The sequence below is a fragment of the Paenibacillus sp. OAS669 genome (assembly GCF_014873645.1).
In the GTDB taxonomy this organism is placed as follows: Bacteria; Bacillota; Bacilli; order Paenibacillales; family NBRC-103111; genus Paenibacillus_S; species Paenibacillus_S vulneris.
Window position 1 is genome coordinate 1 of record NZ_JADBDR010000010.1, and the last position, 57671, is coordinate 57671.

At 50.6% G+C, this 57671-nt stretch carries 50 protein-coding genes and 2 other annotated features (1 of these 52 running past the window's edge); of the genes, 41 read left to right on the plus strand and 9 right to left on the minus strand.

The window, feature by feature from the left end; all coding sequences use genetic code 11:
• The first annotated feature begins 200 nt into the window (after positions 1-200).
• From GGC63_RS21130 to GGC63_RS21150, 5 genes are all read left to right on the plus strand, one after another.
• Positions 201-539, plus strand: a complete 339-nt coding sequence (locus GGC63_RS21130) for a DUF2512 family protein (protein WP_179135940.1) — start codon at positions 201-203, stop codon at positions 537-539.
• A 304-nt stretch (positions 540-843) separates the two neighbouring features.
• Positions 844-1572: an EAL domain-containing protein gene (locus GGC63_RS21135; protein WP_225948403.1), complete on the plus strand. Its 729-nt coding sequence runs from the start codon at positions 844-846 to the stop codon at positions 1570-1572.
• Between the two features lie 18 nt (positions 1573-1590).
• On the plus strand, positions 1591-1944 hold the full coding sequence (locus tag GGC63_RS21140; protein ID WP_192704007.1) for a hypothetical protein: 354 nt from the start codon (positions 1591-1593) through the stop codon (positions 1942-1944).
• A 14-nt stretch (positions 1945-1958) separates the two neighbouring features.
• Positions 1959-2732, plus strand: coding sequence for a GGDEF domain-containing protein (locus tag GGC63_RS21145; RefSeq protein ID WP_192704008.1), 774 nt, complete (start codon positions 1959-1961; stop codon positions 2730-2732).
• Positions 2733-2923: 191 nt separating this feature from the next.
• On the plus strand, positions 2924-4435 hold the full coding sequence (locus tag GGC63_RS21150) for a sulfatase (RefSeq protein ID WP_192704009.1): 1512 nt from the start codon (positions 2924-2926) through the stop codon (positions 4433-4435).
• On the opposite strand, the gene GGC63_RS21155 is transcribed toward GGC63_RS21150, so the two are convergent.
• Positions 4432-5295: an AraC family transcriptional regulator gene (locus GGC63_RS21155; protein WP_192704010.1), complete on the minus strand. Its 864-nt coding sequence runs from the start codon at positions 5293-5295 to the stop codon at positions 4432-4434. The genes GGC63_RS21150 and GGC63_RS21155 overlap by 4 nt on opposite strands.
• Before the next feature lie 200 nt (positions 5296-5495).
• On the opposite strand from GGC63_RS21155, the gene GGC63_RS21160 reads away from it, so the two are divergent.
• The 9 genes from GGC63_RS21160 to GGC63_RS21200 all read left to right on the plus strand — a co-directional run bounded on the left by GGC63_RS21160 (position 5496) and on the right by GGC63_RS21200 (position 18018).
• Entirely contained in the window at positions 5496-6671 is a 1176-nt protein-coding gene (locus GGC63_RS21160; protein WP_192704011.1) for an ROK family transcriptional regulator, read from the plus strand.
• 341 nt (positions 6672-7012) lie between these two features.
• The gene (locus tag GGC63_RS21165; RefSeq protein WP_225948387.1) at positions 7013-8146 is read left to right on the plus strand and encodes an extracellular solute-binding protein; all 1134 of its coding nucleotides are present in this window, start codon (positions 7013-7015) and stop codon (positions 8144-8146) included.
• Between the two features lie 159 nt (positions 8147-8305).
• The gene (locus GGC63_RS21170) at positions 8306-9388 is read left to right on the plus strand and encodes an ABC transporter ATP-binding protein (RefSeq protein ID WP_192704012.1); all 1083 of its coding nucleotides are present in this window, start codon (positions 8306-8308) and stop codon (positions 9386-9388) included.
• Positions 9389-9403: 15 nt separating this feature from the next.
• Positions 9404-11143 (plus strand): ABC transporter permease, encoded by a 1740-nt coding sequence (locus tag GGC63_RS21175; protein WP_225948388.1) that lies wholly within the window; start codon positions 9404-9406, stop codon positions 11141-11143.
• Positions 11144-11331: 188 nt separating this feature from the next.
• Entirely contained in the window at positions 11332-13881 is a 2550-nt protein-coding gene (locus GGC63_RS21180; protein ID WP_192704013.1) for an NEW3 domain-containing protein, read from the plus strand.
• Between the two features lie 85 nt (positions 13882-13966).
• Positions 13967-14746 (plus strand): creatininase family protein, encoded by a 780-nt coding sequence (locus tag GGC63_RS21185; RefSeq protein ID WP_192704014.1) that lies wholly within the window; start codon positions 13967-13969, stop codon positions 14744-14746.
• On the plus strand, positions 14733-16241 hold the full coding sequence (gene argH, locus GGC63_RS21190; RefSeq protein ID WP_192704015.1) for an argininosuccinate lyase: 1509 nt from the start codon (positions 14733-14735) through the stop codon (positions 16239-16241). Before GGC63_RS21185 ends, argH begins: the two co-directional genes overlap by 14 nt.
• The gene (locus GGC63_RS21195; RefSeq protein WP_192704016.1) at positions 16241-17239 is read left to right on the plus strand and encodes an N-acetylglucosamine kinase; all 999 of its coding nucleotides are present in this window, start codon (positions 16241-16243) and stop codon (positions 17237-17239) included. Before argH ends, GGC63_RS21195 begins: the two co-directional genes overlap by 1 nt.
• A 29-nt stretch (positions 17240-17268) precedes the next feature.
• Entirely contained in the window at positions 17269-18018 is a 750-nt protein-coding gene (locus GGC63_RS21200; protein WP_192704017.1) for a PIG-L deacetylase family protein, read from the plus strand.
• Between the two features lie 79 nt (positions 18019-18097).
• Here GGC63_RS21200 and GGC63_RS21205 read toward each other — a convergent pair whose 3' ends face one another.
• Both GGC63_RS21205 and GGC63_RS21210 read right to left on the minus strand, forming a co-directional pair.
• Complete coding sequence (locus GGC63_RS21205; RefSeq protein ID WP_192704018.1) at positions 18098-21118, minus strand: fibronectin type III domain-containing protein; 3021 nt, start codon at positions 21116-21118, stop codon at positions 18098-18100.
• Positions 21119-21420: 302 nt separating this feature from the next.
• Positions 21421-21876, minus strand: a complete 456-nt coding sequence (locus GGC63_RS21210) for a double zinc ribbon domain-containing protein (RefSeq protein WP_192704019.1) — start codon at positions 21874-21876, stop codon at positions 21421-21423.
• A 170-nt stretch (positions 21877-22046) separates the two neighbouring features.
• Here GGC63_RS21210 and GGC63_RS21215 point away from each other — a divergent pair, with 170 nt between their 5' ends.
• From GGC63_RS21215 to GGC63_RS21230, 4 genes are all read left to right on the plus strand, one after another.
• Positions 22047-22460 carry a BlaI/MecI/CopY family transcriptional regulator gene (locus tag GGC63_RS21215; RefSeq protein ID WP_079909762.1) on the plus strand — a complete coding sequence of 138 codons (414 nt, stop codon included), beginning with the start codon at positions 22047-22049 and terminating at the stop codon, positions 22458-22460.
• Between the two features lie 36 nt (positions 22461-22496).
• Positions 22497-23333: a M56 family metallopeptidase gene (locus tag GGC63_RS21220; protein WP_225948389.1), complete on the plus strand. Its 837-nt coding sequence runs from the start codon at positions 22497-22499 to the stop codon at positions 23331-23333.
• Between the two features lie 219 nt (positions 23334-23552).
• Positions 23553-24263: a DsbA family protein gene (locus GGC63_RS21225; protein ID WP_225948390.1), complete on the plus strand. Its 711-nt coding sequence runs from the start codon at positions 23553-23555 to the stop codon at positions 24261-24263.
• 8 nt (positions 24264-24271) lie between these two features.
• Positions 24272-24709: a disulfide oxidoreductase gene (locus tag GGC63_RS21230; RefSeq protein WP_079909764.1), complete on the plus strand. Its 438-nt coding sequence runs from the start codon at positions 24272-24274 to the stop codon at positions 24707-24709.
• A 178-nt stretch (positions 24710-24887) separates the two neighbouring features.
• Here the strand turns inward: GGC63_RS21230 and GGC63_RS21235 are convergent.
• Positions 24888-26242, minus strand: a protein-coding gene (locus GGC63_RS21235) for an IS1182 family transposase (RefSeq protein ID WP_192704021.1) whose coding sequence is annotated in 2 segments (ribosomal slippage) — positions 24888-25675 and positions 25675-26242 — 1356 coding nt in all. Because the reading frame shifts where the segments join, the coding sequence is not laid out codon by codon here.
• A 426-nt stretch (positions 26243-26668) separates the two neighbouring features.
• Between GGC63_RS21235 and GGC63_RS21240 the strand changes: the two genes are divergently transcribed.
• The 11 genes from GGC63_RS21240 (at position 26669) to GGC63_RS21290 (ending at position 38457) form a co-directional block, all read left to right on the plus strand.
• Complete coding sequence (locus GGC63_RS21240) at positions 26669-27304, plus strand: matrixin family metalloprotease (RefSeq protein WP_179135943.1); 636 nt, start codon at positions 26669-26671, stop codon at positions 27302-27304.
• A gap of 16 nt (positions 27305-27320) precedes the next feature.
• Positions 27321-27965: a hypothetical protein gene (locus tag GGC63_RS21245; protein WP_079909766.1), complete on the plus strand. Its 645-nt coding sequence runs from the start codon at positions 27321-27323 to the stop codon at positions 27963-27965.
• A 221-nt stretch (positions 27966-28186) separates the two neighbouring features.
• Positions 28187-30436 (plus strand): heavy metal translocating P-type ATPase, encoded by a 2250-nt coding sequence (locus GGC63_RS21250; protein ID WP_225948391.1) that lies wholly within the window; start codon positions 28187-28189, stop codon positions 30434-30436.
• A 317-nt stretch (positions 30437-30753) separates the two neighbouring features.
• Positions 30754-33132: a response regulator gene (locus GGC63_RS21255; protein ID WP_192704022.1), complete on the plus strand. Its 2379-nt coding sequence runs from the start codon at positions 30754-30756 to the stop codon at positions 33130-33132.
• An 18-nt stretch (positions 33133-33150) separates the two neighbouring features.
• A complete protein-coding gene (locus tag GGC63_RS21260) occupies positions 33151-33516 on the plus strand; it encodes a response regulator (protein WP_079910149.1) in 366 nt (121 codons plus the stop codon).
• A gap of 17 nt (positions 33517-33533) precedes the next feature.
• The gene (locus GGC63_RS21265) at positions 33534-34565 is read left to right on the plus strand and encodes an HD domain-containing phosphohydrolase (protein WP_192704023.1); all 1032 of its coding nucleotides are present in this window, start codon (positions 33534-33536) and stop codon (positions 34563-34565) included.
• A 206-nt stretch (positions 34566-34771) separates the two neighbouring features.
• Positions 34772-34975 (plus strand): hypothetical protein, encoded by a 204-nt coding sequence (locus GGC63_RS21270; RefSeq protein WP_192704024.1) that lies wholly within the window; start codon positions 34772-34774, stop codon positions 34973-34975.
• 128 nt (positions 34976-35103) lie between these two features.
• A complete protein-coding gene (locus GGC63_RS21275; protein ID WP_192704025.1) occupies positions 35104-35565 on the plus strand; it encodes a hypothetical protein in 462 nt (153 codons plus the stop codon).
• Between the two features lie 217 nt (positions 35566-35782).
• Entirely contained in the window at positions 35783-36490 is a 708-nt protein-coding gene (locus GGC63_RS21280) for a metal ABC transporter ATP-binding protein (protein ID WP_192704026.1), read from the plus strand.
• Complete coding sequence (locus GGC63_RS21285; protein WP_192704027.1) at positions 36436-37326, plus strand: metal ABC transporter permease; 891 nt, start codon at positions 36436-36438, stop codon at positions 37324-37326. The genes GGC63_RS21280 and GGC63_RS21285 overlap by 55 nt, the downstream gene beginning before the upstream one ends.
• A 93-nt stretch (positions 37327-37419) precedes the next feature.
• Entirely contained in the window at positions 37420-38457 is a 1038-nt protein-coding gene (locus tag GGC63_RS21290; RefSeq protein ID WP_225948392.1) for a metal ABC transporter substrate-binding protein, read from the plus strand.
• A gap of 104 nt (positions 38458-38561) precedes the next feature.
• Here GGC63_RS21290 and serS read toward each other — a convergent pair whose 3' ends face one another.
• A complete protein-coding gene (gene serS / locus GGC63_RS21295; protein WP_192704029.1) occupies positions 38562-39872 on the minus strand; it encodes a serine--tRNA ligase in 1311 nt (436 codons plus the stop codon).
• A 452-nt stretch (positions 39873-40324) separates the two neighbouring features.
• On the opposite strand from serS, the gene GGC63_RS21300 reads away from it, so the two are divergent.
• From GGC63_RS21300 to murC, 3 genes are all read left to right on the plus strand, one after another.
• Positions 40325-42631 (plus strand): glycosyl hydrolase family 95 catalytic domain-containing protein, encoded by a 2307-nt coding sequence (locus tag GGC63_RS21300; RefSeq protein WP_192704030.1) that lies wholly within the window; start codon positions 40325-40327, stop codon positions 42629-42631.
• A gap of 510 nt (positions 42632-43141) precedes the next feature.
• Positions 43142-44485, plus strand: a complete 1344-nt coding sequence (locus tag GGC63_RS21305) for an ArsB/NhaD family transporter (protein WP_192704031.1) — start codon at positions 43142-43144, stop codon at positions 44483-44485.
• A gap of 222 nt (positions 44486-44707) precedes the next feature.
• Positions 44708-46003 (plus strand): UDP-N-acetylmuramate--L-alanine ligase, encoded by a 1296-nt coding sequence (murC, locus tag GGC63_RS21310; RefSeq protein ID WP_192704032.1) that lies wholly within the window; start codon positions 44708-44710, stop codon positions 46001-46003.
• Between the two features lie 98 nt (positions 46004-46101).
• Here murC and GGC63_RS21315 read toward each other — a convergent pair whose 3' ends face one another.
• Positions 46102-47043, minus strand: coding sequence for an aldo/keto reductase family protein (locus tag GGC63_RS21315; protein WP_079909779.1), 942 nt, complete (start codon positions 47041-47043; stop codon positions 46102-46104).
• A gap of 302 nt (positions 47044-47345) precedes the next feature.
• Between GGC63_RS21315 and GGC63_RS21320 the strand changes: the two genes are divergently transcribed.
• Entirely contained in the window at positions 47346-47540 is a 195-nt protein-coding gene (locus GGC63_RS21320; RefSeq protein WP_079909780.1) for a CDGSH iron-sulfur domain-containing protein, read from the plus strand.
• Between the two features lie 180 nt (positions 47541-47720).
• Here the strand turns inward: GGC63_RS21320 and GGC63_RS21325 are convergent, their stop codons facing one another.
• A complete protein-coding gene (locus GGC63_RS21325; RefSeq protein ID WP_192704033.1) occupies positions 47721-48662 on the minus strand; it encodes a DNA-3-methyladenine glycosylase family protein in 942 nt (313 codons plus the stop codon).
• Between the two features lie 235 nt (positions 48663-48897).
• Between GGC63_RS21325 and GGC63_RS21330 the strand changes: the two genes are divergently transcribed.
• Together GGC63_RS21330 and GGC63_RS21335 are read left to right on the plus strand one after the other, a co-directional pair.
• Positions 48898-49476, plus strand: coding sequence for a bifunctional transcriptional activator/DNA repair enzyme AdaA (locus GGC63_RS21330; RefSeq protein ID WP_318781101.1), 579 nt, complete (start codon positions 48898-48900; stop codon positions 49474-49476).
• A gap of 68 nt (positions 49477-49544) precedes the next feature.
• Positions 49545-49764, plus strand: a binding site (T-box leader).
• Between the two features lie 61 nt (positions 49765-49825).
• Positions 49826-51685: an arginine--tRNA ligase gene (locus GGC63_RS21335; RefSeq protein WP_192704035.1), complete on the plus strand. Its 1860-nt coding sequence runs from the start codon at positions 49826-49828 to the stop codon at positions 51683-51685.
• Between the two features lie 121 nt (positions 51686-51806).
• Here the strand turns inward: GGC63_RS21335 and GGC63_RS21340 are convergent, their stop codons facing one another.
• The gene (locus GGC63_RS21340; RefSeq protein ID WP_179135946.1) at positions 51807-51980 is read right to left on the minus strand and encodes a hypothetical protein; all 174 of its coding nucleotides are present in this window, start codon (positions 51978-51980) and stop codon (positions 51807-51809) included.
• Between the two features lie 81 nt (positions 51981-52061).
• Complete coding sequence (locus tag GGC63_RS21345; RefSeq protein ID WP_192704036.1) at positions 52062-52835, minus strand: MBL fold metallo-hydrolase; 774 nt, start codon at positions 52833-52835, stop codon at positions 52062-52064.
• A 232-nt stretch (positions 52836-53067) separates the two neighbouring features.
• Positions 53068-53309 (plus strand) — a binding site (T-box leader).
• Positions 53310-53364: 55 nt separating this feature from the next.
• Here GGC63_RS21345 and GGC63_RS21350 point away from each other — a divergent pair.
• The 6 genes from GGC63_RS21350 to GGC63_RS21375 all read left to right on the plus strand — a co-directional run.
• Positions 53365-54261, plus strand: coding sequence for a glutamate--tRNA ligase family protein (locus tag GGC63_RS21350; protein WP_192704037.1), 897 nt, complete (start codon positions 53365-53367; stop codon positions 54259-54261).
• Positions 54254-54787, plus strand: coding sequence for a hypothetical protein (locus tag GGC63_RS21355; RefSeq protein WP_192704038.1), 534 nt, complete (start codon positions 54254-54256; stop codon positions 54785-54787). Before GGC63_RS21350 ends, GGC63_RS21355 begins: the two co-directional genes overlap by 8 nt.
• A 72-nt stretch (positions 54788-54859) precedes the next feature.
• Positions 54860-55363, plus strand: coding sequence for a CYTH domain-containing protein (locus GGC63_RS21360; protein ID WP_192704039.1), 504 nt, complete (start codon positions 54860-54862; stop codon positions 55361-55363).
• 89 nt (positions 55364-55452) lie between these two features.
• On the plus strand, positions 55453-55689 hold the full coding sequence (locus GGC63_RS21365) for a cold-inducible protein YdjO-related protein (protein WP_192704040.1): 237 nt from the start codon (positions 55453-55455) through the stop codon (positions 55687-55689).
• Positions 55690-55902: 213 nt separating this feature from the next.
• Positions 55903-56859, plus strand: a complete 957-nt coding sequence (locus GGC63_RS21370; RefSeq protein ID WP_079909790.1) for a carbohydrate ABC transporter permease — start codon at positions 55903-55905, stop codon at positions 56857-56859.
• A protein-coding gene (locus tag GGC63_RS21375) for a carbohydrate ABC transporter permease (protein ID WP_192704041.1) crosses the window boundary here: on the plus strand, positions 56859-57671 show its 5' portion. Its footprint extends 33 nt past the window's final position; 813 of the gene's 846 nt are visible here — the first part of the coding sequence; the start codon lies at positions 56859-56861; the stop codon falls past the right edge of the window. The genes GGC63_RS21370 and GGC63_RS21375 overlap by 1 nt, the downstream gene beginning before the upstream one ends.

Below are 57671 nucleotides of genomic sequence, written 5' to 3' on the forward strand. Positions count from 1 at the left end.
ACATGAATGACGAACATCGGAAAGCCGTATGAGGGAAAACCTCACGTACGGTTTGATGAGGAGGGGCAGAAATTTATCTGCCCTTTACTCTAGAACGGATCGTCCTAAATAAATTTTGTTGGTACAAGCTAGGGAATCAGGAATGAAATGAAGGAAAGGAGAGATACTAAAAAACAAAAATGAAGGGAGATAGGTCATCCATGAAGTTTATTATAAAGCTGATTCTTAACGGGATCATCGTGGTACCGGCATTGCTATGGTTTTCCAGGGCAACCTTGATGCAGGCGCTAATGACGGCTGTCATTCTCTGCATCCTGGCTTATGTCATCGGCGATCAATGGATACTAAGAGCTAGTAATAACACCGTTGCGACCATATCGGACGCCATCTTGTCCATAGCCATTTTGTGGATAGCGGATGTTATGATGAAATGGAATTTAAGCTGGGTTAATATCATTGCCATCAGCCTAGTTTTGGGAGTGGTTGAGGCGCTTTTGCATCGCTTTGTGATGAAACCGGATCAAAGAGCCGCCGCTTAGAGCGGATGCTTCGATCGCCTATCTTAACAATGAGCCGTCTTTCCTATTAAGGATAGAGGGCTTTTTTCGTTATTAATATTTTTGGCAAAATGAATCAATAGGTAATAGGTACTAGAAATGCAAGAAGAAAATTTTGTCTTTTTTAGGGCGAAAAAACCTAACATTTGTAAAATTATTGTCGATTTATGTACACAATAGCTAGATTTGATCGGAAAATTCATTTAGAATTGAGACATATGTTTGTAAAATTATACAATTTTGCAGTTCAATGAAGCAGCTTAATAGGAAGAAAGGAATATTGACAATGCAAGACTTAAAATCCGCCTACTCGTTTTCGCATGTATATCAGCCTATTGTCTATATGACCAATAGAGAGGTACTGGGATTCGAAGCGCTAATTCGCAGCAACAAAGGTAATCCCGAGCAGCTATTTGAGAAAGCGCGTCAAGACGATAAGCTATTCGAGCTGGATACGCAATCGGTATTGGGTGCGGTAGAGCAGTGCAACCAAATGATGTCCAACACCAAGAAGAGCCAGCTTTTCGTTAATATATATCCGTCCACTCTGCTGCATCAGGATTTTACCTCCTTCCTCGATGCGCTTATTCAACTGCGTACGAACCATACACTGGATATCGTTTTTGAAATTAACGAAGCGATAGAAGAGTTTGATACATGGAAGGAGCTGCTTGATCAAAATATTTTGAGGCTCCTTCAAAAAAAGGCGATACTCATTGCTTTCGACGATGTCGGGGAAGGGGCTATCTCTTTAAAGCAATTGGTGGATTTTGAGCCGGACTATATCAAGCTATCCAAATATTTTACTAACGGATTAGAGCATTCGAGAGGCAAACAGAAAGTCATCAAAATGCTGGCTGATTTTTGCGGCGAAACGTCCAAATTGATTGTCGAAGGCATTGAGAATGAGCGGCAATTTGAAATCCTTGAACAGCTTGGAGTAGTTTACGGCCAAGGGTATCTGTTCGCCAAGCCGCAGCCTTTGGATCATCTGATGTTCGCCAAATCCATTTAATGAAAAAGGGAGTTTACCATGAGCAATAAATTGAATTACTCTCGCAGAGCAAGCTTATCCATGAAATTAACCGAATTTGAAGTGCCTCCCATGCAGGATTTATTAATTATAGGCAGAGGAGCTCCCATAGGACCCGAGGCGGTACGAAGAATGGCGGAAGCCTTGTCGCCGGAGCAATTCTCCATACTCAAAGTCGATCACCCCAAGGTGGAAGCGGTTTTATTGAGAAAGTCGCTGATGGAGATGCTGGACAAGCAGCAGCTGCTGGAGATTATCCTCGGCGAAGCCGATCGGTTAATCAATGAATCCATGGTATTGAAGGCGGAGTTGAACATTACCATATCTATACAACGGGAGGTTGAGCTTCAGTGAAGGTGGGGCAGATCATGTCAGAAAAGGTATGCTGTATCTCTTCCGGCAAAAGTGTCAGATACGCTGCAAACCTGATGAATGAGCAAAAGATAGGCTCGCTGGTCGTTGTCGATGAAGAGGAAGTGGTAGGCATTATCACCTCTCGCGATATACGTACGGCGCATCCGAATCGGCTTGTCGCCGATGCCATGACCTATAATCCGCTGGTCATTTCCGAGACAGCCTTTATCGGCAATGCCTTGTATGCGATGGAGCAGCATCATGTGGAGCGGCTGATTGTGAAGGACGGCAACGAGATGAAGGGGATCATTACCCGGGAGAGACTGCGCAGCACCATCGGAAGCTACATCGATCAATCAACGCATTTGTACCGTTCCAAGTACATCGAATATATCTACGATTATTTGACAAATGAAGAGACGCCCTTTCACCTGCTGTTTATCGATCTGAACGATTTCGGCAGCGTGAATAAAAAATTCGGGCATGCCGTAGGCGACGATCTGTTGATCCAGTTTTCTGTTCTGATGAAGGAAGCGGCGCACGAGCAGGATTATGTCTGCCGTTACGGCGGAGATGAGTTCGTTATTATTACAACAAGGGAGTATCCGGAGGTTCAGGAGCTTGTGGACCGTCTGTCCGAGCCTATGCTCGTTGATTCTCTGGATTCATTCAGCATTTCGGCGTCGATCGGAGTTCTGAACGGGTATGATGATAACGGGAAGGCGCTGTCCTACCGGGAATGTCTTAGCAGGGCAAGCTTACAATCAACGGAGAAAAAGCAAAAATGACCATGACCTATAATCAAACAGCATCGGAGACTCGCTAATCTCATCGTTATGAGGGATACGGCGGGTCTCTTTGGTCTGCTTGGACAAGTATCCAGACAAAATGACAACAGCAACTTCCGACGAAATGCCATTTTCGGGCACTCCATGGGAAAGGTATGATGGGTGAAAAACAAGCGGAGGAGAAAGCAAGGATGAAAAAGCCGAACATTTTGCTCATTACCAGCGACCAGCAGCATTGGAATACGATTGGTGCGCACAATCCGGAAATCCAGACCCCGAATCTGGATCGTCTTGCATCGGAGGGGACTCTGTTCACTAGAGCTTATTGCCCTAATCCTACATGTACGCCTACCCGTTCCTCGATCCTGACCGGCATGTATCCGAGTCAGCATGGAGCATGGACATTAGGAACCAAGCTGATGGAGGACCGGCATACCGTTGGAGAAGATTTCCTGGCCCATGGATACCGGACGGCGCTGATCGGAAAAGCGCATTTCCAGCCGCTTAAGGAGACGGAGCAGTACCGTTCATTGGAATCGTACCCTATCTTGCAGGATCTGGACTACTGGAGGGAGTATAAGGGTCCCTTTTATGGATTCGATCATGTTGAGCTTGCCCGCAATCATACGAATGAAGCGCACGTAGGCCAGCATTACGCCTTGTGGATGGAGGAACAGGGCTGCACGGAATGGCGCGATTATTTCCTGGCCCCAACCGGCCGTATGGATCCATCGATTACGCATACATGGCCGATTCCCGAGCAATACCATTATGATAAGTGGATAGCCGACAGAACGAACGCCCTGCTGGAGCAGTATAAGGAGAAGGAGGAGAGCTTCTTCCTGTGGGCAAGCTTCTTCGATCCGCACCCGGATTATTTGGTTCCCGAGCCGTGGGACAAGATGTATGATCCTGACCGTTTGACGCTGCCGCAGGTCACTCCCGGGGAGCATGACAACAATCCCCCGCATTTCAAGCTGACGCAGGATAGCGACCCGGATTTCTCTGCCTGGCAGGAATCGGAATTCACGATCCATGGCTATCACTCGCATCAGCGGTTCGATGAGCAGGAGCAGCGCCGGAATATGGCGACGTATTACGGGATGATCTCGTTAATGGACAAGTATATCGGGCGTATTCTGGATAAGCTGGACGAGCTCGGCCTTGCAGATGATACGATCGTCGTTTTCACGACGGACCATGGGCATATGTTCGGACATCACGGCATGCATTTCAAGGGCGGCTTTCATTACGAGGATCTGATCAAGCTGCCGTTCATCGTTCGCTATCCCGGCAAGGTCCCGGCAGGCTGCACATCGCAGGCTATGCAGTCGCTGATCGATCTGGCGCCGACCTTCCTTACGCTTTGCGGCATTCCGGTGCCTCGCGCGATGACGGGGGTCGATCAAAGCTCCGTCTGGCTCGGCAAGCAGTCGGCCGTGCGTGATCACGTGCTGTGTGAGTTTCATCATGAGCCGACTACGATTCATCAAAAAACGCTGGTGACGGAGCGTTACAAAATCACAATCTATTATAACCAGACCTACGGCGAGTTGTTTGATTTGGAAAATGACCCCGGGGAGCTGCACAATCGCTGGGATGATCCTCATTTTGCAGCGCTCAAGAGTGAGCTGCTGCTCCGGTATGCCTGGGCTGAGCTTAGCAAGGAATCGCTTCCTATGCCCCGCATTGCCAATGCTTAAACCGGAGGCGGAGGCGTTTCCCGCGGGCTATTCCTGTAGGAGCTCGGGGAGACTCCGTAATAGTTCTTGAAGGCTCGCGTAAAGGAATACAGGTCCGGGTAGCCTAAAGTAAACGCAATTTCCGTGACCACTAAGGACGTGCAGCGCAGCAGCTGAGAGGCCTTGTCCATTCGCAGCTTCTGCAAATACTGCATGGGAGCAGCTCCGGTTTTTCGATGGAATTGGGTGGAAAAGTAGGTCCGGTTGACGCCTGCGAAGCGTGCAAGCTCTTCGATCTTCAACGGCTCGGTATAATGAAGCTGCAAATACTCGATGCTCTTGTCGAGCCAATCGGGATCCGTCTCGATTGCCGGCGTGGTCTGAAGCTGCGTGAGCCTGTCGAAGAGCCTGTACAGCTCGCTAAGCTCTGCAAGCTCCTTGGAGGGGGATTGCGCCTGCAGGCCGATGATTCGATGCAGAATGCTTTTGACCCTGGCATCGACAGCTTTTTTCAAATATGGCGAGGCTTTGGTAAGGCCGATCCGCTGCACTGCTTCGGGCACCTGTTCGCCATCTAGAGCGAGCCACACCATTCGCAGCGGCTTTGTAAGCGCTCGTCTGCTGTACAGGTAAGGCGTATAGGGAAACAGACAGAAGAGGTCGCCCTTGTTCAGCTCAGCCTGCTTGCCTGCGTATTCCAGAGTAAGCTCACCCTCCAGAATGAAATGCAGACTATGGCATTCGATAATTTTGGGTCCTATACGATAGGTGGGCTTGGCTTCGTTGCGTCCCGCCCGGACGATTCGCATCCCGCCTTTTTGCAGCAGGGGAGAGGGAAGCTTCAGCCAGAGATCGGCGAATTCATTAGCGTATTCCTGCATCGTTGAGCCCCCGTTCTCGGTCTTTGGAATAAGCATACTACCAGACAAAATGACAATCAATCTTTATCTTAACGTCCGACTTTGCTCGGGCGTTTTTTTTCGTGTAAGGCCGGTCATACGGGTCCGCAGGAGCGCATAGATTAGGATCAAAGTCAGCCTTTGTTAATTATTTTAACTAATGAAGGGGGTGAACCTAACCATTGTTCGGTCGGGGACAGACGGGGAATACCAAGCTGGTCAAACAGCTCAATCGGGAAGGCATCCTTCATCAGCTAAAAGAAAAAGCGCCGTTATCGAGAGCGGATTTGGCCAAATTGACGGAATTGAGCCGGCCGTGCGTTTCTGCTTTAGTGGATGAGATGATTCGCGAAGGACTGATTCATGAGGTTGGGGTCGGGCAGTCCAGCGGAGGGCGTAAGCCGATTTTGCTGGAATTTAACTCCCAAGCCTTCGGCGTGGTGGGAGCTGTGTTCGAAGGCAGTACCATTCAGCTGGCGATAGCGGATTTAAAGGGCGAAGTGCAATACCATTACAAAACGAGGTTTCTCCAGCCGCTGGACGGGGAAATAGCGATTCAAGGCGTAGAACGGGGGCTTGCGGTGCTGCTGGAGCAGAGCGGCTTTGATAAAAGCAGGCTGCTCGGAATCGGCTTAGGCTTGCCGGGTATTACCCAGCGAAGAGACGGAACGGTCAGCTATGCGCCCAGCACCGGATGGATGGGTCTTCCGGTTCAGAAGGAAATCGAGGCGCGGCTCGGTCTTCCGGTCTTTATCGATAATGACGTGAATCTGATGACCTTGGGGGAGTTTTATAAGGGAGCGGGTGTAGGCAGCCCCAACCTGGTGTTTATGTACGTGGGCACGGGAATCGGCGCAGGCATTATGATCGACGGGCAAAGCTATCGCGGCGCCATGGAGGCAAGCGGTGAAATCGGCTATATGATGATCGGGCCTATCGGCAAGCGTGGACGCGGAGAGTTCGGGGTCTTCGAGAACAACTATTCAGAGCCCGCCATTCGGAGAAAGGCCCGTTCCATTCTTCCGGAAGCGGACGATCGTTCCAGGAGCGTCATGAGGCAGCTCATCGAGGAGGCCCGTCAAGGAAATACTGCGGCCGGAGAGCTTCTTGACGACGTTTACCGGCATTGGGCTTACGGAATTGCTAATATTGCGAGCGTAATGGATCCGCAGCTCCTTATATTGAGTGGGGAGATGGTCCATATCGGGGAAGACGGGGTCCAGGCGATGCTGCAGCAGCTTTCGGAGTGGGTGCCCTTTGTCCCTCGAATCAAGATGGCGTCGCTTGGCGATCAGGCGGGAATTATCGGAGCCGTTCATTGCGCTTTGGAAGCCTTTTCATCGCGGCTGAAGCAATAAGGCCAGCGGGAAAAGCATTCTTTATTACTATGAATGTGCGTCAGGTTGTTGAGAAACCTTGTTTTGCAAGAGCTATCTAAAGGGAGATGGGGTATGCCTCGGAGGAGTTTACGTCCTCCTTTGAAACCCGTGAAAATTCCGCTAACTATAATCAAAATCATGGGTTTCAATAGAGGCTGGAGGGGCGTACCCCATCGGAGTATATTTGCAATAGCTCTAGCATTATATAGGTTTCTCAACAGACTTTGTTTACGATGCAAGTTTTTCCTTCAGAAAAACTCTAAGAGAATGCTTACGAAGCAAGTTTTTCCTTCAGAAAAACTCTAAGGAGGAGTTATCGCATGAAACAATGGTTGGGAAAAAGGGGCTCATGGTTAACCAGTCTGGCTCTCAGCATCGTCATGCTGGGAACGACAGCTTGCAGCGGCGGGGCAGCGCCGACGGCCACACAGAAGCCAACGGCGGAAGCGCCGAAGACTTCGGAGGCCCCGAAGCCAAGTGCAACACCTAAGCCGCCCGAGAAGCAAAAGCTCGTCATTTATACTGCCAGAGATAAAAATGTCGTCGACGAAATTATCCCTAAATTCAAGGAGAAAAATCCGAATATCGATGTGGAAGTTCTTACCATGGGGGCCCAGCAAATATTGGAGCGGGCCCGTGCGGAAAAAGCGAATGCCCAGGCTGACTTTTGGTGGGGCGGCACGCAATCCGCATTGATGACCGCAGCGAATGAAGGCTTGCTGGAAAGCTTCAAGCCGAGCTTTGCGGATAAGGTGCCGGCGCTTTACAAGGACGCCCAGGATCGCTGGTATGGGGAAATGCTGCTTCCGGAGGTGATCATGTACAACTCCAAGGCGTTGAAAAAAGAAGATGCGCCTAAGGATTGGGACGATCTGCTCGATGCCAAATACAAAGGAAAGATCATCATCCGCGGCGTACTGGCCTCCGGAACGATGAGAACGATCTATTCAGCCATGATCTACCGGCAGGATGCCGCCGATCCGAAGAAGGGCTACGACTGGCTGAAAAAGCTCGACGCCAATACGAAGGAGTATGCTCAAGATCCTACGAACCTGTATCTGAAGCTGGCGCGTGAAGAAGGCACCTTGTCGCTATGGAATTTGCAGGACATTATGATTCAAAAGGAGCTTCAAAAGCAGCCCTTCGATTTCATCTATCCGGCGAGCGGAGCCCCGATCCTAGTCGATGGCGTCGGCATCGTCAAAGGCGCCAAAAATATGGACGCCGCCAAGAAGTTCTACGAATTCCTTTTTGACTCCAAGCTGCGCGTAGAGCTGGCTGAGAAGCTGTTCCAAATTCCGACTCGTACAGATATCAGCAAAGATACCCTTCCTGCCTGGCTGAAAGGGGTAGAGCTGAAGCCGTTGAATCTGGATTGGGCGGTTATGGCGAATAAGGAGATGGATTGGATGCAGTATTGGGATGAGAATATCAAGGGCAAAGGGGCCAAATAAGCACATACGTTGGTGAGTAATTCGAAGCAAAGAGAGGATCTCGCTTGCTGGCGGGGGGAGTCAGGCTCACACGCCCCGCCGCAGGCGGATCGCAATAACGTTTATGCTTCAGGCACGCATTACGGCTCCGCCTGATCCATAAGGGAGGGGAACCCCGCTTTGATAGATGTCACACTGGATCATGTCAGCAAGCAATTCGGCCATGTCACAGGCGCTCAGGATATCCACGTTCAGATTCAACCGGGGGAATTTTTCACATTCCTTGGTCCGAGCGGATGCGGCAAGACGACGACGCTCCGAATGATAGCCGGTTTTTATTATCCGAGCTCAGGCCGTATCCTTTTTGGCCAGCAAAATGTAACGAATCTTCCGCCGAACAAACGAAATACCGGGATGGTATTTCAAAATTATGCTTTGTTTCCGCATATGACGGTATTCGAAAATATCGCATTCGGACTTCAGGTCCGCAAGGTGCCGAAGGCTGAATTGGTGCAGCGTGTGGAACGGGCGCAGCAGATGGTGCATTTGGAGGGCTACGGGCGGCGTCGCATAGACCAGCTGTCGGGCGGTCAGCAGCAGCGTGTTGCATTGGCCAGGGCACTGGTGATCGAGCCGCAGATCCTGCTGCTGGATGAACCGTTATCCAATCTGGACGCGAAGCTTCGGGAGGAGACACGCCTGGAAATTAAACGGCTCCAGCTGGAGCTCGGGATCACGACCATCTACGTGACTCACGATCAGGCGGAGGCCATGGCGATGTCGGATCGGATTATGGTGATGCAGGGCGGTGTTGTCCAGCAGATCGGCAGTCCGGAGGAAATATATAACCGGCCCGTGAACCGGTTTGTCGCTTCCTTCATTGGCGAATCGAATCTATGGGAAGGGACGGTGGAACGAATAGAAGGCGGGGAGGCCTTCGTGCGGTTCGGGCCGGACCTGGTGCTGAGCGGCTTCGTGCGCAACGCTTCGCCAGCCTGCAAGCTGGCTATCGGGTCCACGGTTACCGTGTCGATACGTCCTGAATCGGTAACGGAGGCGCAGCTGTCGGAGTCTAATGAAGCCAATGTGGTTCGGGGGACTGTTACCATCTCTGAATTCACCGGGGTCAGCGTCAACTATTTAACGCAAGTGGGGAATGCCTCCCTCAAAGCGATGTTTGTCAATACGGGGCATCGGGTTCGTCAACGTGGAGAAGAGATAGCCCTTCACATCCCGCCATCCGGCATCTATTTCTTAGGTTAGTTAGGGGGACGATAGATGAACAAAGACAGAACCTTCGAACCGCCGTCCGTCCCGAACATGCGGCCGTGGACCGCCATAACGTCCTCACGCTACTTCGTATATGTGCTTGTAGCCCCATTATTTCTCATTTTGCTCGCATATGTCGTTTATCCGTTGTTCCAGACCTTCATCCAAAGCATTGAAGTCAAGGACCAGTTATCGTTGAAAAACTACACTAAATTTTTCAGCCTGGAGCATACCTCCAATCTGGAGGCTCTCTGGACCAGCATTTACATCTCGGTGTTAAGTGTGATTACTTGTGCGATCGTGGGAGTGGCCATGGCTTTCCTGCTGGAGCGCTATGAGTTTCCGGGGCGGAAAATACTTACCGTACTGGCGATGGTTCCTATGGCGCTGCCTCCTTTGGTCGGTGTGCTGTCCTTTACCTTTTTGTACGGGGAGAGCGGCATTATTCCCAGATCGTTGAAGCTGCTGCTTCAAATGGATCACGTGCCCTTTTCATTAAAAGGCGTCTGGGGAGTGTTGATGGTCCATACCTTTACGATGTATACCTACTTCTACATGACCGCATCGGCGGCGATCAAAGGGCTGGACCCGTCTCTGGAGGAAGCGGCCTCGAGCCTTGGGGCGGGGCGGCTGTACGTGTGGCGGCGCGTCATCCTTCCGATGCTGACTCCGGCTATGGTCGCTTCATCGCTGCTTGTCTTTATGATCTCGATGGCTTCCTATACGGCGCCGCTTATCTTCGGCATAGAGCGGACGATGACCATGCAGATTTATTTATCCCGAACGAACGGGAATCTGGATATGGCTGCCGCTCAGTCGACGATTTTAACGATCGTGTCCATCCTGTTCCTTATGATCATGCGCTGGTACCAAAATTTGCGTAATTACCAAAACATGAGCAAAGGTGTCAGTGTGCATCGGACGGAGGTAAAGAGCGCCGCAGGCAAATATGCCGCCATGGTTCTTTCGTTTATGGGCGTCGTGATTTTGCTGCTGCCGATTCTGGTTCTGGTGCTGATCTCCTTCTCCAAAGACGCCACCTGGACGACGCAAATATTACCGCCCGAATATACGGTGAATCATTATGTCAAGCTGTTTACGGACAGCAAAACATGGCGGCCCATCGGCAACAGCTTCAAGATGAGCTTCATCGCCACCATAGGCAATGTCATCTTCGGGGTGGCGGCGGCATACGCCATGGTTCGTATGAAATTCCGGGGCAAGACGCTGCTCGACGTGCTTATTATGCTGCCTTGGGCATTGCCCGGCACGGTCGTAGGGGTGAACCTGATCGCCGCCTTCAGCGAGCCCACCGTGTTCAGCTTCAACCAGGTGCTTATTGGCAGCTTCTGGATTCTCCCCTTGGCTTATTTTGTCCGGCATTTGCCTTTGGTGTTCCGCTCGACCTCGGCAACTTTAATGCAGATGGACGGCTCGGTGGAGGAGGCGGCACGCAACCTCGGTGCTTCCTGGTGGTACAGCTTCCGCCGTGTCGTGTTTCCGATGGCTCTGAGCGGAGTACTGGTGGGGACGCTGCTTGCTTTTGTCCAGGGGATAGGGGAATTCGTGTCCTCCATTCTGCTCTTTACGACCAGAACGGCTCCGATTTCGGTCGAAATCTTCCAGAGGATGTATTCGTTCGAATTCGGTACCGCCTGCGCGTACGGGGTCCTGCAAATTTTATTGATTGTGATCGTGCTGTTCATCTCAAGAAAAATCTCGGGCGACACGACAACGACCGCCGTATAGTCGCTTGACGGCCCAACGCATGTTCCAAGGTATGCCGCCTGCCTTCAGCAAAAGATCACGGATGCGCTTTACTTCTAAAGAGCTAGCTATGTTTGGTCATTTCGTGGGGAAATCCCACGTGACATATACAGCGGGAACCTGGCCATTTCCTGTGGTAAGAACAGTTAAAGACAAAAGGAGGAGTTAGCTTGAAACGTGGGAAGTCAACATCGAAATGGTTGGCGACGATAACGAGCGTTGCCGTAGCGGGGGGACTGCTGTTTCCGGCAGCCGCACAGCCGGCTCACGCGGATCGTGGTGTAGTGGATCTATGGAAATCGATCAAGCCGTTAACGACCATCGCAAGCGCTATGAACACGGGGGCGCATCCTGATGACGAGCACAGTGCAACACTGGCTTACTTATCCCTCGGTCAGGGAGTGAATACGTTCAGCATTATCGCCAACCGTGGCGAAGGCGGACAGAATGAGATAGGCAGCGAGCTCGGTAACGCCTTGGGCATTATACGGACCCGTGAGCTGCAGGAGGCGTCCAAGGTAACGAATATCACCCTCAGCATGCTGAGCGAGGACATCAACGATCCGATCTTTGATTTCGGATTCTCGAAGAGTCCGGACGAGACCCTGCAAAAGTGGGGAGAGTCGGTCGCATATGAACGGCTGATCCGCAAAATTCGCGAGGACCGTCCGGATGTCGTCTATCCCTCCTTCCTGAACGAGGATTCCACCCATGGGCATCATAGAGCGATCAACGTCATTACGGTCAAGGCATTCAAGGATGCGGCGGATCCTGCTGTATTCCCCGAGCATTTGCAGAAGGGGCTTCAGCCTTGGCAGGTGAAGAAGCTTTATGTGCCCGGCACGGCAAAGGATTATAACGTGGTGGTCCCTGTAGGCGATTATAACGAAATATACGGCGCCTCTTATTTGCAGCTGGGAGAAGAGTCCCGGTTTATGCACAAGAGCCAGGGAATGGGACGCATTTATGATGAGGGGCCGATCAGTCCCGATCTGTTCGGCAATTATTACAAGCTTCAATCGTCTACGGTGAAGACGAAGGATAAGGAATCCGGATTTTTCGACGGAATCGCTTATACGTTCGAGGATCTGGCCAAGGAAGTGGATGCCAAAGGAAAAGATCAAAAAATCGTCAAGGATCTGCGCGCGCTGCAAAAAGATTCGGAGCAGGTCATTGCCGCCTATCCGAAATTTGCGGCTGTCACCAAAGAAGTGCATGCGATGAAAGCGGATCTGCAGACCGCCATTGCCGATGTGAACGCTTCTGAGCTCGATAAAGCGACGAAGACGGATTTGATGTACCGCCTGAAGGTGAAGGACGAACAGCTGAATAAAGCCAGTATGGAAGCGGCCTCTGTAGTCGCCAAGGTGAAGCCGGCAGCCAGCGAGCTCGTGGCAGGGCAAACGACCAAAGTAACCGTAACGGCCTTTAACGGCGGCAATGTCGAGCTGAAGAACATCAAACTCGGTCTCCGTGTGCCGGAAGGCTGGACCGCTAAGGCGGCAGGTGCGGCGAGCTTCGACCGGCTCGGCAATAACCAGACCGTATCCGCCACGTACGATGTAACCGTTCCAGCCAATGCGCCCAATTTCAAGCCGTATGCTCCATCGGTGCTGAACGCCGATGTAGAATACCAGGCTTATGATACGGTGACGAAGCTGAAGGTGGCTCCACAAAGCACAGTTGCCGTTCTGCCGCCGTATTCCATGTCGCTGAGCCCAAGCGCAACGGTGCTGAATACGCTGAAAACGGAGGAAGCGATTCCTGTTAAAGTGACGGTTCGTAATTACACTCCAGGGGCATCGAAAGCATCGATTTCGTTAAAAGTGCCTGAGGGCTGGACAGTCGAGCCTGCGGCAGAAGAGTTGAGCTTTGCCGCCAAAGGAGAGACGAAATCCGTAGCCTTCTCGGTGAAAGGATCGTCCACGGTTGAACCGGGCAGCTATACCGTATCGGCGGTTGCCCAGAACGGAAGCGTAGTGAGCACAGAGGGCGCCCAGGTAATTGAATACCCGCATATCGGCAAAACGTACATGGTCCAGCCTGCAGAGCTCAAAATTGAAGCGTTTGACCTCGCCGTGCCGGAAAACCTGAAGGTTGGTTACGTATCCAGCGGTTTTGATAATATTGATCAGTACTTAAGCCAGCTTGGCGTTCATGTAGAAAAGCTGGAGGCCAAAGACATTCAATCCGGGGATTTGTCGAAATATGACACGATTGTGCTTGGCATTCGCGCCTATGCCTTCCGTCCCGAGCTGATCCCGAGCAACCAACGGCTGCTCAGCTATGTGCAGAACGGAGGCAACCTGGTCGTCCAATACCATAAACCGGAGGATAAATGGACGCCGGATCTTGCGCCGTACCCTATCAAGATAGGCTCGCCGTTAATTCAATGGCGGGTAACCGACGAGAGCTCCAAGGTGACGATGCTGGCGCCGGATCATCCGATGTTTACCTATCCGAATCAAATTACCGATGCGGACTGGGATCATTGGGTGCAGGACCGTTCAGCGTATAATCCGTCCGAATGGGGCAAAGAGTACACCGAGCTGATATCCAACGGGGATCCCGGCGAGAAGGAATTTACAGGTACCTTCCTGACAGCGCCTTATGGCAAAGGAATTTATACGTACAGCTCCATCGTATGGTACCGTGAAATTCCAAGCCTGGTGCCAGGTTCTATCCGGATGTTCGTCAATATGATAAGCCAAAAGCAATAAAGGGTTATGCAGCCGGAGGACGCTTGAGCTTATTCAGCGTTCTCCGGAAGCTTCATTATCTTCGATATGGGAGTTGAAGGCCGCTATGCAAGCTATCCATGTTCATGGACGGGACATCGACCGCGTTAAGGAAAGGGTGCGATTCGCTGTGCTCCCTCTGGGATCGGTAGAATATCATGGTCCTCATGCTCCGCTCGGTACGGATATCGTGCTGGCCAACGGCTTTGCCGAACGGATTGACCCTGCGCTTGAGCCTCTGCTCTATCCTGTCGTTCCTTATACGGCCTGTCCCGGCAAAACCAGTGAATATCCTGCAACGATAACGATTCGGCCTTCCGTATTCATAGACTATGTCATGGATATCGTCGATGGGATTTGCAGGCTGGGCATCCGCAATATTGTGCTGCTGAATGCTCATGACGCCAATATGGGGCCATCTCGTACGGTTGCGGAGGCCATGACCGGCAAATACAGGGACGCCCGGTTTCTTCTTATCAATTGGTGGCAGATGGTAACGCAAGAGAGCGCCGAGCAGCAAGGCATATTTCAAGGAACGCCGGGACGAGGTCACGGGGGCCCCTATGAAATGTCCGCCGTCAAAGCGTTTCAACCGGATTTGGTTCATGTGCAGGAGGAGGATATGTCATTAAAGGCGCCGAAGCCTTTATCATCTCTGCCTTACGTGCTGGTAGAGGGTACCCCCGAGGGATGGGACGGCTACACGGGAGATATTCGGCAAATTTCGTTGGAAGCGGGCCAATGGATTGTAGAGGAAGCGGCAAGTAACATGAATGAGCTGATTCAAAACTGGCTGGGTGCCACAAAAGGGAGAAGAGGAGAGGGTGAGCGGCATGAGGACACGTGAGGAATGGTTTCATGAGGAAGGAGCCTCGTTTCCCGGCAGGACCTATGCGGAGGTTGTTCTGGAGCCGGCCTTCAATGAGGCGAAGAAGCAGCTGCTCGATCCGATGATGGCCATCAACAAGGCGCATCTCATTATGCTGAAGGAGAGGCAGCTTCTCACGGAGGAGCAAGCCAAAAGGATTGCAAGAGCCATCCATGACTTGGACCTGGAGGCGTTAAGAAGCTCCATCTACACGGGGCGCTTCGAGGATTTGTTTTTTCAAGTGGAGCACCAGCTTCTTGAGCATGCAGGCGACATTGCGGGCAATCTTCATTTGGCAAGAAGCCGCAACGATATGGGCATCGCCATGTACCGCATGGTGCTAAGAGAGAAGCTGACCGGTACGCTAGGCTCTGCCCTTCGCTTGATGGAGCAGCTGCTTGCCTTTGCAGAGGAGCATAAGGACACGGTCATGATCGGCTATACGCATACGCAGCAGGCTCAACCAACTACAATGGCCCATTACATCATGGCTGTCGTGGATTCGTTGACACGGGATATCCGCAGGCTGACGTCCGCCTATGCCAATTGTAACCGCAGCAGCATGGGGGCGGCGGCCTTAACGACTTCAGGCTTTGCGATCAGCCGGGAGAGGATGAGGGAGCTGCTTGGCTTCGACGAGCTGATCGACAATTCCTATGATGCGATAGGCGGGGCGGATTATTTGGGGGAAGCGGCAGCTGCAGTTCAGCTGGCGGCGATTGATTTGGGACGAGTCGTTCAAGATCTGCTGCTATGGTGCACTCAAGAGTTCGCCGTTTTGAAGGTCGGGGCTCCATATGTCCAGATCAGTTCGATCATGCCTCAGAAGAGAAATCCGGTATCACTCGAGCATATGCGGGCTCTGCTGTCCAGCTGCGCAGGGAATGCGGCGTCCGTGCTGACCATGATCCATAATACGCCGTTCGGGGATATCGTCGATACGGAGGATGATATGCAGCCTTACATGTGGAAAAGCCTCGAGGTTCTCGACAACGTGTACCGGCTGCTGGCCGCTGTCATCGGAACGATGGATGTCAATAAGGAAGTGCTGCGGAAGCGGACGGAAGGAAGCTTCGCCACAGTGACCGAGCTGGCCGATACGCTCGTAAGAACGGACGGCTTGACTTTCCGTACAGCGCATCACATCGTAAGCGGGGTCGTTCATAAAGCGTTGGCCGCTGACCTGGCCGCTAACGAAATTACGCTGGCTATGGTCAACGAAGTGGCTCTCGGGATCATAGGACGAGAGGTTTCGCTGGATGAGCCGATGCTGCGTCAAGCCCTGGATCCCGTTCATTTTGTGACCATCCGCGATTTGCCGGGGGGACCGAATCCGTCCGAAATCCAACGGATGATCGGGCTTCGCAGGCAGCAGCATGCCGCTCTGAGCCAGCGGGTCCAAGCGTATGAAAGCACGCACCGGCGAGCTTATCAATATTTGGATGAAACGACGCGCAGCTGGAGCGTGACCTGATGGCTCGCCTGCATATTCCATTGCTGGCGGTCGACGGTGGCGGAACCAAATGTCTGGCGATCCTGATGGACTCTAAGGGGAGGTTGCTTGGGCAGGGCCGGGCGGGCTCCTGCAATTATCAAGGGGTGGGAAGAGAGGCGGCCGTTAGAGAACTAAGGGAAGGAGTTCAAGCGGCGATCTCCGATTGGGCGCAGCAATGCGGCATCCAAGATCAGCCTCTTGAGCTGGATATCGAATACGCTGTTATGGGCATTGCGGGATTGGACACGGCATATGATAGAAGCATCATCCAGGAGCTGGTACAGCTTGCTCTTCAGCCCCTGCCAGTTCAGATCCGGCAGCTGGTTATCGAAAATGACGGCTTTGCCGCGTTAACGGGCGCGACCGGGGGGCAGCCGGGTATTCTCGCTATTGCCGGAACGGGGTCGATAATCTTTGGGATAAATGAGGATGGAACGACGGCCAGGGCCGGCGGTTGGGGACATCGGGTCGGGGATGAGGGCAGCGGATATTGGATAGGTAAGCAGGCCATTATAGCTGCTTTAAGAGCTTACGACGGGAGGGGGGAGGTTACGGAATTAGGCCGGCTGATCGTGGCCTACCTAGGCTTGGGCGATGAGGAAGAGCTCTTCAACTGGACGTATGGACCGGATTATGCGGTCGAGAGGGTGGGGGAGCTATCCCGGCTGGTCAGCCAGGCCGCGTCCTCGGGAGATCAAACGGCCAAGCATATTCTGACGAGGGCTGCAGATGAGCTGTTCCGTGGCATCCGGGCCGTTGTAGAACGGCTCACGATGCAGCACAAGCCGTTCCGGCTTATTTTGCAGGGAGGCGTCTTGCAAAATGACAGCCTTGTACGTCAATTGCTGATTCACAAATGCGAACAGTGGGCTCCTTACGCCCGGTCGGACCAAGCACAGGGAGAACCGATTCACGGGGTTACGACAATGGGCTTATCCTTGTTGCGTTCGACAGCTCGTAAGGAGGCGAAGGATTAATGTCAATATGATGCGGGAGATGAAGCGCGATGTTGAAACGATGGTTATTCGTCTTTGCCCATCCTGACGACGAATCATTTGCAGCCGGAGGAACCATTGCCAAGGCTCGCCATTTCGGCTATGAGGTATCATTGATATGTGCCACCTCGGGCTGCAAGGGGAAATCCGGCGCTTTTCAGTTCAGCTGCCGGGAAGAGCTAGCCAAGCATCGGGAAGAGGAGCTGAAGAAGGCATGCTCCCTTCTTGGCGTCAATCAGCTTATTCTTTATCGTCATAAAGACGGCTTCTTGATGGAATTGGATACCGGTCTGCTGGCGAATCAAATCTGCGATACCTTATTGGAGCTAAAACCGCAGGTCGTCATTACATTTCCACCGGACGGCGTTACGGGACACCCCGATCATATTGCCATATCTAGAGCGACGGAGAAAGCCGTTATGCTGGCGGAGGCTCATTATCCGCCGGATGCCTCTCCGCAGTTATATTATAATTCGATTCCTCATTACTACGATTATTGCAAGGACTCCGGCCCTAAGGACCGGTGCTGCATTACGAGTAAGGTGGATATAAGTCCTTACCGGACTATCAAGGGACAGGCGCTGCAGGCCTATCAAAGCCAGATATATTCCGTGAATCGGGCTTACCCTGGCGTTATGCAGGGAGACTACAGCGTCATAGGCAACTTCGAATATTACACATTGGCGCGGGCCAATGGTCAGACTATAGAGCCGTCAACGGCAAAGGATTTGGAGCATATTCCGACGCTGGAATTCGGGTAGGCAGCGTGAAGTGATGTATGCTCCCAGGAAGAAAACAGGGAAGCAACTCCCAGTCCATGGAGATGCTTCCCTGTTTGATTTACTTTCCTTTCAGCTTTACTTCTATCGCAGCAGGTGTAGATTCCTCGTAAAACCGATTGACGGCGGTGACGCTGAAACGATGTTTTTTGCCGTTAGGCAGGCCCGTGACTTTATAGGAGGTGCCCTGGATCGGCTGCTTGGTCAGCTTCTTGCCGTCCTGATATACGTGATAGCCCAGAATATCTGGTTGAGGATTGGCCGTCCAATGCAGGATGGCTTCACGATGTCCCTTCTCGGCTTCCAAGCCGGCAGGCGGGACCGGAAGCGGGTGGCGGTTAATCGTCAGAGTATAAGCCCCGGTCGTATGGCCATCCGCTGCGGTGACACGGATGGTGAACACATTCGCCCCCTCGGTCAGGCTGACGGAACCGGTCTGATACACAGCTCCCGTGACGGAATAAGTAACATCCGTCACGGTACCGTTACGCTGAACGGAAATCCCGCTGAGCCTGGATTTGCCGCTGATGAGTGAGGTCTGCAGACGAACCGCGCCGACGGAGTGAGCGACCTCCAACGTATAACTCAGCTTCTGCGAATCGAAATCCGCGATCGGTTCATTATCCACAGACAAGCTGCCTAATAAGGCGACGTTTTCAGGGACGACCTTGATGACGAAGGAAGCTGTTTTCCCGTTATAGACGGCGCTAATGACCGCTTCTCCTGAACGCACCGCGAGGAGGTTGCCGGAAGCGTCGACCGTCACCACGGAGGGATCGCTGCTGGCAAGCGAGGATTTCGAGGTGACGTCGAATGTGCCCTTCTCTCCCAGATAATGCTGTACCTTCAAAGAGCCGGCTTGCTGCTCAATCAAAGGAATGGCAGGCCCCTCAATGGCAATCCGGTCGTATTGCTCCCATGCCTTCAAATCGACGATCTGTATCCGGTCCAGCGGATAATTGATCTCCGGCCGGTAGATGTTGGCTCCGGATTCGTAAACAATGTACAGCTTGTTGTCATGAACGAAATTGCCTTCTGCAGAAGGCGGCATATCCAGGGAATCCTCCATATTCAATCCATCCAAGAACCATACGGGTACCGTTGTGTTTTCGATGTTCACCGTCGTGTGAGGAGGTTCGTTGATGGAAGCCTTGTACTTGAGAATATTGCTCTTCGGGTTTCCGTTAGTCTGACTGAGCATCACTTGATCGTCAGTGACGGTTACTCCCTGAATCCGATCCGTGACGGAATAAATATAGTTCGGAATGACCAAGCCGTCGCTTGTCAGCTTGCTGTCGGCAGGGAGCAGATCCGTTGCCTCATCGAGCTTGTAGCCTACCACCCAAGCGTTGTATACCTTGTTGTCACGCGCCGTCATTTTCTGAATCGGCGTTGTCAAATAGTTCGGGGAGCTGTAGTAATCGCCTACCCACAAGATTCCGTTCGAGTAGGATGCGAAGGAGGCTCTCGTATTCGTCTTGAAGCTGTCGATGAAGGACAGGTTCGCATTGTCCGGACAATCGATCACATCCTGCAAGGATAAGCGGAGCATCTCTTTGCCGTAGGCGATCCATACATTTTGATTACTGACGGCAACGCCGCCGGCATGTCCGGAGAAGGGCTGGCCGTTTTTGTACAGGTGAATCGTTTTGACGAGCGATCCGGTCTTGAGATCGACCAGCGTCAGGGTGCTGGCTCTTCGGTCATCGCGGTAGCTGGAGAGGATGGCCCAGTTCTTTTCCGGTATATAATGCATGCCTTGAGGAACAAGGCCCTGCAGCAATCCCGGAACAATTGGTCCCGGCTCACTGACGTCAAGGAACCGCTGATAAGCCGACGTATCCCCGACAATCGGCGCTCCGGTCTCCTCCTGCGTCAAAGGCTGATGCGGGAGCGTCACGGAGACCGGCTGGGACTTGTCCGATTCATTAGCAGAGGAATCTACGGCCGATACCTGGAGCTTGTATTCGAATCCGCCTGACAGTGAACCCAGATCGGCCGAATAGGTCGTAGAGGAAACCGTAGTCACGTATGCGCCGTTTTTATACACCTTGTACGAGGCGACATCGGGCTCGGTATTCGGAGACCAGCTGAGCTGCACCGAGGTTATGCCGTTAATGGCGGCTGCCGTACCGGTCGGAGCGGCCGGAGGAATGGAATCGATGATTTCCGGCCTTGGCGTGCTTTTGACCGCTTCTGAAAGAATCGACATCTGCGTGTCGGTTACGGCAACGACGGAAAACCGGTTTTCCGTAAAATTGGTCAGCCCGGTCACCGTATAGGAGGCGTCCTGAACAACGGTATCTTCAAGCACGCCGTTCACAGCCACTTGATAGCCAATGACATTCGGATCCTCGCTGGCCGTCCAGTAGAGCTGCACCGAACGGTCGCCGGGAATGGCGAACAGTCCCTTCGGCGGAACTGGAGCCGACGTATCCGGTGCTTGCCCGGCGACGATACGTCCCGGAGTCGGCGTCTGCTGGTTGGCTGTTTTGCGCATGACGATGGTGCCATCCGTCGGGTAGCTGTAAATGACGCTTTTGTTAAGGACCACGTCATCGTTGGCCCCGGTGCCGTCGCTGTAGGATACGCTGCTCAGCTTAAAGCCCTCTTTATCGGCCAAAATAAGGGTACGGGAGCCGCTGTTGGACAGCCCTTGTCCGGATATCGGATAAAACTGGTCCGGCCGGATGCTCGATCCGTAATTGGCATTGAAGGCTTCGACGCTTCCGGACAGCCCGGGCGATTGAACCCACAGTACCATCGCATCATGAGGCTGAATGGTCATCTCTTTATCCAAATTCCATATGGAAGTGGTATTATATATAATTTTGTAGCCCTGAAGAGGAATAGGTGCGCTGCTGTTATTGTACAGCTCAATATACTCATAGCCGTCAACGGAGGTGCCTGAGGAGTTGGTTGCGTTGGTCGTATCCTGCACCAGCTCCGTAATGGTTAACGGAGGGATGAAGAGCTTGTCCGCCGCCGCAGCCGAAGAAGGGACGACTAGTGCTCCAAGCGGAGCCGCAAGGATCGATAGCGCCAATGCGATGCTGCTCAACTTTCGTGTTTGTGCATTCATTAGAACTCTCCTTAGAATGGAATATGATTCCTATTTCATCTTGCGCAGCACAAAAAAGACGATGTCACCCCCCATACAATTTATCTCCTTCTTGTCGAAAGAAGGGAAAAGTTGCAGGATCAGGGTTTTCTCATCGTCTCCACCCGTATTCCTATTTGTTCGTGTTTCGTCCACAGTATAGCATAAGCGCATAGCGCAAGTACATATACCATAGGGTATATTGCATGCGTCTTAACAATAGATTTAGAAAGGCATGGTCACCGTAAAGAATTATCAAGACGCTAGTTAAAATAAGGAGCTTCCTAAAACAGGATGTTCCACAGGATGGCCCCTAACACCAGCATCACCAAGCCGAAAATAACAAGTCCCTTCCCTACCCTGCTTTTTTCCGGATCATCATGCAATGCATAGAAGCCGCCTACTATGAGACCGACAATCGGAATGAAGAAAGTGGCAATGAACAATAAAATGATGGCCGCGCTATGATCCGAAGCAGGTGCGGAATAGCTGCGGTTAGAATAACGGCTGTCGGTTGGATTGGAAATCGCCACTTGCCCGCAATATTTGCATTGCAGCGCTCCCGGGTCCAGTCTCTCTTTGCAGCCGGAACAAATCTTTGCTTTTGGAGGCGCAGCCTGTTTCTCATTCATGGGAGTGCCGAAAACCTTGGCGTTATGAAGAGGATGACTGCAGCCGGAGCATACGGAAGCGTTCTCCGGATTTTCTTCCTTACAATTCTCACAGACCTTGTATGCCATAAATACACATCCGCTCCGTCCCTGAAAGTTATGTTATATTTTACCACAAATATCTAATTCGAGCAGAGGCATCTGCATAGTTATGAAAGCAGTGACACGGCCTCCTGAGCCGGGCTCTGCTTGACATTTAAAAACGTTGTCACTACAATTTGTAGTGAGAGGTGTGGCAATTGAAAATTCATCATTTTAAGACGAATGAAAGCGGGTTAAACCGTTTCTTCGGAACCCTCGAAGCGAAGATTATGGAAATTTTGTGGGAGGGGCCGGAGAAAGCCATCAAGGAAGTGCAGCAAAGGCTGGAGCAGGAGAAGGCAGTGAACTTCAATACCGTGATGACAGTGATGAACCGTCTGGTGGAGAAGGGGATATTGCAGAAGCGGATGGAGGGCCGTTCGTTCTTGTACCGTCCGGTTTTGACCAAGGAGCAGTTCATCGATACGCAGTCCAAGGAGCTTACTCATGAGCTTATCGAGGAATTCGGGCCGCTCGTCGTCAATCACATGCTGGATGCATTGGACGAAGCCGATCCGGTGTTGATGGAGAAGTTGGAACAAAAAATAAAGCAGCTGAAAAAGGAAACGTAATCCATGCGGGACAATCGGTGGGAGAATCGATCCAGGTTGATTTTTATATCAGGGATGCTGGTAGCGGGCGTGGTTCTTGTCCAGATGGGCATGTACATCATGCATACGCTGGCCGGCTGGGAAATCAGATATAACGTTCTACAGCTATGCCATACGATGATGAAATCTTTAGGCATTCAATGGGTGGGCTATATTCTGAATGCGATCGTTGTATATACGTTTGCGATGTCCATCTGGTTGGCAGCCAAGCAGCTGCATTTGTCCAGAATGTTCAACAAGAGGTTACTCATTCGCCGTCATGAGCTGCTTACAGGAGAAATCAGCCGGAGATACCGCCGGACGGGCTCGGGAGAGCAGCTTATTATCGTCATCGAGCATGCGGCTCCATTAGCATTTGCCGTAGGCTTCTTCAAGCCGAAAATTGTCTTATCAACCGGACTGATGGATTTGCTGGAAGCCGAGGAGCTGGAAGCCGTTGTCCATCATGAGATGTTTCACCGCAAACACGGGGACCCGTTGAAAACCTTCCTGATGTCGCTCGTTGCCTCCGTCATGTGGTATATTCCGATCCTCAAATCGTTTCATCACAATTACAAGATCGTGAGGGAGGTACTGGCGGACAACTATGCGATTGAGCAAACCGGCAGCTCTGTCCATCTGGGCAGTGCTCTGCTGAAGCTGCTCAAAGGAAAGGCGCCGGCCCCGATGCCGGTCTCGCATGTTTCGTTCAGCGATACGTCGATTAATTTGCGGATTCGGCAGCTGTTGGAGCCGCAAACGGATGTGCCTTTGAATTGGCCGTTTACCCCCGCAATGATTTCCCTGCAGGTGCTTTTTGCTCTATGCTCGATGTTTGTCCTGGTCATGCATTAAATGGCGTTACCTCTACCGTCCTGCACTACCGGGTATACAGCTTTGAGAGCGCCTATCGGTGCAGGAACAGCTTGTCCTTTTATTCAAGGGGATTTGGGGCTGGCGTACGGCGTTTTCCCGAATTTCACACTACGGCTTGTAGTATTTGTGATTATGCAGCAAATGGAAACCTTTAGGCTGTGAGCAGCCTATGACTACGGAAGGAAAGAAGAGATCTCATTGAAGCAAACTACGAAGAAATCCGTTTATAAAGAGCAGCGTAAGCAGGAGAAAATCCAAGAGAAAAAACGGATGCGCATGATCATGTGGATCACGGCGATTTGTGTCATTGCTGTTATAGCCATTATTATTGTTGCTCTGCCCAAGCCGGCTCCGGTACAAATGCCTTATGAGACGATGCCGACGCTCGGCAATCCTGATGCGCCTGTCAAAATCGTCGAGCTGGGGGATTATAAGTGCCCGTCCTGCCAAGTGTTTAGCCAGAAGGTGGAGCCTCTGCTCAAAAAAGATTTTATCGATACGGGGATTGCATCGCTTCATTTTATGAACTATACGATCATCAGCCCGGAAGCCGATTCCATGACGTCGGCCATGGCCGGGCAGGCGATTTTCCATCAGAATAATGACGCCTATTGGAAGTATTACGACGCGATCTATAAGAATCAGGGCGATGAGAAAAAAATCTGGGCGACGACAGATTTCATAACGAATCTGGCCCGCCAGGAAAAGCTTCCGATCGACTATGATAAGCTTAAGCAGGATATCGAGAACAAGACGTACAAGAAGGAAGTCGACGCGCATAACGCCTTTGCCCGCAGCAATCAAGTGTACAGCACGCCGACGTTATTCATCAACGGCAAGAAGTTCGAGGACCCGTTTGACTATAATAAACTGAAAGCCGCTATTGAAAAGGCTCAAAAGGGTGAATAAGACTCGTTATGCGATCCTTCTTTAGACAATACGGACTGTATATGGCATGGGCCGTTTCTTTGGTCGCGGTAGGCGGCAGCCTCTTTTTCAGCGAGGTGATGCGCTTTGAGCCCTGCAAGCTGTGCTGGTTCCAGCGTATCTTCATGTACCCGCTCGTCATCCTGCTCGGGATGGCCTGCTACAAGAACGACCGCAAGCTGATTGCTTATATCCTGCCGATGAGCATCATCGGAGGCATGATCTCGCTGTATCATTATTCCGAGCAAAAAATACCGGGACTTGCCAAGCTGCTTCCCTGTACGGTCGGCGTACCGTGCAACGAGGATTATATCAATTGGCTCGGCTTCATCACGATTCCTTTTCTGGCGCTGATCGCTTTCATCATGATCACTTGCTTTTTGCTGCTGGGCAGGGAAGACCGTCAGGAAGCTGAAGAGTTGGAGTAGATAAAAAGGAGACCGCCTCGGCGGTCTTTTGTCTGTTGAAAAAACCATAGAGCTTGAACTAATGCTAATATACTCCGGTGGGGTATGCCCCTCCAGCCAGGCTTCCGAAGCTGGCTTTGCTTCGCAAAGCCCCCATTACACTTAGGTAGTAAATGGAATATACAAAAGATCGTTCTCCTCATTTGACCTGTCGATCCAGGTGGAGAGCGATCTTTTTCATGTTCTGTACGGCTGCCGTCATCAATGCTTGCTCAGTCACATTTTGCAGCCCCCGTAAACGGCAATAGCGAAACCCATGGAGCTGTTTGGCATCCGCGAAGCTTCGCTCAATCGTTTCTTTTCTCTTCTTGTACAGATATTTACCTGACTTACTCAAATGATTCTCGCGCACCCATTCCTTACTTGCTTCCCACACATGTCGTGTGATGATCTTTTTATGGTTCCGGGAACGAGTGCATTGGGAGAGGAAAGGACAGTTTTTACAAACCTCCGGATTCGACGCGTAATGTCTGTAGCCTTCCCGATTCGTTGTTTTGTAAGTAAGTTGCTGACCGTTTGGACACGTATACGAATTCGTTTCTGTGTTGTAATGAAATTTCCATTTGGGAAACAAACCCTGTGTTGGGTGAAAACGACGATGCGCAATAACCGCAAAGATTTTTCTATCATGAAGGCTTTTACAGATAGGGTTGGTTAAATAACCTGAGTCTAAGGCAACAGCTTCAACTTGAAACCCGAAGCGATTAACTTGTCGGTCGAGTCGTTCTACATAGGGCAAAGAATCATGAACATTGCCGGGGGTGACATGGACATCTGTAATGATGTTGTATTTCATATCGACGGTACGATGATCTAAATAGTAAAACCCTTCCGGCTTCCCTTCTCTGACCATGTAACCACTGTCGGGATCTGCTTGGCTCACCTTAATTTCCTTATATTCAACCACTTCCTTTCTAGCTTTTAGTGCTTTTTTCCATGAGACTTACGGTCACTATCCACCGCGGCATCGAGTTCTTTGAGATAATCTTTTGTATTTTGAAGCACTTGCTGTTTAGTAAATTTGTTTTTATTGGCGTTAGCCTTGATGTGGGTCGAATCCGAAACTAGCACTCGCCCTCCCACCATGCGATGCTGGATTGCCTGAAGCACGATTTCATCAAATACGTCTTGGAAGATCGTTGTATTTACGAAACGTTTGCGCCGGTTCCAGCTGATTGTTGTGTGGTCAGGGACGCGATCGGTCAGAGCAAGTCCAAGGAACCAGCGATAGGCGAGATTGGTTTGAATCTCCTGTTCTAAGCGTCGCTCCGAGCGAATGCCGTAAAAATAGCCAAGGAAGATCATTTTGAAGAGAACAACAGGATCAATAGCAGGTCTTCCATTATCTTCACAGTAGAGTGGAGTTACTTTTTCTCGAATGAAGTCAAAGCTGATATATTTGTCCACTTTGCGGAGCATATGATCTTGAGGAACAAGGTCTTCGATAGATACGAACTCATACGCAGTTTGTTTACCTTGATTATAACGAAGCATTGTTTTCACCGTCCGATTAATGTAGTACTTATATTATACAACATTAACGCGGTGTCGTGATAAAAAAACGAGCATAAAGAATGGCTGTCGAGACTTTTTCGAAAGCCTGGATCCATTCGGATCTCTTTTTTTGTTTCAATAAGCCATTTGTTACTCACATTAAACATTGACTATAGTCGATTTGGTTATCGAAGCTATGAACAATTTCAGGAAAAGGAATAAACATACTAACATATATTTATATTTACATAAATGCTATAATATGGGATTTTATTGATGTCACCTCAGAATCTGTCGTTACACCACGAAACGAGTCATGAAGAGGTATTCGTGCAGGTCGGAGAGGAGGTATTGATAATATTCATGTAGTTCAGCAACAAAACTTAGCATTAGAACGTCACTTTTATTATGGGAGGAAGTTGTCAAATGTTCAAATCGCTAAAAAAACTATCAAAAATAGCCACTACATCTGCACTTGTTTTAGCTCTAACAGCAATTTCTGCAATTAATGTTAATGCATATGAATACTGGGGACCTTCTTCTAATAGATACAAGATTTCAACTGGCGTATCTTCAGGCTCTTACATGAACAATGCAGTTGATAGTTACAACCATAATGGGACAATATATACTTTCGGTACTGCTTTTAATGGGGCATTCAATGAGTGGAATAATCTTACTGAATCCAACATACTAAATGGCAGTGGGACTACCAAGGTAAGAACAGAAGGACAAAACTATGGAGATTTGGACTTGTGGGGTTGGGCCGAAATGTATGTTGGTGGTATGAATGGTACTAGGGTTTCAGGTTTTCGTGGCGAGACTGGTCCTTCGAAAAGTTGGGATTTTGCTTGGGTGTACCTAAATGCATTTGATATTAACGAGTCCTCTCTTTCTTATAATCAATATCGAGGAACAGCTATTCATGAAGTAGGACATGCGTTAGGCTTAGCACATGAAAGAGATGGAACACCATCGGTTATGAATGATATTTCTTATATTAACAACGGGTGGCTAGTTCCACAAACAGATGACATTAACGGAATTAATAATCTATACTAGGCAAGGAGGATACTAAATGAAAAAAATAATATTTCTTCTTATTTTTGTTTTGGCTACACTTACGGCTTGCATGAAAGAAGAACCTAAAGTAAATTATGGCAATGCATCTTTACAGACACATTATCAAGCACTTGAAGAAATAGCTTATGACGCTCAATTAATCGTTGAAGTGGAGTTGACTGGAGAATCCAAAAACATTAGATATAAAGAGGCCGATTTTAATGTCATTGAAGCCCAAGTTAAGAAGGTTATAAAAGGTGACGAACAATTAAATTCCAAAATGATTAATGTTCTTGAGGTGGCGGCTTTTAGTTTAAATGACCACAAAAAAAATATACTGTTTCTTAAAAAGTATGATGGACCTGTAACAGATAATGCTTATTTTGTTGCAGGAGTTTACCAGGGGAAACTAAATCTGGGTAGTAATAATAAAATAGTCTACGATGCAGATAAATACGGTGGCGTGAAGACATACCAGTCTGATTTAGAAGGTTTAGATGCAAAATCCGTAGAAGAAAAAGTAGCAGAAGCTGTTAAAAATGCAAGACCACCGAAAAAATTGAACAGTGATGAAAATCAACTAAAAAAGAATGAAGAAGAATCCCGCAAGTTACTTGAACAAGATAAAAAGCTTGAAAAAGTACAGCCTGAACAGAAATAGTTTAGAGTTGTAGAAGCAATAATTTATTCAATATAGAAAGTTCGTAGATCGTTAATTTTCATAGAGACCCTTCACATTGAGGGGTCTCTTTTTCGTCATACCTAAGACCGCTTCGGCGGTCTCTTTTTTGATGTATAGGGTAGGGGATAAGGCATGATTGCTTCGGCCAGTCCATATATTGGTACTGTACGAGCATGCATCCTTTATCAAAGGTGGAATGAATGATGAGCGTAACTTCACCAACGGCCGTCCGTCAGGTTGTGTTGAATATATCGGGAATGACGTGCGCGGCTTGTGCCGTACGCATCGAGAAGGTGATTGGCAGAATGGAGGGAGTAGAGCAAATTCAAGTGAATTTGGCTCTGCACCGGGCCTCCATGTCCTTTGTGCCGGGCAAAATCACGCTTCGTCATGTCGAGGACAAGATCAAGCAACTTGGTTATTCAGCCCGGGAGCACCATGCGACGGAGGATAACCGAGGCCGTACCGATCCCTTCGAGATCGTTCGAACGGGGACGATTTTGCTTATTTCTTTTTTGTTTATGGTGCCTTTTCTATGGGCCATGGCAGGCCATCATACTTTAACGTCCTCCCTTTGGGTGCCCGAGCTGCTCCTGAATCCGTGGTTTCAGCTGGCATTGGCTACTCCGGTCCAATTCGGGATCGGGCTGCCATTTTATATACGGGCCTTTCAAGCGATCAGGAACGGCGGAGCCAATATGGACGTGCTCATCGTGATGGGGACGTCGGCGGCCTATTTTTACAGCCATTACTTGATGTTCCACCCCGCCTCGGGCCATACTGCAGGCTCTGCTCACCACGGCTCCCTATATTTTGACGCGAGCGTAATGATTATGACGATCGTCTGGTTCGGCAAATGGCTGGAAGCCTTGTCCAAACGCCGCACATTAAGAAGCCTGCATCAGCTTCATCAGCTTCGGCCCGAGACGGCACAGGTGCTGCGGGACAACAAAGAGCAGCGGGTTTCGCTGGATAATGTGACGGCGGGGGAGATCATCGTCGTCCGTCCAGGAGAAAAGATCCCGGTGGACGGGATCATTCTGGAGGGCCATGCATCAATCAATGAGTCGATGATCAGCGGCGAAAGCATCCCGGTCGACAAGAAGGCAGGAGAACGTGTCATCAGCGGAACACTGAATCTTAACGGGATGCTGAAAATCCAGGCAACCGAGGTGGGCAGCGAGACAACGCTCGCCAAAATGATTCAGCTGATGGAGGAAGCCCAGAATTCCAAAGCGCCGATTCAACGGATGGCAGATACCATCTCCGGTGTGTTTGTCCCGGTTATTATCGGTCTGGCTGCGTTGACGTTTGCCGCATGGTATCTCGTCTTTGAGCCTGGAGCAACAGGAGGTGCGCTGGAGAAAGCCATTGCTGTACTGCTCATTGCATGTCCCTGCGCGTTAGGCTTGGCAACTCCGACTTCCATCTTGGTTGGCTCAGGAAGGGCTGCTCAGCTGGGCATTTTGTTCAAGGAGGGCAAGCATTTGGAGATGCTGCCGGACACGCAAGTGATCCTGCTGGACAAAACCGGGACCATTACGATGGGGAAGCCCCATGTCTATGATATGATGGCGGTGAGAAGGTCCGGCGATTCCTTGCTGCGCCTGTTAGCCGGCGCGGAGCAGCATTCCGAGCATCCGTTGGCCAGGGCCATCGTAGAGGCCTGTATGGACCGGCGAGAGCATGGATCAGGCAGGGAATCTCTTCCGGTATGCGAAGCCTTCCAGGCCTCGGCGGGAAGCGGGATTCGCGCCGTTGTGGAAGGGAAGACCGTCATTGCCGGTAATCGGCACTGGCTTCAGGAGCACGGGATCGCGCCCATCCCGCAGTCGACCCGAATAGAGCGCTGGGAGCAGCAGGGAAGCAACGTCGTATACGCGGCAATAGACGGGGAATGGGCAGGGGCTGTTGCTTTGCGCGATCAAATCAAGCCTTCTTCACGCCCGGCCATCCAGCAGCTGCAGGCTATGGGGGCAAGCGTAATTATGGTGACCGGTGACCATCCGCAGACGGCAAGGTCCATTGCCAAGAAGGTGGGCATTCGTGAGGTGTATTCGGAGATGCTGCCGGAGCATAAAGCGGCACTGGTCGATGAGCTGAAGCGGCAGGGGAAAAAGGTAGCTATGGTCGGCGACGGTATCAATGATGCCCCTGCCCTTGCGGCGGCAGACACCGGGGTTGCCGTCTCCAGGGGTACGGATATAGCCAAGGCGGCGGCCGATATCGTGCTTCTTAAGGGGGATTTGAAAGGTATGGTCCGCGCCATCGGAATCAGCCGCCGAACGATGCAGGTCATCCGCCAAAATCTTGTTTTCTCGCTGTTCTATAATGCATTGGCGATCCCTTTCGCTGTGACGGGGTATTTGGCGCCATGGGTCGCCTGCACCGCAATGGCCTTCAGCTCGGTGACCGTCATTTGCAATGCGCTGCGTCTGCAGAAGGCTTGATCTCGCACGTTAATCCGACCGAGATTTCCTATCCCGATCCGCCTCATGACTTTGACCCAAAACAAGCAAGCTCGTCTGCAAGAGCAGTCGGGGCTTGCTTGTTTTTATTTTCCACAATAGATCTCTGAGGTACCGGTATGTGGCGCGGATAGCTTTGCAGGGAAATTCATACAAAAAATATCAAAAAGTTTCAGTACGATGTTGTATACTAAAAAAGAATCCGCAGACCTATTGATTTTTCACGGGTCACAGAAGTGAAAATCTAAAAGTAGAAAAATAAGGAAACTTGTCGATTTTTAAAGAGAAGGGGAAATAGGATGGAACATGTTCATGGATCGTTCGATACATCGCTAGTTGTTTTTTCGTATGTTGTTGCTGTTGTTGCTTCTTACACCGTTCTTGATTTGGCAGGGAGGATCAGCAAATCCGATGGGATGAACCGATGGCTGTGGCTTTCTTTTGGCGCCTTTGCCATGGGAATGGGGATCTGGTCGATGCATTTTGTAGGCATGCTGGCATTTTCACTGCCTGCTCCGGTTTCTTATAATCTGATCACCGTTATATTGTCAGTCGTGGTGGCTATTATTGCCTCCTTCGTCGCCTTGCATGTAGTAAGCCGCGAGCAGTTATCATGGCGCCAATTGCTTGGCGGCGGGGTCTTGCTTGCCACCGGGATATCCTCGATGCACTACATTGGAATGGCCGCTATGCTGATTGATATTACTTATAACCTTTTTTACTTTATTCTTTCCATTGTCATAGCCCTAATTGCGTCGGTAGCGGCGCTGTGGCTGTCGTTTTATTTCCGCAGAGACGCGGAAGGCAGTGTCGCATGGAAAAAGCTGGGGAGCGGTCTGATTATGGGTGCTGCGATTGTGGGCATGCATTATACGGGTATGATGGCGGCTGAATTTCACCTGGGACCTAAGTCCATGTCAACCTCGGGCATCAAGCTGGATCAGGACTGGCTCGGTTACTTCATTTCGGCAGGAACTTTATTTACGCTCGGGTTATCTCTGCTCGGGATTTACATATCGAACAAGATCTCACATAAGGATTCGGAAATTCAAGAGAAAACCAATGAAATCTATTTGATGAATCAGGAGCTGCGGCAGCTAAACGAAAATTTGGAGGAATTGGTGAGAGAACGTACGGCACAGCTTGAACAAGCTCATGACGAGGCGATCAAAGCCAATATGATCAAAAGCCAGTTCCTGGCCAATATGAGCCATGAGCTTAGAACGCCGCTCAATGCGATTATCGGCTACAGTGAGATGCTGGTGGAAGAAGCTGAGGAGCTTAATGAGCCGACCTTCGTAGAGGATCTGGGGAAAATCAGAAATGCGGGTAAGCATCTGCTGTCGTTGATTAATGACATATTGGATATTTCCAAAATTGAAGCGGGCAAAATGGAGATTCACATAGAGACATTCGAAGTGTCCGGTCTGATACGGGATGTGATCACCACAGTCAAACCGCTCATAGATAAAAACGGAAATACCTTGGAGCTGCGTTTGCAAGAAGGTGTGATGACAACGGACGTCACCAAGCTGAGACAGATCCTGATTAATCTGCTCAGCAACGCGAGCAAATTTACCAAAAACGGTACGGTTACCTTAGAGGTAAATCATGAACAGCGAAGCCATGTCGCAGGATACAGCTTTCGCGTCAAGGACACAGGCATCGGAATGACATCTGAGCAAGTCGAGAAGCTGTTCCAGCCCTTCATGCAAGCGGATTCCTCTACCACTCGCAAGTATGGGGGGACGGGTCTCGGGCTGGCAATCAGCAGCAGCTTCTGTGAAATGTTAGGCGGATCCATGGAGGTCGAAAGCGAAATGGGGGCGGGGAGCACCTTTACCTGCTGGCTTCCGATATCCAAGAGTGACGACGAGCCGGGTTTGAAGGAGCTTGCTGACGACCAGAGCTGCAAGGAAAATGACAACGGTGTCAGCATCCTGCTCATTGACGACGAGACGTTTAATCATCAATTGATGAAGCGCTATCTTGCTAATGAAGGATGGAAGCTGGCGTTTGCTACCAATGGGCAGGAAGGACTTCAATTAGCCAGGAAGCTTCGCCCCAAAGTGATCTGTCTGGATATCCTTATGCCGAGCATGGATGGGTGGAGTGTCCTGTCAGCAATAAAGAGCGATCCCGAGCTGCAAAACATTCCTATAGTGATCTGGTCGATGACCAACGACCAACAGCTTGGATATGCACTGGGCGCATCCGAGTTTCTGACGAAGCCGATTCAGCGTGAGCGGCTGATTCATGTCATGGATCGGTATATTTCCAACCGTAACGAACACAAGGTGCTGGTCATTGAGGACGATGAAGCGACGAGCGATTTGCTGACGAGGCTGCTGGAGAAGGAAGGATATGTCGTGAACCAGGCCCGAAACGGCCGGCTTGCCTTGGAATTAATGGAGAGAGCAGAGCCGGCGCTTATCCTGCTTGATCTTATGATGCCGGAGATGGACGGATTTCAGTTCCTTGAAGAACTTCGCAAGAGGGAAGCCTGGAGCAAGCTGCCGGTTGTGGTTGTGACAGCCAAATCGATCACGGCAGAAGACAGACTGAAGCTCAATGGCTTTGTAAAAAATGTTGTCCAAAAAGGTTCCTTCGACCATAAATCACTGTTGGCGGATATTCGCCGGTTTGTTGAGGAGCAGAACACGCAGGGACATTCATAATGAGAGAGGCGAATCGACATGAACACAATTCTCCTTGTGGAGGATAACGAAATGAATCGGGACATGCTTTCTCGGAGGCTTGCCCGCAGGGGGTTTGAGGTAATCACAGCCGAAGATGGGAAGCAAGGCGTTGATACGGCCATTCAGGAACGCCCCGATTTAATCTTAATGGATTTGAGTTTACCCGTAATGGATGGCTGGGAGGCAACCCGTTTGCTCAAAAGCAAGGAGGAAACGAAGAATATCCCGGTCATAGCCTTAACCGCTCATGCCATGGCGGGAGATGAAGCAGAGGCTTATCGGGCGGGATGCGATGATTTTGATACCAAGCCGGTCGTTTTGGAACGATTGCTTGAGAAAATAAATGCGGCATTGAATCGATAAGCGAAAGGTGAATAACGATGGACGAGATCAAGCTGGGCAAAATTTTAATCGTGGATGATCAAGAGTATAACGTCAGCCTTCTGGAACGTATTCTGGGGCGAGCGGGATTCCAAAATGTGTACAGCACCATGAATTCTCTGGAGGTTGAACGATTGCTCACGGAAGTGGATCCGGACATTATTCTGCTTGACCTGCACATGCCGGAAATGGACGGGCTTCAGGCTCTGAAGCTCATTCGCGGTCATTCTGGGCCGGATAACTATTTGCCTGTCTTGATGCTTACTGCCGATTTGACCTCCGAGGCCAAGCAGAAGGGATTGCAGGCTGGGGTTAATGATTTTTTGACAAAGCCCTTTGACAGGACGGAAGTGATTCTTCGTATTACGAATTTGCTCCGAACCCGGTATCTTCACAATCAGCTGCAAAATCAGAACAGTGTATTGGAAGAAAAAGTACGGGAACGGACTAAAGAACTGCAGCTGGCCCAAATGGAAATATTGCAGCTTCTCGGACGTGCGGCGGAATACCGGGACGATATAACAGGTCAGCATACGCAGCGGGTAGGCTGGTTATCGGGATTAATTGCAGAACGACTAGGACTGCCGGGCCGCGAAGTTGACATGATCCGGTCGGCGGCACCGCTTCATGATATTGGTAAAATCGGCATCCCGGACGACATATTGCTGAAGCCGGGGCGGTTTGAGCCCCACGAATTCGAGCGTATGAAGTCTCATACGTCGATCGGTTCCAATATTTTGGAGGGAAGCTCCTTTGCTCTTCTGAAGCTGGCCAGACTCATAGCCGAATCACACCATGAAAAATGGGATGGTACCGGATATCCCCAAGGGCTGAAGGGTGAAGCAATTCCTCTCTCGGCACGGATTGTGGCACTCGCTGATTTTTATGATGCGTTAACCCATGCCCGTCTTTATAAAAGGGCTTGGACACAAGAAGAAACGCTTGCTGAAATCAAGGCGCAACGCGGAAAACATTTTGATCCGCAGATCGTGGATGTGTTTATTCAACTGCTTCAGGAAATAAAACCCTAAGCCATCATACATAATGTCCATACAGAACAGGTCCCGCAGCTATTGCGTCATTGCCGGGGGCCTTTTCTTTATTCAGCAGCTGTTCTCCAAAGGATAGGCAGCGATTAGTCCGAGCTTACCGGCTACCCCCTGAAAAGCCCAGTCGCCTGCGAAGGTGTGTAGCATCAGAAATTTACAGATTTCGACAGGGCGACGGAGGTTTGTTCATGAATCTATCCAACTGCCGCGGCTGCGGTAAGCTTCATCTGCAGAGCGTGAACGTGCTTTGCAGCGATTGCTTTAAGCTCCATCTTGAACAAACTCATCAGGTGAAAAGGTTCCTTCAAGCCAACCCGCACGCTTCCGCTATGGATTTGGCTAGAGAAATGGGGTTATCCTTAAAGCAAGTTTATGAACTCGTGGGCCGGTAATCTCTTATTTTGGGAGATGCCGGTTTTTTTATTGTTATTAAATTTTTTGCATGTGCGGTACATGTTCCCTTATCCAAGCGTCTATAATGGAGATCGTAAGGATATCCCGAAGGAATGGTGAGGAAGGTTTGAGAATCGTTTGGAAATCAGGTGCTTTTCTGCTGCTGATCTGGCTTGTCTTTATGCTTGCCTACCAAGGCTATATAGCAAAACTTAAACATGACTTAAAGAGGAATACAGGGGCCTTCCTGCAAGAAATCCAATCGCAGAATTATACTAAAGCCGCGGAGTTGCATAGAGGTTCGATTGATCTTGCATCAATTCGGAAGCTGGATGAAATGGATGGCTTTCGGCTTCTGTCCTTCGACCGGGTAACGGCAGCTTATGATGACGGTTGCGTTTGTACGGGGAAAGCGGAGCTAACGTTCGCTGTGAAGGGGGAGCCTTTTCAGGTATCCGTCATTGTGACATCAGGAACAGATTATATGCCGGATCAAATCTGCGCAATCACTCCCCCTGACATAAAGCGCAGATCGATTCCTGAGTTATCGCAATGGAACCTTGCCGCTTGCGGCAGTGACGGCATTTAGGGCTAGTTCATTTAGATAGAGCTCATCTAAAAAATAGGTATAATCAAGAGCGGCTTTTTGGCAGTCCGGGACATGAGATGTTCCCTTGGGCTGTTTTTTTATTTATTAAACGTAAAAAATACTATTTACAATTGGGCGAGCTTCGTTTATGATAATCGTTATTATTAGTAATTATTACGAATATTGACGATTGCTTTGAAAGGAGTGTGGGTAGGGAATGGAGCTGACCAGTATGAAGCAGGTTGTCTTCGGTTACTCGGAATTTCCTTGTCTGGACGATGTGAATCTTGAGATAACCTCGGGCGAGTTCGTAGCGGTGATAGGCCCTAACGGAGCGGCCAAAACAACCCTGCTGAAGCTGATGCTCGGCCTAATAAAGCCATGGAGCGGTCAAGTGGAAAGAAGCGGAGTCGGACCCCAGGGAGGAAAATTGGTTGTAGGCTACGTCCCTCAGCAGATGGCCTCGTTTAACAGCGGCTTTCCAAGCAAGGTAATCGAATGGGTACGGTCGGGCAGATGGAGCCGTAAGCGCTGGTATGAACGGTTGAATGAAAGGGATCATTTCATTGTGGAGCGGGCCTTGAAGCAGGTAGGGATGTGGAATCGGAGGCATGCGAGAATCGGCGAGCTGTCAGGCGGTCAAAAGCAGCGTATGGGGGTAGCAAGGGCCCTCGCGCAGGAGCCGGATCTGTTCATTCTGGATGAACCGACTACCGGTATGGATGTGGAGAGCCGGCATGCTTTTTATGAGCTGATGCATTCACAGGTGAAGGAATCCGGCAGATCCGTCGTTATGGTAACTCACGGCCTGGAGGAAGTGCTGCCCAGAATCGATCGCGTTATCGAATTGAAGCGCAAGGAGGGAGAGGATTGGAAATGCTGCACTACGAGTTCATGCAGCGGGCATTTTTGGCCGGGGGGATAGTGTCCGTTCTGGCTTCAGTGCTCGGCGTTTACTTGATGCTTAGGCGGCAAGCTCTGATGGCGGATACCCTGTCTCATGTATCCCTGGCAGGCGTTGCCATAGGAGGGCTGCTGCATTGGAATCCCGTAATAACAGGTTTCGCCGCTGCGGTGATCGGTGCCTGCAGTGTGGAGTACGTCCGCAGATCGTTCCGGGCTTTCAGCGAAATTTCTATTGCGATCATCATGATAGGCGGATTAGGCTTCGCCGTAGTTGCCATGAATATGAATCAAAGCCTAAGCAAGAGCATGAATGCTTATTTGTTCGGTTCAATTCTGGCTGTGAACCCCGTAGAGCTGTGGCTGATGCTGGGAGTGGCGGCGGCTGGAGGGCTGTATTTCTTCTTGCTGCGGAGATCTTTGTACGTGCTTGCTTTCGACGAAGAAACCGCAGAGACAAGCGGAGTACGCGTAAGGCTGATTTCCTTTTCCTTCAGTGTGGTCACCGGGATGGCGGTGGCTGTTGCGATGCCAATAGTCGGTGTGCTGCTGGTGTCATCGCTAGTTATACTGCCGGCCGCCTTGGCTATCCGTATTGCGCCGGGGTTTACAGCTGCAATCCTGCTGTCTGTTCTTATCGGGGTTACGGGAGTTTGCACGGGGCTTACGGCATCCTACCGATTCAGTACGCCTCCGGGCGGGACGATTGCACTTGCGCTGCTGTTGTTTCTCATAATCGGATTGGTGCTGAAAAGGGGCTGGCTGTACATAGGGAAGCTTCGCAATAAAAAGCGGCCGCACAGTGTGCAGCAGGAGCCTGTGGAGGAAGGACTCGTGGTTTCTCAGGGAACACAGTGAACACGGAACACTATCGGAGCTTTAAGGAATAAATAGCTTCAAAGCGGGCTTGTGCTCTAGGAATCTATCAATCATAAATAATGGAGGATGAAGATGAAATCATTGTTTTCTACTAAATTGCTCAGTCTGGTGCTAGTAACCGGAATGGTCACGGCAGGCTGCAGTGCTGCCGATCAGGCAGCCCCTTCTAAACCGGACTCGAAGCTGAATGCAGAATCGGGCACGGGGAAGGATATACCCGTCCAGCAGGCGAAGCTGAAGGTTGTAACAAGCTTTTATCCGCTGTATGAGTTTGCCCGCCAAGTAGCCGGTGATAAAGCGGAGGTCGTGAATTTGGTTCCCGGCGGTATGGAGCCTCATGATTGGGAACCGACAGCTCAGGATATGAAGCTGATTCAGGATGCAGGTGTGTTCGTGTATAATGGCGCAGGCATGGAAAGCTGGGCTGATAAAGTACTGGGCAGCATCAATAAAGACAAGACGGCGGTCGTCGAAGCCAGTAAACAGATGGAGCTGCTGGAAGGGACGGAGCATGACGAAGAGGAACATGATCATGACCATGGCAAGGAAACGGGCGAGACGCAAGACGGCCATCACGATCACGGTCCGGCTGATCCGCATGTATGGCTTGATCCAGTTCTGGCCCAGCAAGAGGTTCAGTCGATCCAGGCGGCGTTGGAGCAGGCCGATCCAGCCAATAAAGAGGTCTATAAGAAAAATGCCGCTGCGTATATCGCTAAGCTGAAGGAGCTGGACCAGTCGTTCAAGGATGGGCTGGCCACTGTTAAACGCAAGGAATTCGTTACGCAGCATGCCGCGTTCGGATACTTGGCCAAGCGATACGGCTTGACGCAAGTCCCTATCGCAGGCTTGTCCCCGGAGGAGGAGCCGTCACCCGGTCAGATGGGGGAGATCATCCGGTTCGCCAAGGAAAAGCAGGTGAAGACGATATTCTTCGAAACGCTCGTGAATCCGAAGGTAGCCGAGACGGTAGCCAGGGAGCTTGGAGCCAAGACGGCGGTGTTGAATCCGATCGAAGGCCTGACCGAAGAGGATAAAGCCAAGCAGCTGGATTATATTGGCATTATGCTCAACAATCTGGCGGCTCTAAAGGCTGCCTTAAACGAGTAGAAGCGTGAATATGAAAAGATCGATGGTCCCTCCTCCCAAATGGTAGGGGGAACCACCGATCTTTTTGATTTGTTCAAACGTCTGCGGGTGTGTCGTTTCCGCCTCTATACCGTCAAGGTGTCCTGCACGGGGCCGCCGGGAGGAACAAGCCGCTCCATGCCGTTCATATACGGCCGGAGAGCCGGAGGGATCCAGATCGATCCGTCCTCCTGCTGATGATTCTCCAGCAGCGGAATCAGAATCCGCGGCGACGCCACTGCCGTGTTGTTCAGGGTAAAGCAATATTGGGCCTTTCCTTGCGCATCGCGGTAGCGGATATTCGAGCGGCGCGCCTGGAAATCTAGCAGGCTCGAGGAAGAATGTGTCTCGCCGTAGCTGTCCCGGCTCGGCATCCAGCTCTCGATGTCATACTGCTTGTAAGTCTTCTGCGACATATCCCCCGTGCAGACGGCCATTACCCGATAAGGCAGACGCAGCAGCTGCAGCAGCTCCTCCGCGTTGCCGGTAATTTCCTGCAGCAGCTCCTCCGATCGTTCAAGGCTGGCTTCACAGAGGATGACCTGCTCGACCTTGGAAAATTGATGGACCCGGTACAGGCCGTGAACGTCCTTGCCTGCGGAGCCGACCTCGCTTCGGAAGCAGGTGGAGGCCGCGGCCAGCTTGATCGGCCGGGTCACATCCACTACTTCATTGCTGTAGTAGGTGACAAGCGGCACTTCGGAAGTACCGACCAGCCACTTCTCTTCATCCGGAACCGCATAAACCTGGTCCTCCCCGAGAGGGAAGAACCCAGTATTCGTCAAAGCCTCCGCACGTACCATAAGAGGCACCTCCAGCAGCTGGAAGCCTTTGCGAACAAGGAGATCCAGGGCAAGCTGCTGTACCGCCCGATGCAGCAGCACGCCTGCACCCTTCAAGTAATAGTTGCGGCGTCCGGCTGCTTTTACACCCCTGGGAATATCAATCATATCGTGGAGCTCGCCGAGCGCTACATGATCCCGAGGCATAAAACCAAAACGGGCAGGAAAGCCGACGCGCCGAATTTCCACATTATCCGCATCGGAACGTCCAACAGGAGTATCCGGCGAAACTATATTGGGTACACGGAGCAGGAGCCTCTTATACACCTGCTCCGCAGCTGCAAGCTCCGTCTCCAGCTGCGCCAGTGTCTCATTCATTTCTTTCACTTGCTGTTTAATGCGTCCGGCTTCCTCCGCTTGGCCTGATTGCATGAGCAGGCTGATTTCCTGTGACAGCTTGTTTCTCGACTGCCGCAGCGGCTCCACCTGATGCAGCAGCCGTCGCTTGATCTCATCGTGCTGCAGCAGCTCCTTAATGGAAACCTCCATCCCTTTTTGGTCCGCTGCGGCTTGCAGCCGCTCTCCGTTCTCTCGTATCCATTTGATGTCCAGCATAGTACCTCGCTCCTTTTGTGTAAAAATACAAAAAGCGCCCTCATCCGTATGGGACGAGGAGCGCTTTGCTCGCGGTGCCACCCAACTTGACCGAACAACAAGGTTGTTCGATCCCCTTTGGTTCCGCGGTAACGGGCGGGTCCGGTTAGCTTAGGGAGCGTAGGCTCCTTGACGAAAACGCCTCCGAGTTGGAATCTCTTCATAGGCATAATAGACACGATTTAATTTATCCCAGTATACCTTATTCGGCTTTGCTTGTGCAAGTGCGGGCTGGTTTCTTGGCTGTCAAAACCTCCTCGACACCTTGTTAGAATCCTGTACGCGGAGAGGGACAAAACGTGAATATTGTCTAAATTCAAGTGTATTTTGTTCATGGCTAGGGGAAGCCCTGCCTATTACAATAAGGGAAGTCATGCATATAGGAACCAATGTGATATGGGGAGGAATTCAGTGTGCAGTTTCATCAACAGAAGCAGGAAACGAAGCTGTGGTACCGCAAGCCGGCCAAAAAATGGCTGCAGGCGCTTCCGCTCGGCAGCGGACGCATAGGCGCGATGGTACACGGGCAAGTCAACCGCGAGGTTATTCAGCTTAACGAGGATACCGTTTGGACGAGAGGTCCCCAAAACCGCAACAACCCGGATTCTCTGCAAACTATTGACCAAATTCGCCGGCTGTTGAGTGAGGGGAAGGTGGAGGAAGCCCACGATATAGCCGATATGGGAATGATGGGAGTGGCTCGCAGGCAGCCTCCATATCAGACGTTAGGCGAGCTGAATCTGTTTTTTCCGGGACATAGGGACAGTATAATGGAGGATTATCACAGGGAGCTCGATTTGGAAACTGGGATTGCCACGGTAACCTACCGTATAAAGGATACAACTTACTCCAGGGAAATGTTTGCAAGCGCTGCCGACCAGGCGCTCATCGTCCGGCTGAAGGCGGATCGTCCGAACCGGCTTAGGTTCGGAGCCAATCTGTTTCGCAAGTTCGACGCAGTCACTGAAACCGCAGGGTCTGATACGGTTAGTCTGGACGGTCAGTGCGGAGCGTGGGGGACGAAGTTCCACGTCCGTATGAAAGCGGTATTAGATGGAGGAAGCAGCCGGACGCTAGGCGATCATCTCTATGTGGAAGGCGCCGATGCTGTAACCTTGGTGCTGACGGTTTCAACCGATTTCCGGTACGAGCAGTATCGGGAACAGTGCGAGGAGGAGCTGCAGCAGGCGTCGGCTGTCCCGTATCCGCTGCTGCTGGAGCGCCATCTGCAGGAATATCGTCCGTGGTTTGACAGGATGAAGCTGTCCCTTGGATGCGTTGGTCAAAAGGAGCTTGCCGAGCTGCCTACAGACGAACGGCTGGCCCGCGTGAAGAACGGGGATGAAGATACGGGATTGACCGAGCTGTATTTTCATTACGGCCGGTATTTGTTGATTTCATGCAGTCGTCCGGGCACGATTCCGGCTAATTTGCAGGGCATATGGAACGATAGCTATGTGCCGCCTTGGGATTCAAAATATACGATCAATATCAATATTCAAATGAATTATTGGCCGGCGGAGGTGTGCAATATGGCGGAGCTGCATTTTCCGCTGTTCGATCACCTGGATAGAATGCTTCCTCAAGGGCAGGAAACGGCCCGTGTTCAGTATGGGGCGCGCGGATTCATGTGTCACCATAATACGGATTTATGGGGGGATACAGCACCTACGGACTATGCGAGGGCCGGGTTATGGCAGATGGGGGCGGCATGGCTCTGCTTCCATTTATGGGAGCACTACGCCTTCAGCCTGGATACCTCTTTCCTGGCAGAGCGGGGCTATCCGTTAATGAAGGAAGCGTCCTTGTTCATGCTTGATTTCCTGTTAAAGGATTCGGACGGCATGTTTCATATCGGGCCTACCGTATCTCCCGAGAATTCGTTCCGGCTGCCTAACGGGGAGACAGGAAGATTGTGCATGGATCCGGCGATGGATGTTCAGATCGCTAGAGGGCTGTTCGAGCGCTGCATCAAAGCGGCCGAAATATTGCAGGTGGATGAGGAGCTGCGTAGGCAATGGAAGGAAGCCTGCAGCCTGCTTCCGGAGCCGAAAATCGGGAGATTCGGACAGCTGCAGGAATGGGACGAGGATTATGAGGAGGTCGACCCGGGGCATCGGCATCTGTCTCATCTATTCGGTGTCTTCCCGGACGATCAGCTGCTGCGTGACGAACGCTGGTCGCAGGCGGCTCGCGTTGCGCTGGAGCGCCGTCTCCAATACGGAGGAGGCGGGACGGGATGGAGCCTGGCATGGATTATTAGCCTGTGGGCACGTTTCAACGAAGGAGATCAGGCCCACGAGATGATTGCCAAGCTTCTTCGTGTCAGTACGGCCGACAATATGCTCGATTTGCATCCGCCGCAAATTTTTCAAATTGACGGCAACCTGGGAGCGGTCGCAGGGATAGCGGAAATGCTGCTCCAATCGCACGAAGGAGCGATTCGTTTGCTGCCGGCCCTTCCATCGGCATGGCCTGATGGATCAGTTGAAGGACTGCGGGCGCGAGGGGGCTTCGAGTTATCGATCCGCTGGCAGGAGTCGCTCCTGGCAGAAGCAAGAATCGTATCCCATAACGGCAGCTTATGCAGGCTACAATCCGAGCTGCCGGTTCAAATTCTTCATAACGGGCAGCCTATTGCGCAAGGCCACGGAGCATCCGATATCGTAGAATTCCCGACAGAAGCGGGTGCAGTCTATCATCTTCGAGTTTTAGCCTGATGGGCAGTTTGTTGAGAAACCTGAAAATCTGAAAAATTGCTTTAGCACCCCGGTGGGGTATCCCCTTCCGGTCGCTCTTGTTCTCGGGAAACGTTGATTGGAATTCCCCACAAAGAAATGGACTTGGCTTCGAAGCCGATTCAAGTTCTTTGTGGGGTTATTTTGCTTGCCGCCATAGACAGGATTCCTCTTAAAAATTGCATCCCTATCCGCCCGGAACGGGCGTTTTTTTCACGGGTTTATAAGTGCCATGAGACGACATATATCAACGGTTGATAGAAATGGAATTAATAGAAATACAGGCTGAAGCGCAGTACAAGTTATTTACCGGAAACGTATTAATAACTATCAACGAATTCTAATAGCTATCAGGAATGGAGGGATGGATAACGATGGACACGATGTATCCTTATTGCTAGAAACAGTTGTAGATGTCGCGGACCAGAAAATACTAGATTGGCTGCTGTTGCTAGAATGGACGGCATCCATCTGTAAAGGAGAGGATTACGTATGGCTGAGCTGATGGTCCCGATCACAATTCTTGCTTTTCTCTTCACGATTATGTTCATATTTTGGAAGCCGCAAGTCAACGAGGCGATACCCGCTTCGATTGGAGCTGCCTTCGTTCTTTTGAGCGGCAGCGTCACTTTAACGGACCTTGGAAACATATTGGATACTATAAGTGGAGCAGCAATTACGATTATAGCAACGATTGTGATGGCGATTGTTTTGGAAAGCTTCGGTTTTTTTCAATGGACAGCGGAAAAGCTGGTGGACAAGGCCAGGGGGTCAGGAATCCGGCTGTTTTGGTATATTAACCTCTTATGCTTCCTGATGACCTTGTTCGTCAATAATGACGGCAGCATTCTCATTACAACCCCGATTCTGCTTCTGCTGCTGCAGCATTTGGGCTTGAAAAATCATCAAAAGATTCCCTATTTGTTATCCGGCGCTCTAATAGCCACGGCGTCCAGCGCCCCTATTGGAGTCAGCAATATCGTCAATCTGATTGCATTAAAAATCGTTCACATGGATTTGTATATGCACACGGCCATGATGTTTGTACCGGCCACGTTAGGGCTTGTCCTGCTGGTCTGCCTGCTGTATCTCGAATTCCGTAAAACGCTGCCTCGAACCCTCCCGGCGGGAAATCGCAAGCTGCTGCTGACCAAGGGCAGCCACCCTCTGCAAGGGGAAGAAGAACAGATGACGGTGGAGAAGCGCAATAAATTTATGAGAAATATTTTGATCTTCGTTTTTGGTGTCAGGATCAGTTTGTTTGCAGCGTCCTATTTCCATGTCCCCGTTTCGTTGGCGGCCATTCTCGGATCTGTGATTCTGCTCGGCTGGCGCTGGTACCGCCTGAAAATTTCGCCTGCCGATATGCTGAAAAAAACGCCGTGGTATATATTCATCTTCGCATTCGGCATGTATGTGATTATATATGGCTTAAATAACATTGGATTGATCGAGTGGCTGATCCATTTCCTTCAACCGCTTGTAACCGGCAGTCTGCTTCAGGCGAGTGTAATGATGGGCGTGCTCGTCTCCGTGCTCTCCAATCTGTTCAACAATCATCCTGCCTTGATGGCCGGAACCTTGACGCTGACTAATATGGGACTAGACCCGCTCACACTGAAAATATCTTATCTTGCAAGCGTCATAGGCAGCGATATCGGATCTCTTCTGCTGCCTATCGGGACATTGGCTACCTTAATGTGGATGCATATTTTGAAAAAGGGAAAGGTTCCCATCACGTGGGGACAATATTTGAAGGTGACCTCGATCGTCATCCCGCTTACAACGATGTTCACCTTGATTATTCTGGCTTATTGGGTGAATTGGATATTTTAAGACTGAAGGAGACTTCACAGCCTGGAACCTATCGAAGGGGATATGGATCCGGGCTTTTATCATTTGGTTATTAGAATAATATCAGAGCCAAGCCATTACTAAAGTGATTTTATAAGGATAAAATATGAAACGTATTATAAATTATTATAATTGGGCGAAAGCACAATGAACAATTTCACATATACTGTAGGCATGTGACTATGTTGTTGCGGAGGGGTAACCATGGCGAATTATCATTTTATCGGAATTAAGGGCAGCGGTATGAGTGCTTTGGCGCAAATGCTGCATGATCTCGGGCACGGTATTCAAGGTGAGGATATCGAAGATACCCTGTTTACACAGGCCGCTTTGGAATCCCGGCGTATTCCGATGTATGCATTCGGGGCTGCGCCGCTGACGGCTTCGGGGATGACCGTAATCGTATCCAATGCGTTTCACGATGATCATCCGGCGGTCGAACGCTGCAGGCGGGCAGGCTTGCCGATTCGTCGGTACCATCATTTTCTCGGAGAGTGGATGAAGAGCTATACGAGCATCGCCGTAACCGGCTCGCACGGCAAAACAACGACGACCGGCATGATGGCTCATGCGCTCGGAGCGGTACAGCCTGCCTGTTTCCTTATTGGGGACGGTACGGGGAGGGGGAACCCCGAAGGGAAGCTGTTCGTGTTTGAAAGCTGCGAATACAGAAGGCATTTCCTTGCATACCGGCCCGAAATTGCTGTAATTACCAATATTGATTTCGACCATCCCGACTATTTCGCCGATATCCAGGACGTTAGAGCGGCTTTTGAGGAAATGGCCTCTTCGGTTGGAAGTCATTTGGTCGCCTGCGGAGATGATGCACAGGTTCGCCTTCTGCAGACTGGCAAAAGGATGGTGTTGTACGGATTGGAGGCTCATAATGAGCTCAGGGCATCCGATCTGGCTATCGAACACGGCGGGGTTGCCTTTAACGTTCAATGGCGCCATACGGAGCTTGGCCGCTTCTGGATTCCGGCCTTTGGCAGGCACAATGTGCTGAACGCATTGGCCGTCATCGGTACGGGGCTGACTCTGGATCTCGATTTGGAGCAAATCTGCAGCCAAATGAAAGGCTTTACCGGGGTGAAACGGCGTTTCACAGAGAAGCAATGGAGAGGGAATGTGTTGATTGACGATTACGCACACCACCCTTCAGAAATTACGGCTACGCTCGAAGCGGTGAGAAGCAAGTACCCGGAGAAAAAAGTGGTCGGAGTGTTCCAGCCTCACACGTTCAGCCGGGTAGAGAAGCTGATGGACGATTTCGCCGTGTCGTTGAGGGGAGCCGATGACGTATTCTTATGTCCTATCTTCGGTTCGGCAAGAGAAGCGGAAGGCAGTGTATCCATTGAGCAGCTGCAGGAGCAAATACCTAATGCACAGCTGATCTCGGAGCATACGGTCGGACATTTGTCCGCTTATGAAAACAGCGTCCTTGTTTTTATGGGAGCCGGCGACATTCAAAAATATCAAATGCTGCTTGAAAAGATGTAGGGCTCCGTTCTGCACAGCGTGTAAATAAAGAAGGGTGCTTCCGGATCATCAGTGATGACGGAAGCACCTTTTTTGGGCATAGTAGCCCGTTGTAGGGTTTAAGCTTGCAAAGCCTCCTCGATGGCGTTCAGCACATCTTCAGACAAAGTAATGCCGCTTGCAGCACAATTCTCAACCACCTGCTCCGGACGGCTAGCTCCGACTAATGCGCTTGCAACATTGCTTTGGCGAAGAATCCAGGCGATGGCAAGCTGCGACACCTTAATGCCCAGCTCGTCGGCAATTTTGGATATTTTCTCGACGCGCAGGAGATTGGTTTCACTCAGCTGCTTTTCGCCCCAGTTTTTGCTGGCGGCGCGGCTGTCCTGCGGGACCGGCTGACCGAGGCGGTATTTGCCTGTCAGCAGGCCTTGAGCCAGAGGCGAGAAGACGACCTGGCCGTATCCTTTTTCTTTTCCGATCGGAATGATCTCTTTCTCGATATAGCGGTTAAACATGTTATAAACCGGCTGGTTGACGATGATTTTGTCCAGCAGCAGCTTGTCCGCGATGGCATAGGCTTCCACGATTTGAGCCGGAGTCCATTCGCTGACGCCGATGTACAGCACCTTGCCCTGAGTTACGAGATCGTCCAGTGCACGGAGCGTTTCTTCGAGAGGCGTCTCCTTATCATAACGATGGCAGTAATAAATATCGATATAATCGGTACCGAGACGCTTCAGGCTCGCTTCGCATTGCTCCATAATATGCTTGCGGGACAGGCCGCGGTCGTTAGGGCCTTCACCCATCTTGTTGAATACTTTGGTTGCCAGAACATAGGATTCTCTTGGATATTGGGACAACGTCCTGCCCATGACTTTCTCGGCTTCGCCGCGCTCATACATATTGGCAGTATCGAAGAAATTGACGCCCAAGTCGTATGCCTGCTCGATGGAGCGAACGGCATTATCGTCTGCAACATACCCTCCGTAGGTGAGCCAGCTTCCCAAGCTGATTTCGCTGACTTTAAGTCCGCTGTTGCCTAATCTTCTGTATTGCATCTTGAAAACGCCTCCCAGCAAATCTTTTTCTTACTACCTAGCCATTATAAAAACAAATATTTCATTTGATAAGAGCTGAAAAAGAGTTCATTAACTTACCCCAAGGTATGAGACTTACGTTGAAGTAACTTGCTATAGGCTAAAAAAAGTATGAAAACAATCCTTTTTATGGAATTTATCTGAATTTCGGAAAAGAAAGTGTGAATATTCCCTATTGCAGTTTGGAAGCGATGTTTTATTACACTCGGAAAAAGACAATAAAAGAAATTGTAACAACATTTTGAATAAAAGGAGGGAGAACGATGGCGGATGTGAAAATTACGGTGTCGGACAATGGTCCCCTGATCGTCAGCGGGGAAATTCAGCTGCTGGACGGCGAAGGAAATCCGTTGGCTGTGAAAGAGACGACCTATTTGTGCCGATGTGGCATGTCGAGCAGCAAGCCGTTCTGTAACGGAGCGCATAAAGGGAAGTTTGAGAGTGTAGTAAGAGCGTAAGGACGCACGAATACAGGTTCAAACGTCGAATGCTTCATGTTCATGAACGTCAAACCGCATGCTAGGAAAGGTTGACCGCCGATAGGAAGGTTCCTCGAAGAACGGGTGAATCTGAACCTTCCTATTCGGCGTCAAAAGCTTGATGATCTAACCGGATATGAGGCTGTTACAACCCGGCTGCTAATATATCGTTCTCCATAAATAAAAGGTAGCGTAAGCCTTCCAGTCGCCCCAGGGAGCGGAAAGCCGGCGCAGCTCCTCGATTGAAGGCTTATTCGGCATCCCGAGAAGCTGCTTGACCGCATTGTGCAGGCCGACGTCCGCGATGGGAAAAGCGGAAGGGGATCTTAAGCAACGCATCAGCACGTAGTGGGCTGTCCAAGGACCGATGCCGCGAATTTGCACAAGCTTCTTCTCGATAGCCTCTGTGTCTGCAAGCTCGAGCAGCATGTCCTTGGAAAGCAGCCCTTCATCCATTAGTCGGGCAACCCCGATAAGATACTCGGCTTTCTTGGTGGTAAGCTGAAGCGGCGTCAGGTCGGCAACCGTTAATGCCGCAATCTTCCCGGGAGCAGGAAAGAGCCAATAAGTCTGCCCGTTCCAGGCGGCGGATTGACCGAAGGCTTCAACGAATCTTCTCTTCAGGGTGTACGCGAATGCGAGATTGATCTGCTGGCCGAGAATGCCCCAGCACAGCGCCTCGAACAAGTCGGGGATTCCGACGATCCGAAGCCCGTTAAATTGCTGTACGACGCTGCCCAGCAGTTCATCCTGAGCGGCTATCCGGTAGAAGGGGGCAAGATCCGTACCGAGGTCGAACCATTCCCAGACATACTGGGCTGCAGCTGCACGATCGGATGGCCCTGGAGGAGTATCACCGGGAAACGTGATTTTCAAAACGCCGGGTTCCGGGCTGGTGATTTGGACCAGAACTGGAGTTTCCTCTGTCGCAATCAGCTTGTATATGGCATGGTCCTCTATATTAAACATGCATTCATTGGACGAGCGCATAAGGTATCCCAGATTGTGCTCGAAGCTGAAGGGAGATGGGGTGGTAAGCAGGATATGATCTTCATGGTCTGTCCAGTAATCGTTCGGAATTCGTGCCGGATTAGTAAGCATGACGCCCTCCATTTTTTTAGACTATTGAAAGTATCTATTTCGAGGTACCCGACAAAGCTCTGCATGGGCAGTCTTTTGAAACGGGAATCGAAAGATCCCCTTAAACTTGAGAGGCTCTATTCTATATGTTGTATCATAGAAAACGGCTTTCGGCTTTTGCAATCTTGCTATTCTATTCTGCACCCGTTACGCTTTGGATGCAACAAGGGTATACTGGGATTGGAGGTGGGTGTCCGTGAACGATGAGCTTTGGCAGGCAATTATAAGCAATGATGCATCCTATGATGGGAAATTTTACTATGGAGTATCGACGACAGGCATTTTTTGCAGGCCCTCGTGCAAATCGAGAAATCCGAACAGGGAGCATGTGAAACTGTTCAAAAATGCGGAGCAGGCATTGGCGGAACGCTATCGCCCTTGCAAGAGGTGCAGACCGGACGGGAAACGTCTGCCGGATGAGGAGTGGGTACAGCAAATCAGCGAAACGATCGAGAAGCGTTTTCGTGAGCCGCTTTCGCTTGGACGGCTTGCGGATCTGCTTCATGGAAGCCCGTACCATCTCCACCGGACGTTCAAACGAATCCGGGGGCTGACTCCCGGTGAATATATTCAACAGCTTCGGCTCGAAGCATCGAAACGGCTGCTGGCCGATTCACAGCTGCCGATTACCGACGTTGCTTTGCAGTCCGGCTTCTCGAATGCGGCGTATTTTGCCGCCGTGTTTCATAAGAAGACGGGAATCTCGCCATCCGAATACCGGCTTGCCAGGGGAGTAACAGAAGAGGGGCGTCAAGGCGCACCCTTGTGCCGGTAAATCGTAAATCCGGTATGTCTCTCTTGCAATTGTTAAAAATTAGAGTATAATAATAAAAAATTCAAATTCGATGATCTATGATCGGGACAGTAGTTAATCGATTTCAGTCGCAGCGAGCCGGGAGAGTGTAAGCCGGTACGAAATCATTAATGAAGCGGACCCGTGAGATGGCCTTTTGAACCTTAAGTAGGAAGGCACGGCTGAAGACCGTTATCTTAGAAGGTGGTTAAGCCTATTTAGGCTTGACAACAAGAGTGGTACCGCGAGCGCCAAGTCCTCGTCTCTTATCGGAGACGGGGGCTTTTTTTGTACTCAAATAACAAACCAAGATCAAGGAGGGTAACGAGCCATGCTAAGTTCATTCATGGAACATCATTTGACAAGAGCGTTACAGGGATTGTTCTCCGAGCTGGGAGAAGTCTGGAAGGATTCGATAAAGGTTACACTCGAGCAGCCCGCCCAGCTGGAGCATGGCGACTATTCGACGAACATTGCGATGCAGCTTGCCAAGGCGCTCCGCAAATCGCCGATGGAGATCGCCGGTCTGCTGGTGAAGAAGCTGGAGCAGGACAGCTCTATGGGGCATCTGATTCGTAAAATGGAGGCGGTTCCTCCCGGCTTCATCAATCTGTTCCTGGATTGGCAGGCATGGGCCGGGAAGAGCTTCAACTTGCCGGAAGGCGGCGGGGGCAAAGTCGTTATTGAGCATACGTCCATCAATCCGAACAAATCGGCGCATATCGGACATTTAAGAAATTCCTGCATCGGGGATGCGCTGGTCAAGCTGCTCCATAGAGCGGGATATGAGGTCGAGGTCCACAATTATATCGACGACCTCGGCAATCAGCTGGCGGATACCGTCGTAGGGCTTCAGCACACGGAGATGCGCGGAACGCATGCCCGTTTCGGAGACTTCTGCTGGGATGTTTATTCCCAAATCCATAAGGAATTTGAGAAGCATCCCCATTTGATGGAAGAGCGTACTCGGGTGCTGCATGCTTTGGAGCAGGGGGATTCGTATCTTGCCTGGATAGGCCTGTTGGTTGCTGAGCGGATTGTCCGAGAGCATGTGGAGGAAATGAAGCAGTTCGGCATCGAATACGATCTGCTGGTGTGGGAAAGCAGCATCGTCAAGGAAGGCTTCTGGTCATCGGCATTCGAGCTGCTGAAGCAGACGCCGTTGTTCTGCAAGGAAACGGAAGGCAAGCTGGCAGGGTGCTGGGTGCTGAAGCAGCCGAAGGAGATGGAGGAGGATGAACCGGAGCACCATGCAGATAAGGTGCTTGTTCGTTCCAATGGCATCCTGACCTATACGGCCAAGGATATCGCGTATCATCTATGGAAGTTTGGCCTGTTGGACCAAAGTTTCGTTTACCAGCCGTTCGGAGAGAAGCTGTGGACAACCGGAAGCAGCGGGACGTCCAAGCCTTTTGGCCAAGCTTCGATGGTTGTTAACGTGATTGACCATCGGCAGGAGTACCCGCAGGCGATGGTGAAGCAGGCGCTTGAAGCATTGGGCTTCGTGGAGCAAGCCGCCCGATTGCGCCATGTCAGCTACGGCGTCGTCTCGCTAAGCCCGAATGCTGCCGCCGAGCTGAACATCGACGTTTCGGACGGCAAATCGTCCTATGCGATGTCAGGACGTCAAGGTATCGGGATTAAAATCAGCGATTTGCTGGATTTGATGGAGGGAGTCATCGAGAAGAAACGATCGGAACCGGAGGGCTTGTCCAGCAGGGCGATTGCTGCAGCCGCTATCCGATATTATCTGCTGCGGTTCAACCTGCAGACGGAGGTCGTCTTCGATTTGCAGCAGGCTACCGAAATATCCGGCAATACCGGCGTCTATTTGCTGTACTCCTACGCCCGTGCCGTCAGCCTGTTGAGCAAGGCTGGACATGATCCGGCGATAGCTTTTCCGGTGCCAGAAGCATTTCCTGAGCTGGAGAGGCAGGAGCATGCTTTGATCCGGCATCTCTCCCGTTGGGAGGAAACGCTCTACTTGGCGAGCCGGGAGCTGACCCCGAATACGATATGCAGCTATGCGCATGAGCTTGCGACGCTGTTTAATCACTTTTATTCGGCCTGCGCCATCCTTAAAGCGGGGGATGGGGTAAGAAATTTCCGTCTGTGGCTGGTTGCACGGTATAAGGAGACACTGGGCGATGCGCTTCAGGTGCTCGGATTGCCGACTCCGAGCAGAATGTAAAAGGAATGCTGCACGCGGGGATTGAACTTCGAAGCGGATTCAAGTGCTTCGGGGTGAGACACCATTTATATAAAAATGAGAAAGAGCCCAGCAGGGCTCTTTCTCACAAGTAGAACCAGGCTTATTGCAGCCGGTAATCGTCAATTTTGCCGCCGTCCTCCCATACCTCCAGGAACAGGGCGTCGCAGTCGTCGAAATCCGCCGTCGTCAAAGCTAAAGCCTGTTCTTCGTCCGTTCCGACGAAGACATTATCCATTTGTTCTTCACGCATAGCAATAACAATATATATTTTCATACTTGTGCCCTCCAACAATACCGATATCTGCGCATTATAACATAAGGGGGCGGGAGGAACGCAAGCGTCAGGCTTTCTCGGTTACGGTTGGTCAGGGAGAGCAGTCAATAGAGAGCTTGCCAGCTCGGCGATACGCCGATTCGCGTCTCCCATATATCTCCCGCCATGATAGCAAATTACGGTTTCAATGTCGTAATCCTTGAGCTTGCCTAAGGACTGAATGGCTTGTTCCATATCGTGGGTCTGTTCGGGTGAAGGGCCGTATAGCTCGCCTTCTGCCACCACCAGGGCGTCACCGGCAATCAATGTCCGGGTTGGCTCATGATAGAGGCTGATATGACCCGGGGTGTGACCCGGTGTACCAATGACAATAATGCCGCCGCCATAAGGCAGCTTTTCCCCGTCCACAACCGTACGGCCCACGTTAGCTTTGGGGGGATTTACTAATATAGCCTTCAAGCCCTGCCGCCATTCCAACGGCACTTCCTTTGGCAGGCTGTCGATTCGGGCGATGGCTTCATCCGTTATTTTGATGAGTCTGCGGTCGCCTTGAATGTAAGGCTTCTCAAGCTCGTGAGCTATAACCTCGACGGATGGGCCTGATGCTTGTACCAATTCCGGCAAATTGCCGATATGATCCAAATCCTGGTGGGTAATGAGGATAGCCGTCAGCTTATCGGGAGTGATACCGGCTTGAGCCAAAGCTTCCTGTAACGCCTTCATCTGCCGGGGGTAGCCAGTATCCACCAGCATGGCCGAATCTCCATCTCTCAAGAGTGTGGGATAGACCCAGTCCGTTGTTCCCATAACTTCGGCGGACAATGGTAACATGTAGAGCATAGTGCTTTCCTGCATGATGATCCCTCCTGTTTCCGTAATCATTTTGTATCATACGGCAAAAGGGGTATAAAATCAACATAAAAATTAATCATAACATATTAATGGAAAAATGTCAAATATAAATTATTTATAGGTATATCCCATACTGTATAAAAAGTTTATGGGAATAAATTTGAAAAGATAGGAGTCCATAGAGTTGACGATGTCAAAGGAGTATGGTATTTTGAATTAATATTTTCAGAATATTGAAACAACGATGAAGAGGAAGAGTAGTGAGCCGCTCGAATGTCAGAGAGCCCATGCCGGTGGAAATTGGGTATTCGATGCTGACGAAAGAAGCCTTGGAGGATCGGACTGAAAGACGTGGAGTAAGTCCGGCGGGTCTTCCCGTTACAGAAGAAGCGCCCGGCTGTCTGAGAGCGCTGGTAAGCGGGTTGCTTTGCAACCAATATAGGTGGTACCACGGAAGCTTGGCCTTTCGTCCTTAGTGGATGAAAGGCTATTTTTGGCGTCTATCAGAAGATCTAGGAAAGGAAGATGAAGCATGCAGCAATCACAGCTATCTGCTCTATTATTCCCCCATGTGCATCTCAAGCCTCAAGATATTATTGACCGGTATGACCGAAGGAAGCTGCAGCCGGAGGCTATGGTCACAAGATTCGCGCCGAGCCCTACCGGCTTCTTGACGATAGGCGGCTTGTACGCTACCTTTATCTCCGAGAGGCTGGCGCACCAGAGCGGAGGTGTTTTTTACCTTCGGATAGAAGATACAGACAAGAAGCGCGAGGTCGAAGGAAGTCTCGAACGAATCATGGAAGCCTTAGACTATTTCGGAATTCGCTATGATGAAGGAGTTACGGCCTCCGGTGAAGAAATGGGAGAGTACGGACCGTATCGACAGAGCGCCCGGGCTGAGTTGTATCAGGTGTTTATAAAGGACCTTGTCGAAAGGGATCTTGCCTATCCTTGCTTCTGCGATGAAGATGTCCTGCAGGACATTCGGAGCACTCAGCAGTCCCGTAACGAAATGACCGGGTATTACGGCAAATGGGCGGTTCACCGCAGCTTCACGCCGGAACAAGTCAAGGAGGAGCTGGCCAAAGGCCGGCCGTTCGTTATCCGTTTGAAATCTCCTGGCGCCTTCGACCGCATAATTCGCTATACCGATCTGGCCTTGTATAATCCTGGGGATGAGAGGGAAGCTTGGTTCGGCAAAATGAAGCGGGTGGCGGAGCAGTACGGCTTTGCCCAGGATGCGAAAACATACAAGAAGCAGCCGGAATGCTTTAAAGGCCATGTTGGGGATGTTGCGATGGTTTTAAGGCTGGCGATGACCCATCGGACTCAAACACCCGATCTGTATGATATTATGCAGGTTATGGGCGAGGACAGAGTACGCAGGCGTTTCCGTTTTTTTGCTAATGAGGATGGAAATGAGTAAGGGAAGCCGGGCTCCATTAGTGTTCTTGATAGGGGGATTGGCGGTGTGCCTTGCTGTCGCATTGACAGTGTATCTCGTGCTAAGACCTTCCGATTTAGAGAAGATCAATAAGCAAATCGATGCGGACGGCCTTCAGCTGCTTATGTCCAGGGCGGACGTGGAGAAGCGGATGGGAAGTACGGCATCCTTGGAGCAAGGCTTCGGCGGCTATGCCTTGCAGTATGCCGATAAGCAGATCAGGGTTGAATTCCCGGATGGGGACCGGTACAGGGACAAGGTCACGACGATGGAAACCGACAATCCGCATTACTCCATCCTTGGAATTCGGGCAGGTGATTCCGCCGATAAGCTGGAGCAGCAGGCCAAGGCGTTTTCCTTTAAGCAAAGCCGCAGCAATCCCCCATATTTTGTATGGGGAAGATTTTATCTTATTGTGCACTATAATGAAGATCCCGATGGGGGCAAGACCATTCGAAGCCTGCGGATAGGAATAGAAGATCCCGGCCGAAGGAAGAAAGTGTTTTAGGAACGCCCGGCAGGGTGAGGAACGCGGTTCGGTCTTGTCCCAATCGGAATCAGGAAAAGAGGAGTAGGATTCATGGGAACTGAAATTGAAAAGAAATATTTATTGGAGTCTTTTCCTGAAGCCATTTTGCAGAACAAGGAGTTGAAGCTGATATCCACCCAACATATTTACCAGACGTATTTGGCTTTTTCGGATAAAGAAGAGATACGGGTAAGGCAGCTGGTTGATCACGACGGAACGTCGACATTCACTCATACGTTCAAATCAGGGCATGGCATGGTACGCCAAGAGATCGAATATCCTATATCCGAGGAGATATACCGTCAGCTTCTGGGCAATACGCAGCTCGTTCCGTTGGAAAAGGTCCGCACTACCGTCGAGCATCAGGGACATAGGTACGAAATCGATGAGTATAAGCAGATCGATCTGCTTGTGGTAGAGGTGGAATTTGCCGACGAGAGCGCGGCTTATTCGTTCCAGCCTCCGGAATGGTTTGGAAGAGAACTGGGACAAGAGGAAGAGTTTCGGAATAAGACGCTGTGGATAGGACTACAGACACAAAATGATCGCATTTAAATTTCCCGTATGGGGTTGATAAACTTCCTTATCTGTATAATAATAAATAAGCTATAAATCGAATGATTACAGGGAGAAAAGGATTCAAAATGCCAACGACAACAACTACTACAGAAGAACAAACTCAGGAAACGGAATTACAGCAGGTTGAAATTTGGAAATGTAAAGACGCGGCGTGCAAAGCCTGGATTCGCAAAGAGTTCGTGACCGAAGAGCATCCACCCTGCCCATTGTGCAAAGGCGGCATGGTTCGCAGCTATAAGCATGTGCCGGTAGTAAAGAAAAAAGGAAACAAAAAATTCATCGTTGGTAAACGAAGACTGTAGAAGCGTATATCGCTCGAATCCTGGGCGTATATTATTGATGATAAAGGGCTGCTGGGAGATACCGGCAGCTTTTTTGTTTGCTTTAAGCAAGCTGAATGATATTGTTCGATTTTGTAAAAGAAGTGTTCATTCCTCTCATTTTCGCAGCCGGATAGCTCTTTTATACTTGGAGGTATGAAATGGAGTTATTTTATGTATAAGGGGTGAGCTGCTATGAATACTCAAACAACACATTCTCCTGGCCGGCAACTTCCGCACAGACGTAAACCCTTCAAGACCAAGGGCCGGTGGGAATCCCCGATAGCCGGATATTTATTCATTTCTCCTTGGTTGCTAGGCTTCCTGCTCCTCACGCTGTGGCCGATGGCGCAATCCGTCTATTACTCTTTCACCAAATTCACGCTGCTGGATGTCCCGGAATGGGTAGGGACGAGAAACTACGAACGTATATTTGCCGATGACGATACGTTTCGCCAATCGCTTAAGGTGACGCTCCTATTCGTTGTCCTGTCCGTACCGGTCAAGCTGTTTACGGCGCTTATGGTCGCCATACTGCTTAACAAGAAGATTAAAGGGATTTCGATATACCGCACGTTGATTTATTTGCCGTCGCTCATTGGAAGCAGCATAGCCGTAGCGGTCTTATGGAAAAATATTTGGGGCATCGACGGCTTCATCAATAAGCTGTTAAGCGTGTTCGGAATCAAAGGAATCAGCTGGATCAGCACGCCGGGTACGGCATTGGGTACGTTAATTCTGCTCGTTGTATGGCAGTTCGGTTCGTCGATGGTCATCTTCCTTGCCGGCTTGAAGCAGGTCCCGACAGAATTATATGAAGCGTCCGCGGTAGACGGGGCCTCCAAGATAAGGCAGTTTTTCCGCATTACGCTGCCTATGCTGTCACCGGTTTTGCTGTTTAATCTGGTGCTGCAGACGATCGGATCGTTTCAGATGTTCACTCAGGCTTTTATTATTACGAAAGGCGGTCCTGTGAACTCGACCTATATGTATGCACTTTACCTATATGACCGTGCCTTTTCGCGATATGACATGGGGTATGCCTCGGCTCTGGCTTGGATCCTGCTTGTTATTATCGGCTTAGCTACAGCCATCATTTTTGCCTCATCCCGATACTGGGTATTTTATGAGACGGAAGCGGGGAAAAAATAATGAACAGCACATTGCGTCGTTCTCTTCAATCACATGTCCTACTAGTAATATTCAGTCTGATCATGGTGTACCCCATTCTATGGTGGGTAGGGGCTGCCTTTAAATCCAATGCGGAAATGAGCTCGCCTTCGCTGTTTCCGAAGGAATGGCTGTGGAGCAACTTTACGGAAGGCTGGACGGCGATTCCAAAATTCACGTTTACGCAATTTTATGTGAATACCTTTGAACTGATTATCGGAGTGCTCGTTACCTCCGTTCTATCGTGCAGCTTGGTTGCTTTTGGCTTCGCCAGGCTGGATTTTCCGTTAAAAAACTTCTGGTTCAGCATCCTGCTTGTCACGCTGATGCTCCCCACCCAGGTAACGCTGGTTCCCCAGTACATTATGTTTAATACATGGGGATGGGTCAATTCGTACTTGCCGTTTTATGTCCCGCATGCATTAGCAGGGGGGATTGGCGGACCGTTCTTTATTTTCCTGCTGGTCCAGTTTATCCGCGCATTGCCCAAGGAGCTTGACGAATCGGCCAAAATGGACGGCTGCAGCTGGTTCGGCATTTATTGGCGCATCGTGATGCCGCTGACCAAGCCCGCTCTCGTCACAGTAATGATTTACTGCTTTTTATGGAATTGGGACGATTTCTTCGGTCAGCTGCTTTACATCAATTCGTTGGATAAATACACGGTAGGTCTGGCCCTGAAGCTGTTTGTCGACAGCCAGTCCGCACTGCCTTGGGGACAGCTGCTCGCGATGTCTCTCGTGTCCATCCTTCCTTCGGTCGTTCTTTTTTTCATGGCCCAAAAGCACTTTGTA

Bases quoted from the DNA above. Each gene is read 5' to 3' on its own strand.
- GGC63_RS21130 (WP_179135940.1), top strand. From the start codon at position 201: ATGAAGTTTATTATAAAGCTGATTCTTAACGGGATCATCGTGGTACCG.
- GGC63_RS21360 (WP_192704039.1), top strand. From the start codon at position 54,860: ATGGGAACTGAAATTGAAAAGAAATATTTATTGGAGTCTTTTCCTGAA.
- GGC63_RS21260 (WP_079910149.1), top strand. From the start codon at position 33,151: ATGAACACAATTCTCCTTGTGGAGGATAACGAAATGAATCGGGACATG.
- GGC63_RS21270 (WP_192704024.1), top strand. From the start codon at position 34,772: ATGAATCTATCCAACTGCCGCGGCTGCGGTAAGCTTCATCTGCAGAGC.
- GGC63_RS21345 (WP_192704036.1), bottom strand. From the start codon at position 52,835: ATGCAGGAAAGCACTATGCTCTACATGTTACCATTGTCCGCCGAAGTT.
- GGC63_RS21175 (WP_225948388.1), top strand. From the start codon at position 9,404: ATGAACAAAGACAGAACCTTCGAACCGCCGTCCGTCCCGAACATGCGG.
- GGC63_RS21325 (WP_192704033.1), bottom strand. From the start codon at position 48,662: ATGCTTACTAATCCGGCACGAATTCCGAACGATTACTGGACAGACCAT.
- GGC63_RS21200 (WP_192704017.1), top strand. From the start codon at position 17,269: ATGTTGAAACGATGGTTATTCGTCTTTGCCCATCCTGACGACGAATCA.
- GGC63_RS21290 (WP_225948392.1), top strand. From the start codon at position 37,420: ATGAAATCATTGTTTTCTACTAAATTGCTCAGTCTGGTGCTAGTAACC.
- GGC63_RS21255 (WP_192704022.1), top strand. From the start codon at position 30,754: ATGGAACATGTTCATGGATCGTTCGATACATCGCTAGTTGTTTTTTCG.
- GGC63_RS21145 (WP_192704008.1), top strand. From the start codon at position 1,959: ATGTCAGAAAAGGTATGCTGTATCTCTTCCGGCAAAAGTGTCAGATAC.
- GGC63_RS21355 (WP_192704038.1), top strand. From the start codon at position 54,254: ATGAGTAAGGGAAGCCGGGCTCCATTAGTGTTCTTGATAGGGGGATTG.
- GGC63_RS21350 (WP_192704037.1), top strand. From the start codon at position 53,365: ATGCAGCAATCACAGCTATCTGCTCTATTATTCCCCCATGTGCATCTC.
- argH (WP_192704015.1), top strand. From the start codon at position 14,733: ATGAGGACACGTGAGGAATGGTTTCATGAGGAAGGAGCCTCGTTTCCC.
- GGC63_RS21305 (WP_192704031.1), top strand. From the start codon at position 43,142: ATGGCTGAGCTGATGGTCCCGATCACAATTCTTGCTTTTCTCTTCACG.
- GGC63_RS21265 (WP_192704023.1), top strand. From the start codon at position 33,534: ATGGACGAGATCAAGCTGGGCAAAATTTTAATCGTGGATGATCAAGAG.
- murC (WP_192704032.1), top strand. From the start codon at position 44,708: ATGGCGAATTATCATTTTATCGGAATTAAGGGCAGCGGTATGAGTGCT.
- GGC63_RS21340 (WP_179135946.1), bottom strand. From the start codon at position 51,980: ATGAAAATATATATTGTTATTGCTATGCGTGAAGAACAAATGGATAAT.
- GGC63_RS21250 (WP_225948391.1), top strand. From the start codon at position 28,187: ATGATGAGCGTAACTTCACCAACGGCCGTCCGTCAGGTTGTGTTGAAT.
- GGC63_RS21370 (WP_079909790.1), top strand. From the start codon at position 55,903: ATGAATACTCAAACAACACATTCTCCTGGCCGGCAACTTCCGCACAGA.
- GGC63_RS21135 (WP_225948403.1), top strand. From the start codon at position 844: ATGCAAGACTTAAAATCCGCCTACTCGTTTTCGCATGTATATCAGCCT.
- GGC63_RS21205 (WP_192704018.1), bottom strand. From the start codon at position 21,118: ATGAATGCACAAACACGAAAGTTGAGCAGCATCGCATTGGCGCTATCG.
- GGC63_RS21335 (WP_192704035.1), top strand. From the start codon at position 49,826: ATGCTAAGTTCATTCATGGAACATCATTTGACAAGAGCGTTACAGGGA.
- GGC63_RS21240 (WP_179135943.1), top strand. From the start codon at position 26,669: ATGTTCAAATCGCTAAAAAAACTATCAAAAATAGCCACTACATCTGCA.
- GGC63_RS21185 (WP_192704014.1), top strand. From the start codon at position 13,967: ATGCAAGCTATCCATGTTCATGGACGGGACATCGACCGCGTTAAGGAA.
- GGC63_RS21155 (WP_192704010.1), bottom strand. From the start codon at position 5,295: ATGCAGGAATACGCTAATGAATTCGCCGATCTCTGGCTGAAGCTTCCC.
- GGC63_RS21165 (WP_225948387.1), top strand. From the start codon at position 7,013: ATGAAACAATGGTTGGGAAAAAGGGGCTCATGGTTAACCAGTCTGGCT.
- GGC63_RS21365 (WP_192704040.1), top strand. From the start codon at position 55,453: ATGCCAACGACAACAACTACTACAGAAGAACAAACTCAGGAAACGGAA.
- GGC63_RS21245 (WP_079909766.1), top strand. From the start codon at position 27,321: ATGAAAAAAATAATATTTCTTCTTATTTTTGTTTTGGCTACACTTACG.
- GGC63_RS21140 (WP_192704007.1), top strand. From the start codon at position 1,591: ATGAGCAATAAATTGAATTACTCTCGCAGAGCAAGCTTATCCATGAAA.
- serS (WP_192704029.1), bottom strand. From the start codon at position 39,872: ATGCTGGACATCAAATGGATACGAGAGAACGGAGAGCGGCTGCAAGCC.
- GGC63_RS21150 (WP_192704009.1), top strand. From the start codon at position 2,924: ATGAAAAAGCCGAACATTTTGCTCATTACCAGCGACCAGCAGCATTGG.
- GGC63_RS21320 (WP_079909780.1), top strand. From the start codon at position 47,346: ATGGCGGATGTGAAAATTACGGTGTCGGACAATGGTCCCCTGATCGTC.
- GGC63_RS21230 (WP_079909764.1), top strand. From the start codon at position 24,272: ATGCGATCCTTCTTTAGACAATACGGACTGTATATGGCATGGGCCGTT.
- GGC63_RS21195 (WP_192704016.1), top strand. From the start codon at position 16,241: ATGGCTCGCCTGCATATTCCATTGCTGGCGGTCGACGGTGGCGGAACC.
- GGC63_RS21280 (WP_192704026.1), top strand. From the start codon at position 35,783: ATGGAGCTGACCAGTATGAAGCAGGTTGTCTTCGGTTACTCGGAATTT.
- GGC63_RS21315 (WP_079909779.1), bottom strand. From the start codon at position 47,043: ATGCAATACAGAAGATTAGGCAACAGCGGACTTAAAGTCAGCGAAATC.
- GGC63_RS21210 (WP_192704019.1), bottom strand. From the start codon at position 21,876: ATGGCATACAAGGTCTGTGAGAATTGTAAGGAAGAAAATCCGGAGAAC.